The 42605-nt window shown below is 70.9% G+C and carries 33 protein-coding genes (1 of these 33 only partly in view); 20 read left to right on the forward strand and 13 right to left on the reverse strand.

Annotated elements, in window-relative coordinates; all coding sequences use genetic code 11:
- Together ACFQVC_RS37730 and ACFQVC_RS37735 are read left to right on the forward strand one after the other, a co-directional pair.
- A protein-coding gene (locus ACFQVC_RS37730; RefSeq protein ID WP_381839517.1) for a dipeptidase crosses the window boundary here: on the forward strand, nucleotides 1-287 show its end. The gene continues 913 nt to the left of window position 1, outside the view; only the last 287 of its 1200 coding nucleotides appear in the window; its start codon lies beyond the left edge, outside the window; the stop codon is at nucleotides 285-287.
- Nucleotides 288-407: 120 nt separating this feature from the next.
- Complete coding sequence (locus ACFQVC_RS37735; RefSeq protein ID WP_381839520.1) at nucleotides 408-1631, forward strand: dipeptidase; 1224 nt, start codon at nucleotides 408-410, stop codon at nucleotides 1629-1631.
- Between the two features lie 250 nt (nucleotides 1632-1881).
- On the opposite strand, the gene ACFQVC_RS37740 is transcribed toward ACFQVC_RS37735, so the two are convergent.
- Nucleotides 1882-2244: a VOC family protein gene (locus tag ACFQVC_RS37740; RefSeq protein WP_381839523.1), complete on the reverse strand. Its 363-nt coding sequence runs from the start codon at nucleotides 2242-2244 to the stop codon at nucleotides 1882-1884.
- A gap of 89 nt (nucleotides 2245-2333) precedes the next feature.
- On the opposite strand from ACFQVC_RS37740, the gene ACFQVC_RS37745 reads away from it, so the two are divergent.
- Nucleotides 2334-2840 carry a CGNR zinc finger domain-containing protein gene (locus ACFQVC_RS37745; RefSeq protein WP_381839525.1) on the forward strand — a complete coding sequence of 169 codons (507 nt, stop codon included), beginning with the start codon at nucleotides 2334-2336 and terminating at the stop codon, nucleotides 2838-2840.
- A 96-nt stretch (nucleotides 2841-2936) separates the two neighbouring features.
- Here ACFQVC_RS37745 and ACFQVC_RS37750 read toward each other — a convergent pair whose 3' ends face one another.
- The gene (locus ACFQVC_RS37750; RefSeq protein WP_381839528.1) at nucleotides 2937-4262 is read right to left on the reverse strand and encodes a UDP-glucose dehydrogenase family protein; all 1326 of its coding nucleotides are present in this window, start codon (nucleotides 4260-4262) and stop codon (nucleotides 2937-2939) included.
- A gap of 165 nt (nucleotides 4263-4427) precedes the next feature.
- On the opposite strand from ACFQVC_RS37750, the gene ACFQVC_RS37755 reads away from it, so the two are divergent.
- Nucleotides 4428-5585 carry an acyl-CoA dehydrogenase gene (locus ACFQVC_RS37755; RefSeq protein WP_381839530.1) on the forward strand — a complete coding sequence of 386 codons (1158 nt, stop codon included), beginning with the start codon at nucleotides 4428-4430 and terminating at the stop codon, nucleotides 5583-5585.
- A 112-nt stretch (nucleotides 5586-5697) separates the two neighbouring features.
- On the opposite strand, the gene ACFQVC_RS37760 is transcribed toward ACFQVC_RS37755, so the two are convergent.
- On the reverse strand, nucleotides 5698-6963 hold the full coding sequence (locus ACFQVC_RS37760; protein WP_381839533.1) for an LCP family protein: 1266 nt from the start codon (nucleotides 6961-6963) through the stop codon (nucleotides 5698-5700).
- A 120-nt stretch (nucleotides 6964-7083) separates the two neighbouring features.
- On the opposite strand from ACFQVC_RS37760, the gene ACFQVC_RS37765 reads away from it, so the two are divergent.
- Complete coding sequence (locus ACFQVC_RS37765; RefSeq protein WP_381839536.1) at nucleotides 7084-7632, forward strand: acyl-CoA thioesterase; 549 nt, start codon at nucleotides 7084-7086, stop codon at nucleotides 7630-7632.
- Nucleotides 7633-7883: 251 nt separating this feature from the next.
- Here ACFQVC_RS37765 and ACFQVC_RS37770 read toward each other — a convergent pair whose 3' ends face one another.
- Nucleotides 7884-9365: an LCP family protein gene (locus tag ACFQVC_RS37770; protein ID WP_465270604.1), complete on the reverse strand. Its 1482-nt coding sequence runs from the start codon at nucleotides 9363-9365 to the stop codon at nucleotides 7884-7886.
- A gap of 126 nt (nucleotides 9366-9491) precedes the next feature.
- Between ACFQVC_RS37770 and ACFQVC_RS37775 the strand changes: the two genes are divergently transcribed.
- Nucleotides 9492-10529 carry a glycosyltransferase family 2 protein gene (locus ACFQVC_RS37775; RefSeq protein WP_381839542.1) on the forward strand — a complete coding sequence of 346 codons (1038 nt, stop codon included), beginning with the start codon at nucleotides 9492-9494 and terminating at the stop codon, nucleotides 10527-10529.
- A gap of 40 nt (nucleotides 10530-10569) precedes the next feature.
- On the opposite strand, the gene ACFQVC_RS37780 is transcribed toward ACFQVC_RS37775, so the two are convergent.
- The 4 genes from ACFQVC_RS37780 to ACFQVC_RS37795 all read right to left on the reverse strand — a co-directional run bounded on the left by ACFQVC_RS37780 (nucleotide 10570) and on the right by ACFQVC_RS37795 (nucleotide 17002).
- The gene (locus ACFQVC_RS37780; protein ID WP_381839545.1) at nucleotides 10570-12228 is read right to left on the reverse strand and encodes an LCP family protein; all 1659 of its coding nucleotides are present in this window, start codon (nucleotides 12226-12228) and stop codon (nucleotides 10570-10572) included.
- A gap of 75 nt (nucleotides 12229-12303) precedes the next feature.
- Nucleotides 12304-14145 carry an LCP family protein gene (locus ACFQVC_RS37785; RefSeq protein ID WP_381839548.1) on the reverse strand — a complete coding sequence of 614 codons (1842 nt, stop codon included), beginning with the start codon at nucleotides 14143-14145 and terminating at the stop codon, nucleotides 12304-12306.
- 235 nt (nucleotides 14146-14380) lie between these two features.
- On the reverse strand, nucleotides 14381-15886 hold the full coding sequence (locus ACFQVC_RS37790; RefSeq protein WP_381839551.1) for an LCP family protein: 1506 nt from the start codon (nucleotides 15884-15886) through the stop codon (nucleotides 14381-14383).
- A gap of 357 nt (nucleotides 15887-16243) precedes the next feature.
- Nucleotides 16244-17002: a TIGR03089 family protein gene (locus tag ACFQVC_RS37795; protein WP_381839554.1), complete on the reverse strand. Its 759-nt coding sequence runs from the start codon at nucleotides 17000-17002 to the stop codon at nucleotides 16244-16246.
- Nucleotides 17003-17139: 137 nt separating this feature from the next.
- Between ACFQVC_RS37795 and ACFQVC_RS37800 the strand changes: the two genes are divergently transcribed.
- The 3 genes from ACFQVC_RS37800 (at nucleotide 17140) to ACFQVC_RS37810 (ending at nucleotide 21029) form a co-directional block, all read left to right on the forward strand.
- Complete coding sequence (locus ACFQVC_RS37800; protein WP_381839557.1) at nucleotides 17140-18543, forward strand: peptidoglycan recognition protein family protein; 1404 nt, start codon at nucleotides 17140-17142, stop codon at nucleotides 18541-18543.
- Nucleotides 18544-18742: 199 nt separating this feature from the next.
- Nucleotides 18743-19825 (forward strand): mannose-1-phosphate guanylyltransferase, encoded by a 1083-nt coding sequence (manB, locus tag ACFQVC_RS37805; RefSeq protein WP_381839560.1) that lies wholly within the window; start codon nucleotides 18743-18745, stop codon nucleotides 19823-19825.
- A gap of 136 nt (nucleotides 19826-19961) precedes the next feature.
- Entirely contained in the window at nucleotides 19962-21029 is a 1068-nt protein-coding gene (locus ACFQVC_RS37810; protein ID WP_381839563.1) for a DNA-3-methyladenine glycosylase family protein, read from the forward strand.
- Nucleotides 21030-21202: 173 nt separating this feature from the next.
- Here the strand turns inward: ACFQVC_RS37810 and ACFQVC_RS37815 are convergent, their stop codons facing one another.
- The 3 genes from ACFQVC_RS37815 to ACFQVC_RS37825 are packed head-to-tail and all read right to left on the reverse strand — an operon-like array spanning nucleotide 21203 to nucleotide 24009.
- Nucleotides 21203-22507: a coenzyme F420-0:L-glutamate ligase gene (locus ACFQVC_RS37815; protein WP_381839566.1), complete on the reverse strand. Its 1305-nt coding sequence runs from the start codon at nucleotides 22505-22507 to the stop codon at nucleotides 21203-21205.
- Entirely contained in the window at nucleotides 22504-23478 is a 975-nt protein-coding gene (gene cofD / locus ACFQVC_RS37820; RefSeq protein ID WP_381839568.1) for a 2-phospho-L-lactate transferase, read from the reverse strand. Before cofD ends, ACFQVC_RS37815 begins: the two co-directional genes overlap by 4 nt.
- A 12-nt stretch (nucleotides 23479-23490) precedes the next feature.
- Nucleotides 23491-24009 (reverse strand): cysteine dioxygenase, encoded by a 519-nt coding sequence (locus ACFQVC_RS37825; RefSeq protein ID WP_381839571.1) that lies wholly within the window; start codon nucleotides 24007-24009, stop codon nucleotides 23491-23493.
- A 708-nt stretch (nucleotides 24010-24717) separates the two neighbouring features.
- Between ACFQVC_RS37825 and ACFQVC_RS37830 the strand changes: the two genes are divergently transcribed.
- From ACFQVC_RS37830 to ACFQVC_RS37840, 3 genes are all read left to right on the forward strand, one after another.
- The gene (locus ACFQVC_RS37830) at nucleotides 24718-24981 is read left to right on the forward strand and encodes a WhiB family transcriptional regulator (protein WP_381839574.1); all 264 of its coding nucleotides are present in this window, start codon (nucleotides 24718-24720) and stop codon (nucleotides 24979-24981) included.
- Nucleotides 24982-25261: 280 nt separating this feature from the next.
- Complete coding sequence (locus tag ACFQVC_RS37835; RefSeq protein ID WP_381839577.1) at nucleotides 25262-29236, forward strand: glycosyltransferase; 3975 nt, start codon at nucleotides 25262-25264, stop codon at nucleotides 29234-29236.
- Nucleotides 29233-30753: a DUF5719 family protein gene (locus tag ACFQVC_RS37840; protein ID WP_381839579.1), complete on the forward strand. Its 1521-nt coding sequence runs from the start codon at nucleotides 29233-29235 to the stop codon at nucleotides 30751-30753. The genes ACFQVC_RS37835 and ACFQVC_RS37840 overlap by 4 nt, the downstream gene beginning before the upstream one ends.
- A 109-nt stretch (nucleotides 30754-30862) precedes the next feature.
- Here ACFQVC_RS37840 and ACFQVC_RS37845 read toward each other — a convergent pair whose 3' ends face one another.
- A complete protein-coding gene (locus ACFQVC_RS37845) occupies nucleotides 30863-31321 on the reverse strand; it encodes a metallopeptidase family protein (protein ID WP_381839625.1) in 459 nt (152 codons plus the stop codon).
- Nucleotides 31322-31617: 296 nt separating this feature from the next.
- Here ACFQVC_RS37845 and ACFQVC_RS37850 point away from each other — a divergent pair, with 296 nt between their 5' ends.
- The 7 genes from ACFQVC_RS37850 (at nucleotide 31618) to ACFQVC_RS37880 (ending at nucleotide 39268) form a co-directional block, all read left to right on the forward strand.
- A complete protein-coding gene (locus ACFQVC_RS37850; protein WP_381839582.1) occupies nucleotides 31618-32037 on the forward strand; it encodes a DUF3499 domain-containing protein in 420 nt (139 codons plus the stop codon).
- Nucleotides 32038-32231: 194 nt separating this feature from the next.
- Complete coding sequence (locus ACFQVC_RS37855) at nucleotides 32232-33848, forward strand: L-lactate permease (protein WP_381839585.1); 1617 nt, start codon at nucleotides 32232-32234, stop codon at nucleotides 33846-33848.
- Nucleotides 33849-33975: 127 nt separating this feature from the next.
- The gene (locus ACFQVC_RS37860) at nucleotides 33976-35343 is read left to right on the forward strand and encodes a phosphomannomutase/phosphoglucomutase (protein ID WP_381839588.1); all 1368 of its coding nucleotides are present in this window, start codon (nucleotides 33976-33978) and stop codon (nucleotides 35341-35343) included.
- A 155-nt stretch (nucleotides 35344-35498) separates the two neighbouring features.
- On the forward strand, nucleotides 35499-35669 hold the full coding sequence (locus tag ACFQVC_RS37865; protein ID WP_381839591.1) for a Trm112 family protein: 171 nt from the start codon (nucleotides 35499-35501) through the stop codon (nucleotides 35667-35669).
- A 137-nt stretch (nucleotides 35670-35806) separates the two neighbouring features.
- Entirely contained in the window at nucleotides 35807-36937 is a 1131-nt protein-coding gene (locus ACFQVC_RS37870; RefSeq protein WP_381839594.1) for an SIS domain-containing protein, read from the forward strand.
- A 92-nt stretch (nucleotides 36938-37029) separates the two neighbouring features.
- A complete protein-coding gene (gene manA / locus ACFQVC_RS37875; RefSeq protein ID WP_381839597.1) occupies nucleotides 37030-38181 on the forward strand; it encodes a mannose-6-phosphate isomerase, class I in 1152 nt (383 codons plus the stop codon).
- Between the two features lie 109 nt (nucleotides 38182-38290).
- A complete protein-coding gene (locus ACFQVC_RS37880) occupies nucleotides 38291-39268 on the forward strand; it encodes a cation diffusion facilitator family transporter (RefSeq protein WP_381839600.1) in 978 nt (325 codons plus the stop codon).
- A gap of 192 nt (nucleotides 39269-39460) precedes the next feature.
- Here ACFQVC_RS37880 and ACFQVC_RS37885 read toward each other — a convergent pair whose 3' ends face one another.
- Nucleotides 39461-41533 carry a fructose-specific PTS transporter subunit EIIC gene (locus tag ACFQVC_RS37885; protein ID WP_381839603.1) on the reverse strand — a complete coding sequence of 691 codons (2073 nt, stop codon included), beginning with the start codon at nucleotides 41531-41533 and terminating at the stop codon, nucleotides 39461-39463.
- A 353-nt stretch (nucleotides 41534-41886) separates the two neighbouring features.
- Here ACFQVC_RS37885 and ACFQVC_RS37890 point away from each other — a divergent pair.
- Nucleotides 41887-42605, forward strand: a 719-nt coding sequence (locus ACFQVC_RS37890) for an adenosylhomocysteinase (RefSeq protein ID WP_381839606.1), incomplete at its 3' end; no start/stop codon positions are given.

The raw sequence follows: 42605 nt of genomic DNA on the forward strand, positions 1-42605 counted from the left end.
CGGTCGCCGACCACCTGGACCACATGCGCGAGGTGGCGGGCGTCGACCACATCGGCATCGGCGGCGACTACGACGGCACGGCGTTCACGCCGGACGGCCTCGACGATGTCTCCGGCTATCCCAACCTGATCGCCGAACTCCTCGGCCGCGGCTGGTCACGGCCCGATCTCGCCAAGCTGACCTGGCAGAACGCGGTCCGTGTCCTGGGCGCCGCGGAGGATGTCTCGCGGGAGCTGCGCGCCACTCGCGGCCCGTCCGTCGCGACCATCGACCAGCTCGACGGTTAGCACCGCGTACGGGGGTGCGCCGTCGCCGTACCCCCGTACGCACCATCCGCCGCGAAGCTGAGCCAGTGCCGTGTCACGGTGGCCGTACTGCCTACCGCAGCCGACCCCCGGAGCTCCGTCATGGCCGATCTGCAGGACGAACAGCACGCGACCGGCGAGGTCGGCGAGGAGGACCGCCGCGAGCAGGCACCCGCCGCCGAAGGCACCGAACCGGCTTCGGCCGCCGGGTCCGCCGAGCCGTCCGGGTCCGCCGAGCCGTCCGGGTCCGCCGAGCCGTCCGGGTCCGCAGCGTCGTCCGGGGCCGTCGCGGGGCGGCCGCAGCCGGTCGAGCCCGCGCCGGGCCCCGAGGCCAGGGCCAGGGCCCTTCTCGCCCGCCATCCGGTCGCGGACGGGTACAGCGGACTGGCCGGCGCCCTTCGCCAACTCTCCTGGTACGACCTGGAGTTGGGCGAGAGCGCGCTGCAGACCGACCTGCCACGGCTGCGCGAAGGCGCGGTGGGCGCGATGTTCTGGTCCCTGCGGGTGCCGGACACGTACGCCGGTGACCGGGCCGTCAGCGCCACCCTCGAACTGATCGACCTCGCCGAGTCGGTCGTCCGCGAGCACCCGGAGGGCCTGCGCATGGCCCGTTCCGCCTCGCACACCGTCGACGCCCGCTCGCACGGCCGGATCGCCTGTCTCCTCGGCCCGGCGGGCGCCGCCGCCATGGGCGACTCCCTCGGCGCCCTGCGCGCCCTGCACACCCTCGGTGTACGCAGCCTCGCCCTGCACGGCACGCGCTGGGCGCACGAGAGCGGTCTGTCGCGGTTCGGCGAGGAAGTGGTCAGGGAGATGAACCGCCTGGGCGTCCTGGCCGATCTGAGCGGCAGCTCGGCCGGGACGATCCAGCGCACCCTCGCCGTCTCCAAGGCCCCGGTGGTCTTCTCGCGCTCGGCGGCCCGCGCGCTCGTCGACCACCCGGACAACATCCCCGACGACGTGCTCGGCGCCCTGGGCGACAACAAGGGCCTGTGCCTGGTCCCGTGCGCCGCCGCACAGACGGGCCCGACGCTCCGTGACGTCGCGGACCACCTCGACCACGTACGCCGGGTCGCGGGGCCCGAGTGCGTCGGCATCTCGGGTACGTACGACACCGAGGACCCCCTGGCCGACGGCCTGCAGGACACCTCCCGCTATCCGCAACTGATCGCGGAGCTCCTTGAGCGGGACTGGCCGGAGTCCGATGTGGCCCTGCTGACCTGGGGCAATGTCCAACGAGTCCTGCGCGACGCCGACTTCACGGCCCGCGCGGCCCAACTACGCCGCCCACCGTCGACGGCCACGATCGACCGCTTGGACGCGTAGCACAAGGAGCCCCGGCGCAGGGGTGACCAACAAAGCCCGTCCGGCGCAGGGGTGAAACGAAGCCTGTCCGGCACGGGCGTGACAAACAAAGCCCGTCCGGCGCAGGGGTGAAACGAAGCCTGTCCGGCACGGGCGTGACAAACAGAGCCCGTCCGGCGATTGAGGACGAGCCCGCAGGGCGATGTGACGGCACGAGGCCTGACGGACACCCATCAAATTCCGTAAGACACCCCCCACGGCCCCCCGAGGCTCAGCAGGCGCAGAGGCAGAACGGGTGTCCCGCCGGGTCCGCGTACACCCGCCAGGAGCGGGAGCGGTCCGCGGCGTCGAGGACCTTGGCGCCGAGCGCGAGCACCTGCTGCTCGGCCGAGTCCAGGTCCTCCACGGTCAGGTCCAGATGGAACTGCTGCGACGCGTCGGGCGAGGGCCACTTCGGCGGTACGTACCCGGGGGCCTCCTGGAAGGCGAGCGGGGCGCCCCCGAACCCGTCGAGGTCGACCCAGCCCTCGTCGCCGTCCTTCACGGTGCCGCCGAGTATCGCCGCGTAGAACCCGGCGAGGGCGGTGGGGTCGGGACAGTCGAGGACCACGGGGCCGAGCTTGGCGACAGCCATGGCTTTCATCCCTCCATTGGGTTACCGCTATATGCCATCAACCGGTAATGGTTACCTCATGCTCCCGCATCGGAGGTAACGTCGCAACCATGAATGAGAGGGCAGCGGCACCCGGAGAACTGGCCCTCGTGGAGGCGCTGGTGAACACCCTCGACGTGGAGAGGGGCGCCGACTTCCTGGACACCGAGGAGGGCCGGGCCGCCTTCGGCATCGGGGAGCGCGACGTGGCCGCGGCCAAGGAGCTCAGGGAGGCCCTGCGCGCCGCCTGCCTCGCGCACGCGGGCCACCCGCCGCACCGCGCGACCCGTCCGCTGACGGAACTGCTCGCCGGTGCGCCGCTCCTGGTGACCGTCGACGACGCGGGCGCCGCCACCCTGCGCGCGGCGGACCCGTCAGGCCTGCGGGGCCGGGTCGCGGCGGCCCTGGCGGCGGCATCGGCGGACGGCACCTGGCTCCGCCTCAAGGCCTGCGAGGCGCCCGACTGCCTGTGGGCGTACTTCGACCGCAGCCCGGCGGGCCGCAGCCGCTGGTGCTCGATGCAGGTGTGCGGGGCACGGGCGAAGATGCGGGCGTACCGGGCCCGCAAGGGCGACTGAGCACCCAGGTAAGGCCAGTACGACCAGGCGCACGGCCAGGCACGGTCAGGTACGGACGAGGTCCGTGAGCCGTGATCCGTGCCGCCGCCCGCGGGCTTACGCGGCCGGGCGCCCCATGGCCCGGTACGTCCAGCCCGCCTCGCGCCACCGCACCGGGTCGAGCGCGTTGCGGCCGTCGAGGATCACCCGGCTGCCGGCCACCGCGCCCAGCTCCGCGGGGTCGAGCTCCCGGAACTCGCGCCACTCCGTCAGATGCAGCACCACGTCCGCGCCGCGCACGGCGTCGAGGGCCGTGTCCGCGTAACCGAGCGTCGGGAACAGCCGACGGGCGTTGTCCATGCCCTTGGGGTCGTAGACGGTGACCTGGCCACCCTGGAGGTGGATCTGTCCGGCCACGTTCAGGGCGGGGGAGTCGCGGACGTCGTCGGAGTCCGGCTTGAACGTCGCACCGAGCACCGCGACCCGCTTGCCCAGGAACGAACCGCCCCCGAGGGCCTCGCGGGCCAGCTCCACCATGTGTCCGCGGCGCCGCATGTTGATCGAGTCGACCTCGCGCAGGAACGTCAGCGCCTGGTCCGCGCCCAGCTCACCGGCGCGGGCCATGAACGCCCGGATGTCCTTGGGCAGACAGCCGCCGCCGAAGCCGATCCCGGCCCGCAGGAACTTCTTGCCGATCCGCTCGTCGTAGCCGATCGCCTCGGCCAGCTTCACCACGTCGCCGTCCGCGGCCTCGCACACCTCGGCCATGGCGTTGATGAACGAGATCTTCGTGGCCAGGAAGGAGTTCGCGGAGGTCTTCACCAGCTCGGCGGTCGGGAAGTCGGTCACCACGAACGGCGAGCCCTCCGCGATCGGCGTCGCGTACACCTCGCGCAGCAGCTTCTCCGCGCGCTCGCTCTCCACACCGACCACGATCCGGTCCGGGTGCAGGGTGTCGTTGACGGCGAAGCCCTCGCGCAGGAACTCCGGGTTCCAGGCCAGCTCCACGCCCTCGGGAAGCAGTGCCGCCAGGCGCGCGGCCGAGCCGACCGGCACGGTCGACTTGCCCACCGCGAGGGAGCCCTCGCGGGCCACGGCGGCGAGGGAGGCGAAGGCGGAGTCGACGTAGCTCATGTCGCAGGCGTACTCGCCGTGCTTCTGCGGGGTGTTCACGCAGACGAAGTGCACATCGCCGAACGCGCCGACCTCCTCCCAGGAGGAGGTGAAGCGCAGCCGCCCGCTGGAGCCCTCGAGGCCCGCCACGTGCCGGCTCAGGAGCTCCTCGAGCCCGGGCTCGTACATCGGCACCCGGCCCTGCGAGAGCATCTCCACCTTCTCGGGCACGACGTCCAGGCCGAGCACTTCGAAGCCCAGCTCAGCCATGGCCGCTGCGTGGGTGGCGCCGAGATAGCCGGTGCCGATCACGGTGATCTTGAGGGCCATGAGGTGAGCTCCAGTGGGATGCGGGGCGGCAGTGCGCGCCCGAGCATAGTCGGGGCCGCAGAGGGGGACGGATGCGCTGTCGGCAAGCTCACGTATGCCGACGGCGGCCAGGGCCCTAAAATCAAGGTTACTTAACGGTAGTTAGCCTCTGGGGAGTGAGAGATCTTGGCGGGTACACCCGACTTCGACCTGTACCGTCCGGCCGAGGAGCACGAGATGCTCCGTGACACGGTGCGCGCGCTCGCCGAGGCGAAGATCGCGCCGTTCGCCGCCGCGGTGGACGAGGAGGCCCGCTTCCCGCAGGAGGCGCTCGACGCCCTCACCGCGAATGACCTGCACGCCGTGCACGTACCCGAGGAGTACGGCGGCGCGGGCGCCGACGCGCTCGCCACGGTCCTCGTGATCGAGGAGGTGGCCCGGGTCTGTGCCTCCTCGTCGCTGATCCCGGCCGTCAACAAGCTCGGCTCGCTGCCCGTGATCCTCTCGGGCTCCGACGACCTGAAGAAGAAGTACATGACCCCGCTCGCCAAGGGCGACGGGATGTTCTCGTACTGCCTGAGCGAGCCGGAGGCCGGCTCGGACGCCGCGGGCATGAAGACGAAGGCCGTCCGCGACGGCGACTTCTGGGTGCTCAACGGCGTGAAGCGCTGGATCACCAACGCGGGCGTCTCCGAGTACTACACGGTGATGGCCGTCACCGACCCGGAGAAGCGCAGCAAGGGCATCTCGGCCTTCGTCGTCGAGAAGTCCGACGAGGGTGTCTCCTTCGGTGCCCCGGAGAAGAAGCTCGGCATCAAGGGCTCCCCGACCCGCGAGGTCTACCTCGACAACGTCCGGATCCCCGCCGACCGCATGATCGGCGAGGAGGGCACCGGCTTCGCCACCGCGATGAAGACCCTGGACCACACCCGCATCACCATCGCGGCCCAGGCCCTCGGCATCGCGCAGGGCGCCCTCGACTACGCCAAGGGCTATGTCCAGGAGCGCAAGCAGTTCGGCAAGCCGATCGGCGACTTCCAGGGCGTGCAGTTCATGCTCGCCGACATGGCCATGAAGATCGAGGCCGCCCGCCAGCTGACGTACGCCGCGGCGGCCAAGTCGGAGCGGCTCGACTCGGATCTGACCTTCCAGGGCGCGGCGGCGAAGTGCTTCGCCTCCGACGTCGCCATGGAGGTCACCACGGACGCCGTCCAGCTCCTCGGCGGCTACGGCTACACCCGTGACTACCCCGTCGAGCGCATGATGCGCGACGCCAAGATCACGCAGATCTACGAGGGCACGAACCAGGTCCAGCGGATCGTGATGGCCCGCAACCTGCCGTAGTACGTACACGTGGCCGTACGTACCTGCACGAACCTGCCGTAGTACGCACGAAGTTGGGCCCCGCCGATCAGCTGCAGCCGATCGGCGGGGCCCAACTCGTGTCCGGGGGCGGTCAGTTGCTCTCGACCGTGACCTTCTCGTCGTTCTTGAGCTGCTCCACGAGCTGCTTCAGCTTGGCCTTGTCCCAGACGAGGTTGCCGCCGTTGCTGCCGGAGATCGGCATGTTCATCGACTTGCCCTCGCCGCCGGAGACGCCCTTCATCGCCCAGAACATCTCCGCCAGGTCGAACAGGCTCATGTCCTTGTCGACGACCAGGGTGTCCAGGCCCGCGCCCATCGTCGGGTAGAGCTTGAAGGGGTTCAGGATCGTCGACGGGGTCGCCGTCTGGTTGGCGAGCGCCGAGAGGAACTTCTGCTGGTTCTTGGTGCGGTCCAGGTCGCCGCCGGCCAGGCCGTAGCGCTGACGGACGAAGGCCAGGGCCTGCTCGCCGTTCATCTCGTGGGTGCCGGGGTCGAAGTCCGAGCCGGACTTCTTGTCCTTCATCGGCTGCTCGACCTTGATGTCCACGCCGCCGACCGCGTCCACGATCTTCGCGAAGCCGCCGAAGCCGATCTCCGCGTAGTGGTCGATCCGCAGGCCTGTGTTGTGCTCGACGGTACGGACGAGCAGCTCCGGGCCGTCCTCCGCGTACGCGGCGTTCAGCTTGGTGTGGCGGCCGGTCGCCGGGTACTTCTTGCCCGAGTCGGAGCCCACGAACGACGGGATCTCGACGTCCGAGTCACGGGGCAGCGAGATCAGGGTGTCGCCGTTGCCGCCCACGTGCAGGATCATCATCGAGTCGGTGCGCTTGCCGTCGGCGGAGCCGGTGTGCAGGCGCTTCTTGTCGTCGGCGGTCATACCCTCGCGGCTGTCGGAGCCCACGATCAGGTAGTTCGTGCCCTCGCCCTCGCCCGGCCGCTCGATGACCTTGCTCAGGTCGACCTCGCGCTTGAGCTGTCCGTCGGCCCAGAAGTAGGTGCCGACGCCCCAGACGATCACCACGACGAGCAGGGCGATCAGACCGCGCTTGATGCGCCGGCCCCAGTTGGGCGCGGGACGGCGGTCGTCGTAGTAGCCGTCATCTCCACCACGGCCGCCGCCACCGCCGCCGTAGACCTGGCCCTCGCTGTAGCCGCTGTCGTAGCCGCCGCGGCCGTACCCGTCGTCGTGCCCGTACTGGGGCTGCGGGGGTACGCCGCCGCGGGGCGGTGCGGAGGGACGGGGTGCCGAGCCGCGCTGCACGTGACGCATGACGCGGGCGCCCTCGGGCTGAGAGCTTCCGCTGCCGCGTCCGTACCCCTGGTTACGGTCGGACCATCCATCGGGCCAGTCATTCATGCCGTCCAGTGTGCAGTGCAGGTCAAGGCGCCCCACAAGGCCTGGAGGTGAATCGGGCCATGGCTGTTGCAGAGCTGATGCAAAGAGCCCACCCCTATTGGCCCGCATATGGTGGAGGGCATGACAGACCAGGCCCGTCCCCCGGAGGCGGAGATTCCGGGCAAGCCGACCTCGGCTTCCCGCACCACGCTCAGCCACATCATGACCCACGCCGACACCAACCTCCTGGGTACGGTGCACGGCGGCGTGATCATGAAGCTCGTCGACGACGCGGCGGGCGCGGTGGCCGGCCGGCACTCCGGCGGCCCCGCGGTGACGGCCTCCATGGACGAGATGGCGTTCCTGGAGCCGGTCAGGGTCGGCGACCTGGTCCATGTGAAGGCCCAGGTGAACTGGACGGGCCGCACGTCCATGGAGGTCGGGGTCCGGGTCCTGGCCGAGCGCTGGAACGAGTCGACGCCCGCCCAGCAGGTCGGCTCCGCCTATCTGGTCTTCGCCGCCGTCGACGCGGACGGCAAGCCGCGCACGGTCCCGCCGGTCCTCACGGAGACGGAACGCGACAAGCGCCGCTACCAGGAAGCCCAGATCCGCCGCACCCACCGCCTGGCCCGTCGCCGAGCCATCAAGGACCTCAGGGACAGACGCGCGGCGGACGGCCTGGAGGACTGACTCCCCGGGACTCCTTTCAGCCCCTCCGGCGTTTGAGGAGCGGGGTCCGGGGCGGAGCCCCGAAGCCGTCCGCAGGACTTTCGGGAAGGGGCGGGGCGGGGAGAAGACCCCGTCCCGCCACCGCACCCCGTCCCGCCCCCCCCCCCCCCCCCCCCCCCCCCCCCCCCCCCCCCCCCCCCCCCCCCCCCCCCCTCCCCCCCCCCCCCCCCCCCCCCCCCCCCCCCCCCCGCCCCCCCCCCCCCCCACTCACCTCACCCGCACACCACCTGATCCCCGGTGACCACCCCGAACTCGCCCTGGTAAGGATCATCGGCCCGGACCCGTCGTACTCCGTCGAAGTCCGCCCCGGCGATCACCTTGAGCAGCGACCCCTGCCCCTTGACCTTCCGCATCTCGCATCCCGGAAGCGCCGTGGCGAGGGACTTCGCCGAGCGGTCCCAGCGCGGGTCGTACGCGACGACCGTCCGCTTCACACCGAGCCGGTCGGCGGTGTCCGGGGTGCGTGTGGTCCTGAAGCCCGTCGACCGCAGTGCCTTGTCGACCTTCTTGCCGAGCCCCGGCGTCTTCGTGCCGTTCTCCACCTGCACCCGGATCTGCTGCGGCGCCACATCCACCGGTACGGCCTTCGGCTTGCGCACCCGGTAGGGCGCGAGCGGCTTGTCCTCGCGCAGGGCCTTGAAGAGCTTCGCGGACTTCTCGTCGTCCCACTTGATGGTCGAGCCGATGCCCGGCACCACGTGGCCCATCTTGCCGATCGGCACCGAGGTGAACTCCGACGAGGCGGGCGTGAAGCTGCGCATCGCGCGGCCGAGGTCGAGCATCTCGTCCGTGCCGAAGCTCTTGTCCGCCCGCATCGAACCGAGCACGGTCCTGGTCACATTGCGGAACTTGATCGGGTTCAGGAGCACACCCGACGACGTCGCCTTCGCGATCACCGCCGCGAGGAACCGCTGCTGGCGCTGCATCCGGCCGAGGTCGGCGGCCCCGTCGATATGCCGGGAGCGCACGTACTGCAGCGCCTCCCCGCCGTTGAGGCGGTGCCTGCCCGCGGCCAGATCGAGTCCGGTGTACGAGTCCTTCATCGGCCGCACCGTGCAGATCTCCACGCCGCCGAGCACGTCCACGGTCCTCATGAAGCTGGTGAAGTCGACCTCCAGATAGTGGTCGATCTTGACCTTGGTCATGTTCTCCACGGTGCGCACCGTGAGATTCGGCCCGCCCTCCGCGTAAGCAGAGTTGATCTTGATCGGGTGGGTGTCGTGCTTGTCGCCGGAGTTCTGGTCGGTGTGCGCGGGCGCCTCCGCGTAGGAGTCCCGCGGCAGGCTGACGACACTGGCACGGTCCCGGTCCTCCGAGATGTGCACGATCATGATCGTGTCCGTGCAGTGGCACGGGGCGCCGCCGAGCCGGTACTTGCGGCGCTCCTCCTCGGTGATCTTGTCGCGGCCGTCGGTCCCCACGAGGAGCACGTTCATACCGCCGTCGCCGGCGGCGGGACGGTTCTTCATGTCCTTGAAGGGGTCGACCCGGGTGATCCCGGTGTCCAGGCTGGTGACCACCGCGTGCCCGATGCCCGCAGAGGCGAGCACCACCACCGAGAGCGCGGTGGCCACCCGCATGGCCCAGCGGGGCTTCGTCCGTTGCCGGTGCCGCCGCCTCTCGGGCGGTTGCCGGCCGCCTGGCCGGGACGTCGGCCGGGGCGGGCGGGCTGGGTTGCGGGGCGGTTGGGGCACGCGGGACACCTCCGCGGAACGGGCGGCGGGAACGCGTGCAACCGTAAGTCCATACGAAATGCGGCCCGGGGTAGCGACCCGGCTGCCGCGCGCCGCTGTCCCCCATTCGCGGTAACGTGACGCCTGATGAGCGAGAAAATCCAGGAGCCCGCCGTGCAGCACCCGGCCGTATCCGTGATCATGCCCGTCCTCAACGAGGAGCGGCATCTGCGCGGGGCCGTAGAAGCGATCCTGCAGCAGGAGTACGACGGTGAGATGGAGGTCGTCGTCGCGCTCGGTCCGTCCACGGACCGCACCGACGAGATCGCCGCCGAGCTGGTCGCCGAGGACCCCAGGGTGCACACGGTGCCCAACCCGACGGGCCGTACCCCCGCAGCGCTGAACGCCGCGATCAAGGCGTCCCGGCACCCGATCGTGGTACGTGTCGACGGGCACGGCATGCTCTCCCCGAACTACATCGCCACCGCCGTGCGTCTCCTGGAGGAGACCGGCGCGCAGAACGTCGGCGGCATCATGCACGCCGAGGGCGAGAACGACTGGGAGCACGCCGTCGCCGCCGCGATGACCTCGAAGATCGGCGTCGGGAACGCCGCCTTCCACACCGGGGGAGAGGCAGGCCCGGCCGAGACCGTCTACCTCGGTGTCTTCCGGCGCGAGGCCCTGGAGCAGCAGGGCGGGTACAACGAGGAGTTCATCCGCGCCCAGGACTGGGAGCTGAACTTCCGGATCCGTGAGGCGGGCGGCCAGATCTGGTTCTCGCCCGAGCTGCGCGTCTCCTACCGTCCGCGCCCCAGCATCAAGGCCCTCGCCACGCAGTACAAGAACTACGGCCGCTGGCGCCATGTCGTCGCCCGCTACCACGAGGGCTCGATCAACCTGCGCTATCTGGCGCCGCCGACCGCCGTGTGCGCGATCGCCGCCGGCACGGCCGTGGGTGTGCTGCTCACCCCGTGGGGCCTGGTCGTCCCCGGCGGTTATCTCGCGGCCATCGCCGCGGGGTCGCTGCCCGCGGGCAAGGGGCTGCCGCTCAAGGCCAGGCTCCAGATCCCGGTGGCGCTCGCGACCATGCACATGTCGTGGGGCTGGGGCTTCCTCACCAGCCCACGCTCGCTCGCCAAGAAGGTCATCGCCTCGCGCCGTCCGGCGGTGCTCGAGCAGGCCTGAGCACCGCCGCCGCCGTTCCCACTGGGCCCGGACTTCCCTGCTACCAGGTGAAGTTCGGGTCCACGTGCATACAGGCCTTGTCGTTCGCGCCGTTGAGGGCGTCGGCCGACTCGGGCGTCCTGCCGTCGTCCTTCTCCGGCTTCGGCGGGGTGTCACCGGTGCGCCAGTCGGCGCCGACGATCAGCGTGACACCGGTGACCTCCTTCGACTCCTCGACCGAACTCAGCGGCAGGCCGAGGGACTTGGCGACCGCTTGGGCGTCGCCCTCGAGTTCCGCGCTGGGGAAGCGGATCACCGTGCGCTCCTGCACCGGAGCCGACTGCTGGTCGGCGGCCGCCCGGGGATAGCCCTTGCCCTGCAGCAGCGTGGTCACCGCGGACGCGCGGCCCGGCACCGCCTGTGTCGTCTCGGTACGGGTGCCGTTCTGCACCTGCACCCCGATCTCGGCGGGCTCCGCGGCCGGGTCGTCCGAGGCCTTCCCGGCGTCCCCGTCCGATCCCTCCGGGTCCTTCTTCTTGGCCTTGCCGTCGAGCGCCACGTCATCGCGGACCAGGCGGAACAGCTTCTCCGCGTCACCGGGCTTGGGCTGCACCCGGGGGCCCACGTACTCGTACGGCATCGTCGTCATCGTGATGCGCTTCGGGGGCACCCGCTTCAGCTCGTTGGACAAGTCGTAGAGCTTCTTGACGGTGTCGAGGCCCTCGTCGACCTCAAGGGCCGATGTCGCTTCCTCGGCGAGTCTGCGCAGCTGGCCAGGGTTGCTCAGGGTGGCGTTCTCGCGCAGCTCGCGCACCATGGAATTCATGTACATGTGCTGGGCCTTGGCGCGGCCGATGTCGCTGCCGTCCTCGAAGCCGTAGCGGGTGCGCAGCCACTGCAGGGCCTGCTCGCCCTGGATGTAGGTCTCGCCCTTCTCCAGCTTGAGGCCCGAGCCGCGGCCCTTGGCGTCGCGCGAGTGGATATTGGCGTCCACACAGACCGGTACGCCGCCGATGGCGTCCGCCATCGACACCACTCCGGCGAAGTCGACCATCATGAAGTGGTCGATGCGGATGCCGGTGAGCTTCTCCCAGGCGAGCACGGTGCAGCCGGGACCGCCGCGGCCGAGGCTCTCGTTGGTCATCCGGCGGCCGGTGGTCGCCGGGTAGACCTTGCCGCTCTCGGGGTCGGTGCACTCGGGCAGCTGCAGCAGGGTGTCGCGCGGCATGCTGATCACGGACATGTTGGAGCGGTCCGCCGACAGGTGCAGCAGCATCTGCACATCGGCGAGCGGCGTGCCGTTGAAGGTCTCCTTGGCCCCGCCGAGCTTCTGGTTCTCCTTGCTGTCACGGGCGTCGGACCCGATCAGGAGGATGTTGAGCGGGGTCTGCCCGGCGGCGTTGGGAGTGGCCTCGGGCGCCCGGTTCCCGTCCGGCATCGGCGAGGTGTCGATATTGCCGTTCAGGTGCTGGTAGTAGAGATATCCGGCGCCGGCCGTGCCGAGTATCAGTACGGCGAGAACGACGGCGATCCAGAACAATATGCGGCGCCCTCTGCGGCGCCGGGGTCTGGCCCCGCTGCGCCGGCGGCGTCCTGACTGCGCCTTTTCGTCGTCGCCCCCGTCGCCGTCCTCGTAAAGACTGTCGTCCCAGCCGAGTTCACCGGCATGCCGGACGCGTCGTTGACCGGGGATCTCCCCGCGCACACTGCCTTGCCTCACGCCCTGGCCCCTCCCCGATCCCGGTCCGCCCCCCTGCCCGGCTTGTGGCCGGGCAGAGGGGCGGGACTACGGGTGTCACTTGGCGCAGACGGCCTTGTCTGCTTCGACCTGCTGAATCCCCTCCGGCGCCTTCGACGGAGCGGAAATGGGCGTTCCGGCCTCTTGGAAGTCGTCCCCCAGGATGAGCTTCATGGCCGGCAGACCCTGATCGTTCTTCTCGCTCTTGCCCGGCTTCAGCGCGGCGGCGGGCAGGCCCATGATGTCGGCGAGCCTGCGGGCCTGGTCGGCCTGGCCGGGATCGTACTCGAGGGTCGTCTTGGCCTGCGTCTTGGGCGCGTTGCCCAACTGGCTTGCCTTGAGGACGCCTTCGTCGTTCTGCAGCCACATCAGCGTCGACTGTGCGGCGCCCGCCGTCTCGGAGCCGTTGTAGATGTTGACGCGTACCTCGGAGGCGTCGGACTTCTTCCCCTTGAGTCGGGCCTCCTGCTTCTCCTTCTGCTGCTTCTTCACCTCGGTGAGCGACCTGTCGGCGCGCATCATCGAGAACAGCGGCTTCGCCTTGGGCTTGTCGAGCAGCACCGTCGCCCCGTCGGTGTTGTCGACGACCGGCACGGTGGTGAAGGAGATGTTCTCCAGATCCGCCTTGCTCAGCTCCATGCCGAGGTCCTTGAGCTTGTTCAGGTCGGAGATCTTGGAGTCGACCGTCAGCGCCTTGGTCGCGGCCTCCGCCAGGTCCAGCATCTTGCTCGGGCTGGTCAGCGTGTCGTTCGACTTCATCTTGCGCATCAGCGAAGTGAGGAACTGCTGCTGCAACTTGATGCGGTCGAGGTCGCCGCCGAAGCCGACGGCGTGCCGGGTGCGCACGAACGCCAGCGCGTCGTCGCCCTCCACGTTGTGCTTGCCCGCGGGCAGATTCAGGTGCGACTTGGGGTCGTTGATGTCCTTCGCGAGACAGATCGGTACGCCGCCGACCGCTGAGGAAAGCGTCTTGACCGCGTTGAAGTCGGCCACCATGAAGTGGTCGATCTTTATGCCGGTGATGTCGGTGACGGTACGCATCGTGCAGCTCGGCGTGCGCTCGCTCTGGCCGAGGCTCTCGTTGAAGCGGGTCTTCTTCGTGCCCGGGATGATCTTCTTGGAGCCGTCCGCCTGCGTGGTCGGGCAGTCCGGGATGTCGGTGATCATGTCCCGCGGAATGCTCAACGCCGTGGTGTTCGTACGGTCCTTGGAGACATGCAGCAGGATCGTGGTGTCGGCGTGCCCGGCGCTGCCGGAGTCGCCGTAGCCCTCGTTGCCCTTGCCGGTCCGCTTGTCGGTGCCGATCAACAGCACATTGATCGCACGGTCCTTGCTGAAGCCGCCGGTGCCCGCACCGTCGTCATCTATGGCGGTGAGGTTGCCGTTCAGATGCTCCCAGTACAGATACGCGGCGGTGCCGGTGCCGACCAGGATGAAGGCCAGGACACCACCGGTCCACATCAGCGCCTTCTTGCCCTTGGACCGCTTCGGCTTGAGCTTGCGCCTGCCGGTCCCGGGCGGCGGTCCGGAGTCCTCCGGGTTGCCACGGCGCCGGCGCGGTCCCGGCACGTCACGTCCCGGGGGCACGTCGCGTCCCGGGGGCACGTTGCGTCCCGGGGGCACGTCGCGTCCCGGGGGCACGTCGCGTCCCGGGGGTACGTCACGCCCGGGAGGCCCGGCGCCGGGGCGCCGCCGGGGCGGGGCGTCCACCGGGGGGCCGGGCGGCCCGACCGGGCCGGGCGAACCGTTGCCCCAGGGAGATCTGCGAGGGGCCGGAATTCCCGAGTGTTGCCCTGCGGAGGGGTTCAGTCGCAGTTCGTAGTCGCCGGTCTGCGGGTTGAGTACCCACTGGTCTGCGGGATCGATGTTCTCCGCCCGCCCACGGCCTTGCGCGTCCACGGTTGCTTGAGTCCTCCGTCGGGGCCACGCGGCGCCTCCCCCTCCAAAGGCGCCCGGTCTGTCGGTCCTGCAGTGCGCGACCACTTTGGGCGGCCGGGTGCACCGAGTCGCTCACGCTATCCGACCAGTTCAGCGCCCGGCGACGGCGGTGACAAATTCCACTCCCCTACAACTGGGCAATACGGCCTTTTCCTGGCTGCGGCCCTCTTGCGCACGGCCCTGTTCGGCGAAGGGTTTACTCACAAGTTGTGCCCGCGGCCGTGTTGCCGCGGAAAGTCGGGGCCGGACTCGGTGTGTGCGCAGGGTCGTCGGGCTTGCCGTCCCCGGCCTCGCGGCCACCGGGCTTGCCGTCGCCGGGCTTTTCATCGACCCAGTAGCCCTCGTCGCTCCAGTAGCCGCCGTCGTAGGACTCCTCCTCGCCCTCCTCGTAGCCGCCGGATTCCGCCGAGTCCGAGCCCTCTTCCGTGGCGGAACCGGAATCCTCGCCGGACTCCTCGCCCTGCCCGGAGGAATCCGGTTTCTGCGGTGTCACCTGGACCGGGGAGTCATTGCGGAGCCGGTCGAACAGCCGTCCCGCGTCCGGCTGCACAAGCTCGTCGCGATTGGCGTCGTAGGTGTACGACTGCCGGGGAACGGTGAGGAATTGCACCTGTTCCGTGGGGATGTTGCGCATGCTGCGCACCAACTCGTACAAATCCGTCAGACCGGCGATTGCGGGGTCCGTGGTGAGCGAGGAAGTGGCCGCGTCGAGCACCGGATAGAGCCGGGTCGGATTGAGCAGTACGCCATTGCTCTGCACCTTGTTCACCAGCGCGGCGAGGAACTGCTGCTGACGGTCCATACGGTCGGTGTCGCTGCCGTTGCCGAGGGTCTTGCGGGCGCGGACATAGCCGAGGGCCTGTTCCCCGTCGAGTTTCTGCCGCCCGGCCGGGAGCTTCAGCTTGGCGTCGATGTCGTCGACCGGCTCCTTGAGGCAGACATCCACCCCGTCCACGGCGTCGACCATCTTCTTGAAGCCGTTGAAGTCCACGATCATGTGGTGGTCCACGCGGATCTGCGTGAGTTTTTCGACGGTACGGATGGTGCAGGCCGGGCCGCCGAACTCGAACGCCCAGTTGAACTGGGCGAATTGCTCCTGGGTCCGCGAGCCGTCCGCCTTGCGGCAGCTGGGGATGTCCACCATCAGGTCACGCGGCAGAGAGACGGCGGTGGCGCTCTGCCGGTCGGCCGAGAGATGCAGCAGGATCGTGGTGTCCGAGCGCTGGGTGCCCACGTCCTGGCCGTAGGGGCGGTTGCCGTCGCCGGCCCGGGTGTCGGAGCCGATCAGCAGGATGTTCTGGGCGTCGTGCACGGCCGGCATCGGCCGTTCCTTCTCGTACCGCTCCAGCTCGGCGGCGGTGCCGGTGTCCTCGGTGATGTTCCCTTCGAGCTTCTTGTAGAGGCTCCAGCCGATCCCCGCCGCGGCGAGGACGACAACGGCGGCACCGAGGGCGACCCAGCGCAGCCAGTGGGGCTTGCGGGGGGCGGGGGTGGCTCGGGCGGGTCCGGCTTCGGCGGGGGTGCCGTCACCGTCGCTGTCACGGTCACCGTCGCTGCCGTGGGAACCGTCGCTGTCACGGTCACCGGGGGTGCCGCCTTGGGGGGTGCCGCCGCCGCCCCCGTCCGACGCGGGCGGAACCGGCTCGGGCGCCTCGTCGTCCGGCTGATCCGGGCCGGCGGGCGTGCCTGCGGTGTCCGTCACGTCTGAGTCCACCCCTCGTGGCGTAGGCAGTGCGGGCGGCGCTCCTGGCGAAGCGCTCCTACGACCATGGCCCGTAGCGGGGCCCCGGCGCCTGCGGGCCGGGGGCTCACCTGCGCCGTATGGGTGGAGTTCCGTGAGGGACGAGGGGACGTGAATCAGCTCGTCCCGTGGTGAGGGGCGAGCCCGGAAGGGGATCAGGGACGTACGGGCTGACTGTGCCGACCGCGCCGACCGGGCTGACCGTGCCGATCGGACCGACCGTGCCGACCGTGCCGACTGTGCCGACTGGGCCGACCGGGTTGACTGTGCCGACCGGGCCGACCGGGCCGACTGTGCCGACCGGGCCGACCGTGCGGGTCAGGCCTCCGTGACCCGCGCCGTGACCCGCTCGCTCTCGATCCGCTTCTCCAGACCGCCGTCGGGCAGCTGGTCGAGGTGGCGGCAGAGCACCACCGATCCACCGGCGGCGAGCGGTGCGTACAGACCGGCGGACAGCCCGTCCCAGCTCTCGTACGGCCGCGACGACAGCAGCCGCGCACCGGGCTCGAGCCCCAGCGCGGCGGCATCGGCGCGGGCCCGCTCCACGAGGGCGGCGCCGGTGAACTCCTCGCCGCCGACGGCGAGCGCGGGCGCCGCGGGATCCACCGGGGCGTACGGCGCGAAGCGGTCGCCCTGGCTCGGCACCTCGACGGCGTAGTCCACGAAACCGGCGGGCGGCTGCGGGAAACGGCCGCCGAGCGGACGCAGCGCGAGCGCCACCCGCTCCCCGGTGCAGGCCCGCGCCGCGTCCAGCGAGTCGGGCCCGCTGACGACGAGGTCGGCGGCCGCCGGGTCGCCGCCCACATCGGCCACGACGCCCACCGACGCACAGGCGAGCAGCCACACCGCCGTCTGCCAGTGCGCGGGCAGCAGCAGCGCGAGCCGGTCGCCGGGCTCGGCGGCCAGGTCGTCCTGGAGCAGATTGGCGGTCTTGGCCACCCAATTGGCGAAGGTGGCCACGGACAATTCGACGCGCTCGCCCGTGGCGTCGTCGTAGAAGGTCACCAGTGGTCGCGCGGGGTCCGCGGCCAGCGCGGATCGCAGCAGGTCGGCGGGGGTGCGGTCGGTCGCGTTCACGCGCGCAAGGGTACGCGGGCACGGCGGCGCGCGTCCGCCGGGCCGGGGGAGCGGAGTACCGCACCGGCCGACGGACCGTCAGTTCCCCTCTGCCCCACGACATGCGGACCCGTCCCGGCTGCCGCACGATCGACGCCATGCGCGGAATTCTTGCTTCCTCGATCGGTGTCGCCTGCGCGGCCGCCCTCGCTCTCCCGCTCGCCGTACCGCAGGGGGCGCGGGCTGCGGCCCCCGCTTCCGTCACAGACGTGGCCGGGCCCGTGCCCGGCTCCACCCAGTCCCTGCCGCTGAGCCCGCTCGCCTCGGACCGCGCGGCGGACGGCGCCGGGACGCAGGGCATCGCCCGGCGTGACGTACTGCCGTTCTCGCTGGTCGGCGTCGTGTGGGACGACCCGGAAGCCGAGCTGCACGGCCGGGTCCAGGTCCGTACCCGGGCGACCGGCACCACCGCCTGGTCGGACTGGCAGGACGTGGAGACCCACAACCACGAGCACTCCGCCGACCACGGCACCCCCGAGCGCACCGCCGGCAGACTGCGCGGCTCGACGGCACCGCTGTGGGTCGGCGACTCGGACGGCGTGGAGATCAGGGTGGAGGGCGAGCCGGCGGCCCCGCGGCTCGCCGAGGGCTCCACGGACGGCTCCACGGACCGCTCCACGGACGGCTCCACGGACCGTCCTGCGGGCAGCGCCGCGCCCCTGCCCACCGGCCTGCGCCTGGAGCTGGTCGACCCCGGCGATGACCCGCCGCCGCAGGGCCCCGAGGCCGACGGACCGCGGGCCACCGCGCTCACCCCGGAGTCCGCCGCCAGCTCGGCCGTGAACGCGGAGCTCGCCCCGATCGGCGCCCCGGTCATCTCGGAGCTCACCAAGCAGCAGACGGAGGCCGATCTGGTCGAGTCGCGCGGCATCGTCCAGGCGTCCACGGCCAGGCCGTACATCGGCCCGCGCCCGCGGATCATCACCCGCAAGGGCTGGGGCGCGAACGAGAAGCTCCGCGAGAAGAACTTCGTCTACACGAAGTCGGTGCGGGCCGCCTTCGTCCACCACAGCGCGTCCGGCAACAACTACCGCTGTGCGCAGTCTCCCTCAGTCCTGCGCAGTATCTACCGCTACCACGTCAAGAGCAGTGGCTGGCGGGACTTCGGCTACAACTTCGCCGTCGACAAGTGCGGCAACATCTACGAAGGCCGTGCCGGGGGTGTGGCCAAGCCCGTCTACGGCGCCCACACTCTCGGTTTCAACAGCAACAGCATGGGCATCGCGGTCCTCGGGACGTACAGCAGCTCCAACCCGCCCAGGGCCGCGGTGAACGCCGTCGCCCGTCTGACCGCCTGGAAGCTCGGTATGTACGGCATCAACCCGCGCGGCAAGGTCATCATGAAGTCGGGCGGCAGCAACCTGTACAAGAAGGGCAAGAAGGTCCGGCTCAATGTGATCTCCGGGCACCGCGACGGCTTCGCCACCGAGTGCCCGGGCGGACGGCTCTACAACAAGCTCGGCAAGGCCCGGCAGTCATCGGCCCGCTACCAGGGCCGCTGAGAAGTCGGGGGCAGCACGCAACCGAAGAGTCCCCGGGGCGGTCTGCATACACTGACCGGCCGGACCGACAGGCCCGGCACGTACGACGACGCATGGCGACGTACGACGACGCATGGCGACGTACGACGACGCATGGCGACGTACGACGACGGACAGCCAGACAGACAGCCCCAGCCCCGGCAGGAAGCAGAGGCGACAGGTGACAGAAGCGATCCTCCTGGTCGGCGGCAAGGGCACCAGGCTCCGCCCGCTCACGGTGAACACACCGAAACCGATGGTCCCGGCGGCGGGCGTGCCCTTTCTCACCCACCAGCTGGCCCGGGCGCGCGCCGCGGGCGTGGAGCACATCGTCCTGGCCACCTCGTATCTGGCGGAGGTCTTCGAGCCGTACTTCGGCGACGGCTCCGCGCTCGGCCTGCACCTGGAGTACGTCACCGAGGAGGAGCCCCTCGGCACCGGCGGCGCCATCCGCAACGTGGCCTCACGGCTGCGCTCGGCGCCCGACGAGCCGGTGCTGATCTTCAACGGCGACATCCTCACGGGCCTGGACATCCGCGCCCTGGTCGCCACCCACGAGTCGTCGGGCGCGGATGTCTCGCTGCACCTCACACGGGTCGAGGACCCGCGCGCGTACGGCCTCGTCCCCACGGACGCCACCGGCCGCGTGCAGGCCTTCCTGGAGAAGCCGCAGACGCCCGAAGAGATCGTCACGGACCAGATCAACGCCGGGGCGTATGTCTTCCGCCGCTCGGTCATCGACAGCATTCCGCAGGGCCGTCCGGTCTCGGTCGAGCGCGAGACCTTCCCTGAGCTGCTCGCCTCCGGCGCCCATCTGCAGGGCATGGTCGACTCCACGTACTGGTTGGACCTGGGCACGCCCCAGGCGTTCGTACGCGGCTCAGCCGACCTCGTCCTCGGCCGCGCCCCGTCCCCGGCGGTCCCGGGCCGCTGCGGCGACTCCCTGGTACTCCCGTCGGCCGGGGTCGCCCCCGACGCCAAGCTGACCGGCGGCACGGTCGTGGGCGCGGACGCGGTGGTCGGCGCGGGCGCCCGGATCTCGGGCAGCACCGTCCTCGACGGCGCCGTGATCGAACCGGGCGCGATCGTCACGGACTCCCTGATCGGCGCCGGTGCCCACATCGGCGCCCGCTCGGTCCTCACCGGCGCGGTGATCGGCGACGGCGCCCGGGTCGGCGCGGACAACGAACTCCGCGACGGCATCCGCATCTGGTGCGAGGCACGACTGCCGGACGGAGCGGTCCGCTTCTCCTCGGACCAGTAGCCGCAGGTATCAACCCTCTGTGACATCAGCGGCTCCGCCGCGGGCCCAGTTCCGGGAAGGGGCGGGATCGGGGAACAGAGCCCCCTACCCTCGGACGAGCCCCGCCCTCCCCCGACGAACCACCGAGGACAATCCTGTGGCAGGCCGCTTCGCCCAGAAGCCAGAACGGCCAGAACGGCCAGAACGGCCAGAACGGCCAGTACAGCCCGTACGCGCGCGCACGACCCGCACCACCGTGCGCGGCGGCGAAACCCGCGTGCCCCAAGGCGGATCCCCGGGCGTCCCGAGCCAGGCGGACGGCAAGCCGCGCCACTGGACCCCGCCGGGCCCGCTCGACCTCGGCCTGGTCCTCGGCCCCCTGCGCCGCGGCCCCGGCGACCCCACGTTCCGCGCGACCGCCGACGGCTCCGTCTGGAGGGCGAGCCGTACGCCGGAGGGCCCCGGCACCCTCCGGGTCGCCCTGCGCGCCGGCACGGCCACGGCGGAGGCCTGGGGTCCCGGCGCCGACTGGCTGCTCGACCGGCTTCCGCAGCTCCTCGGCGACGCGGACGCCCCGGCGGACTTCGAGCCCCGTCACCGTCTGGTCGCCGCGACCCACCGCCGCCGCCCCGGACTGCGCCTCACCACCACCGGGCTGGTTCTGGAGTCCCTGATTCCGTCGATCCTGGAGCAGAAGGTCACGACGGACGAGGCCTACCGCGCCTGGCGCCTCCTGGTCCGCAAGTACGGCGAGCCGGCACCGGGGCCCGCGCCGGACCGTATGCATGTGATGCCGGACCCGCACACGTGGCGGATGATCCCGTCCTGGGAGTGGCACCGCGCGGGCGTCGACAACAAGCGGGCCTCGACGATCCTGCGCGCGGTCCGGGTCGCCCCGCGCCTGGAGGAGGCGGCCGCGATGGAGCCCGAACAGGCGCAGGAACGCCTGGAGTTGGTGCCCGGCATCGGCCCCTGGACCTCGGCCGAGACGGTGCAGCGCAGCAACGGCGCCCCGGACGCGGTGACGGTCGGCGATCTGCATCTGCCGGGCATCGTGGGTTACGCCCTCGCCGGCGAGCGGGACGCGGACGACGAGCGGATGCTGGAACTCCTTGAGCCCTATCGCGGCCAGCGCCACCGCGCGGCCCGCTTCATCCTCCTGTCGGGCCGCACTCCGCCGCGCCGCACACCGAAGATGCCCCGCACCGACATCGCGAAGCTGTAGCCACCCGCGCGCGGGAGCAAGAGGTGAGCATGTGGCGGACGAGACGCTCGAGGCGGTGTAGCCACCCGCGCGCGGGAGCAAGAGCGCAGGGGGCAGGGCGGGGCAGGCGGCGGGGGCGACAGGGGTACACGGACGCGGTGCAGGCGGGCAGCCGTGCAGCGGCGTGTGGACGCTCAGCGCACCTCGATGAAGTCCTCCACCGCACGCGCGGGCCGCTCCCGCGGTGGGTGCGCGGCCTGTCCCACCGCTACGGCCCCCATCGGGTCCCAGCTCTCCGGCAGCCCGAGCACGTCCCGTACGACATCACGGCAGAACATCGTCGACGAGATCCACGCCGAGCCGAGGCGCTCCCCGGCGAGCGCCACCAGGAAGTTCTGGATGCCGGCGCCGGTCGCGACGACGAACATCTCGCGCTCGGCGGCGTCCCGGCGCGCGTCCCCGTAGGTGTGCGAGCCGTCCATCACGAGGCAGGGCACCACCAGACAGGGCGCCTCGCGCAGGACGTCACCGCGGCGCACCCGCTTGGCGATGGACTCCTCGGACTTGCCGTCGGCCCGCAGATCCGCGATCCACTTGTCCCGCATGGCGTCGAGCAGCCGGGTCCGCGACTCGGCGCTTTCGAGCAGGACGAACCGCCAGGGTGTCGTGTGGTGCGGGGCGGGCGCGGTCAGTGCGGCGGCCACCGCGCGGCGGACCGCCCCGGGGTCCACGGGATCGTCGGTGAAGGCGCGCACGGTGCGCCGCAGCGTGAGCGCTTCGCGGACCGCCTCCGAGGTGCCGAGCCGGAACATGTCGTCCGCCGCGCCGCGCACCATGGCCCGCGCGCCGCTCCCGGAGCCCTCGCCGCCCACGACCCCCGGCAGGCCGCGCACGACGGCCACGGGAAGACCGGCGGCCTTGCCCTTCACCAGGTCGCCCGCGGCGGCGAGTTCATCGGCGGTGGCCACGACGGTGGCGCTCAGCGGATTGCCGTACGCGTCGACTCCGCCGCGCAGGTCGTCGAGCACCCGGACCCCGGCCGCGCCGATCGCGACGTCCGTCAGGCCGGTGCGCCAGGGCCGTCCGAAGGTGTCGGTGACGAGCACACCGACGTCCACACCGAGCGTCTCGCGCAGCCCGTCACGGATGGCCCGCGCGGCGGCATCCGGGTCTTCGGGCAGCAACAGCACGGTCCCGGCGGGGGTGTTGGAGGCGTCGACTCCGGCGGCGGCCATGACGAGCCCCTGCCGGTTCTCGACGATACGGAGGGTGCCGCGCCGCGCGACGACGCGTACCGTCTCCGCGTCGATCGCCTCCTCACGGCTGTCGGCGGCGACGATCCGGCCCTCCGCCTTGGAGACGATCTTCGAGGTGACGAGCACGATGTCGCCGTCCTCAAGTGCCGGTTCCGCGGCGGCGATCAGCTTGGCGAGGTCGTCTCCGGCCTTCACCTCGGGGAGCCCGGGCACCGCCCAGACGCGGTACGAGGGCGCGCTCACCCGCGGACCTCGCGTACCTCTTCGGCGAGAGCGAGGGCCTCGCGTGCCATGGCCGCGGCGGCGGTGCCCTCTTCGGGGTCCGTCATCAGCAGCGGCACGGCACGGCAGCGGATACCGGCGCTCTCGATCCGCTCGACGGCGGCGGCGTCCACGGTGTCGACGAGCCAGCCGTCGAGCAGTCCCGAGCCGTAGTGCTCGGCGACGGCGGCGGCGCTCGCTTCGACGCCGACCGCGGCGAGCACCTTATCGGCCATCCCGCGCACCGGGGCGTCGCCGACGATCGGCGAGAGCCCGACGACCGGCACACCGGCCTCGGCGATGGCCTCCCTGATCCCGGGCACGGCGAGGATGGTGCCGATGCTCACGACGGGGTTGGACGGCGGGAAGATCACGACGTCGGCTTCGGCGATGGCTTCGAGCACACCGGGCGCGGGCTTGGCCTGCTCGGCACCGACGGGCACGACGGCGAGGGCGTCCACGGAGGCCCTGAGCTTCACCCAGTACTCCTGGAAGTGGACGGCCTTGCGCTCGCCGTCGGTCTCGACGGCGACATGCGTCTCGATCCGGTCGTCCGACATGGGGATGAGCCGCACGCCGGGCTGCCAGCGGTCGCAGAGCGCCTCGGTGACGGCGCTGAGCGGGTATCCGGCGCCCAGCATCTGGGTGCGCACGATGTGGGTGGCGAAGTCCCGGTCGCCGAGCCCGAACCACTCGGGTCCGACGCCGTACGCCGCGAGTTCGCTCTTGACCTGGAAGGTCTCGTCCGTACGCCCCCAGCCCTGCTCTTCGTTGATGCCGCCGCCGAGGGTGTACATCACCGTGTCCAGGTCGGGGCAGACCTTCAGGCCGAACAGATGGATGTCGTCACCGGTGTTGCCGATGACGGTGATGTCGGCGTCGGGCGCGGCGGCCTTGAGACCGCGCAGGAAGCGGGCACCACCGATGCCCCCGGCCAGAACCACAATGCGCATGCGCCAAGTGTGTCAGGCGCCTGTGACAGCGGTCCTGGCGGTCTCGTCCTGGGCGGCGGGGGAGCACTGCGCGCTGTGCATCGGCATGGAGGTCAGGCCGGGGTAGTAGACGTGCAGGCTGACGGCGGGTTCGAGGGCGTCGTTGACGACCTCGTGGACGTATCCGGGAGCGAAGACGCGCTGCGCTCCGGCGTCGAGCGCCCGCGTGCCGCGCCCGGTGTGTTCCGTCAACTCGCCCTGCAGGACGGTGAGCAGGCCGGATGAGCGGCCGTGGTCGTGTCGTCCGCTGCCCTGCCCGGGCACCCAGCTGAGCAGCCAGACCTCGTATCCGGGTCCGGTGCGCAGACGGTGGTACCAGCGGCTGGTGGCGTCGTACTCGACGAGGTGCTCCCACTGGGAGCGGTCGGCGGCGATGGCACGGGCGAGCCCGGCGAACTCGGCCACGGTTGCCGGGTGCTCACGGGCGGGCTGCAGGAGGTGGGGTACCTCGAGGATGTCGCCGGCGATCTGGAGGTCGCTGTCGCTGTTCATCGGTGCGGTGGTTTCCTCGGCGGGAGAAGTGCTGGGGTGTCACTGTCAGGGACATTCGCTGACAGTCGCTCGGGTCGCGAGCGCAGGGTGGCCCGGGTGCGGGCGTCGGGGATGCGGACCTTCATACGGGTTCGCGGGTGCAGCTGGAGCGCGATGGGCTCAACAGCTGGGACAGCAACAGCAACAGCTCGCCTGGGCAGCACTGCGGAACCCAGCGGCGTGGGTCCGAGTAAGCGCCAAGTTCGCGAGCATGCCCACCAGGAGACCGGTTCACACGTCTGGTGTCAACCTGATGTCCGGATTGCGGGATATGGTTCACCGTATCCGGTTGTTCTTGCTGCCGAAAGGTTTGTGCAGTCATCGCATCGGACATGTGGCGCTGCATCCGGGTACGCAAACGCCGTTGTCGTCTCGTGATCCGACTGTGATCCGCTTCGCTTCGACGCTCGCGTGGCAACGAGATCAAACTCCGGAGCGTCCTTACGAGTGTCGGCAGGACGTACGGAGGGGCCTCGGGAGAGTGTCCAGTTTTATGGCGATTTGAACACTTTCCGCAGAGCCTTGGTTCCGCAGAGTGAATAAGGGGCCCAATAGCAGATCTCGGCTTGACTGGCGCGGATCGGCACACTTGTAATTTCACTCGTGTCGTTCAGCCGAAATCGGTAACGGCAGCATCACGGGGACTGCACAGACAGACGAGGGGCGCACATGACCGAGCTGTTCCAGCAACTCATGGTCGAGGACGCGGAAGAAGAACTCGGCTGGCAGGAGCGCGCACTGTGCGCCCAGACCGACCCCGAGTCCTTCTTCCCCGAGAAGGGTGGCTCCACCCGCGAGGCCAAGAAGGTCTGTCTCGCCTGTGAGGTCCGGTCCGAGTGTCTTGAGTACGCGCTCGCCAACGACGAAAGATTCGGTATCTGGGGCGGCCTGTCGGAGCGTGAACGCCGCCGCCTCAAGAAGGCCGCGGTCTGATACGCCGCAACCGCGGTCCGTTACGCCACAGAAGGCCGCCGTCTGAATTCCCGCTGAGCGTTCGGCGACGCTCGGCGACCATTCCCCGACCAATCCCCGATCAGTGCCGACCAATCGGCACACACCCCTACGTAACGAACGGTCCGTCGCCCGTGGGTTGTCCACAGGCGGCGGACCGCTCTGTTGCCCAGCCGTTAGTGTGGCCCCCGTCCGAGATGCCCCCGTGCCCCGCCTGGCACAGGCGTCCACCGCAGTCCACCGAACCGGGGCCCGTACCTCGATGTCCGTGCACAGCCATTCGGCAGGCCAGTACGACGCCGCAGCAGCGTTCAACCCGGCCCAAGCACCCGAGTTTCCTAGGCATGTCGTCACGGCGGTCCTCGTCTCCCACGACGGCGCCCGCTGGCTGCCCGACGCCCTGGCCGGCCTGCTCGGCCAGGAACGCCCCGTGCAGAACGCCATCGCCGCAGACACCGGCAGCGCCGACGAGTCCGCCACGATCGTCACGGACGCCCTCGGCGCCGAGCGGGTGCTGCACCTGGCCCGGCGCTCCGGCTTCGGCACGGCCGTCGACGAAGCGGCCCGCACGGCAGGCGTCCTCACCCCCGAGGACCTGCCGTATCTGAAGCGCCCCAGCGGCTGGGACCCGGTGAGCCGCACCTGGCGCGACGATGCCTACGACATGCCGGAACTCCCGTACGGAGAACCGGTGCAGTGGCTCTGGCTCCTGCACGACGACTGCGCCCCCGAGCCGGACGCCCTGGCCGAACTCCTGCGCGTGGTCGAGCGCGAGCACGAGATCAACCGCGATGTCGCCATCGTCGGCCCCAAGCTGCGCGGCTGGTACGACCGCAGGCAGCTCCTGGAAGTCGGCGTCTCCATCGCCAACAGCGGCCGCCGCTGGACCGGGCTCGACCGCCGCGAGCAGGACCAGGGCCAGCACGACCATGTGCGCCCTGTCCTGTCCGTCTCCACCGCCGGCATGCTGATCCGGCGCGATGTCTTCGAGCAGCTCGGCGGCTTCGACCGCCGCCTGCCGCTGATGCGGGACGACGTCGACCTGTGCTGGCGCGCCCAGGCCGCCGGCCACCGTGTGCTCGTCGCACCCGACGCCGTGCTGCGGCATGCCGAGGCCTCCGCGCGCGAGCGCCGCACCGTCGACTGCGTGGGCCGTACGTCCGCGAGCCCGCACCGCGTCGACAAGGCGGGCGCCGTCTACACCCTTCTCGTCAACGCCCGCGGGGCCGTGCTCCCCTGGGTCCTGCTCCGTCTCGTCCTCGGCACCCTGCTGCGCACCCTCGCCTATCTCGTGGGCAAGGTGCCGGGCCAGGCCCTGGACGAGGTCGCCGGTCTCTTCGGCACCCTGCTGCGCCCGGGGCGGATCATCGGCGCCCGCAGACGCCGGGGCAAGGGACAGGTCGAGGCCGCCGAGCTGCGCCCGCTCTTCCCGCCGCCCGGTGCCACCGTGCGCGCGACCGCCGAGCAGGTCGCCTCCAACCTCGTCGGCCGCTCCGACCCCGAGGCCTCCTCCGGCGGGCGGCACGGCGCCGTCGAGTCGGGCCCCGGCGGTGACGACGCCGACTTCCTGGAGATCGAGCAGTTCGCCCGCCTGAAGCGGGTCGCCCGCAAGCCGGGGCCCGTGCTCTTCGCCGTCCTGCTTCTGGTCTCGCTGATCGCCTGCCGCTCCCTGTTCGGCAGCGGCGCGCTCGCGGGCGGCGCCATGCTGCCCGCCCCGGCCGACGCCTCCGAGCTGTGGTCGCGCTACCTCGACGCCTGGCACGCGGTCGGCACCGGCGGCACCCAGTCCGCACCGCCGTATCTGGCGCTGGTCGCCGCCCTCGCCACGCTGCTGTTCGGCTCCACCGGATTCGCGGTCACCGTGCTGCTCGTGTGCTCGGTGCCGCTCGCCGGTGTCGCGGCGTACTTCGCCTCGCGGCCGCTGGTCGAGTCCCGGCTGCTGCGCGCCTGGGGCTCCGTCGCCTACGCCTTCCTGCCCGCCGCCACCGGAGCGCTCGCGGGCGGACACCTGGGCACAGCCGTCCTCGCCATGCTGCTTCCGCTGGTCGCGCGTGCGGGCCTGGCGGCCAGCGGCCTGCTGCTCAAGGCGCCGGGTGCGCGCGGCAGCTGGCGCGCCACCTGGGCCTACGCCCTGCTTCTGACGGTCACCACCGCCTTCACACCGATCGTGTGGCCCATCGCCCTCGTCCTCGGCATCGCCCTGCTGGTGCTGCGACGTGGCGACATCACCGCCTACGGCCTGCGGTTCCTCGCGGCTCTGGGGGTGCCGCTCCTGGTGCTCGCCCCCTGGTCGCTCTCGCTCCTCCCGTTCGGCTTCTTCCGCGAGGCGGGGCTCGACTACGGCGCGGGTGCGGCCTCCGGCCTCGACCTGCTCGGCCTCAGTCCGGGCGGGCCCGGAGCCACCGGCGGACTGCTCCTGATCGGCATCGTGCTCGCGGGCCTCGCCGCCCTTCTGCGCGGGGAGCGGCAGCTCGCCGTCCACACCTCCTGGGCCGTCGCCCTGGCCGGCTTCCTCTTCGCGGCGCTGTCCAACGGCTCCACCTGGGCGGGACCCGCCACTCTCGTCTACGGCATCGCGCTCCTGACCGCCGCCGTCATCGGCGCCGACGGCGCACGCGCGCGTGTCGCCGAGCAGAGCTTCGGCTGGCGCCAGCCGGTGGCCGCCCTGATCGCCGTCGCCGCGCTCATCGGACCGCTGCTCGCCGCCGCCGGCTGGATGATCCGGGGTGCCGACGGGCCCCTTGAGCGGCGCGACCCCGCCCAGGTCCCGGCGTTCGTCGCCGAGGAGTCCAGCACGCAGGACCAGCCCCGCACCCTGGTGCTCGGCAGCGACTCGGCGGCCAAGGTCGCGTACACGCTGGTACGCGGCTCGGGCGCCCGCCTCGGCGACGCCGAACTGGCCGGCGCGGGCGGCGGCAACGCCCGCCTGGACAAGGCCGTCGCCCACCTGGTCGCGGGCTCCGGCGCCGACCAGGCCGACCAGCTCGGCGACTTCGCGGTGCGCTATGTGCTCGTCCACGACGGGGCGCCCCGCGGGATGAGCCGCGTCCTGGACGCCACCCCCGGCCTGACCCGGCTCAGCCAGCAGGACGGCAGCGCACTGTGGCGGGTCGACCGCCAGGTCGCCCGGGCCGCCATCGTGACCGGATCGGGCACGCCGCAGCCGGTCGCCGCCGGCCCCGTGGAGATCCACACCAAGATCCCTTCCGGCGCCGAAGGCCGCACCCTGCGCATCGCCGACTCGGCATCCGAAGGCTGGACGGCGACCCTGGACGGCGCCCCGCTGCGGAAGACAACCGTCGACGGCTGGGCGCAGGGCTTCGAACTGCCCGCGTCCGGCGGCCGGTTGGACGTCACCTACGAGGGGTCCGGCGCCCACACCGGATGGCTGTGGGCCCAGGGCGCGCTCGCCGTCGTGCTTGTCGTCCTCGCCCTGCCCGGCCGTCGCCGCACGGTCGACGACGACCTCCCGGACCAGCCCGCCGCCGTACCGGCCCAGCCGGTGGCCGGCGAGGGCCGGCGCGCACGCAGGCTGCGTGCGGCCCAGGAGGCCGAGGCCGCCGCGGCAGCCGGCAGCCAGGACGCAGCCTCCGGGGAGCCGCAGCCGGACCCCCTGTCCGCGGTCCCGCAGCAGCAGTCCTACGACCAGTGGGACGACAACGCCTACGCGGGCGCCGACCCCAACGCATACCCCCAGGAGCAGTACCAGGGCGCGCAGTACCCCGCGAACGGCTACGAGCAGCCCTACCAGGCCGACCCGTACCAAAGCAGTGGCCAGTCCACCTCCTACCAAGGCGCCAACTCCTTCCAGGACGTGGGCCAGTACGACCCGTACGGCTACGACGCGCAGGCACAGGCACAGGGCACCCGTGGCGCCCAGAGCCAGGGATACGACGGCGCCCAGGGCCAGGGGTACGACGCGCAGGCGCAGGGCGTTCAGGGCCAGGGGTACGACGCGCAGGCGCAGGGCGTTCAGGGCCAGGGGTACGGCGGTCCCCAGGAGCAGGGCTACGACGGCCAAGCCCCGGGCTCCGGCTACGACGGCCAGAACGCGAGCCCCGGCTACGACGATCAGCAGATGTCAGGCCCCGGCTACGACGGCCAGGCCGGCGGGCACGGCTATCTCCCCCCGCCGCCGCCTCAGCCGCCCGCCCCTCCGGCGCCGCCGTATGAACCGCCTTACGGCAGCCCCGACTTCAGGCCCGACAGCGAGCGCCCCGACGGGAGCCAGCAGTGAATCGCACCACCTTGTCCCTGATCGCCGCGGGCAGCGCGCTCGCGGTCGTCACCGGAGTCGCCGCGCTCACCGCGCCGGACGGCGGCACGGACGGCGGAGCCAAGGCGGCGGCTCAGCGGCCGGTCGAGCGCTCCAGCCTGCTGTGCCCCGCACCGAGCACATCGGATCTCGCGGAAACGGCATACACCTCCTTCACTCCCAAGTCCTCGGAAGGATCCGACGGCAAGGGTTCGGCTGAACTGATCGGCGCCGCCCGCGAGTCGAATGACGACGGCAAGGCAGACAAGGACGACAAGGGCAAGGGCAAGGGTGAGAAGGGCGGCGAGGACAGGCCTGTCCTGACCCCGAAGGAGCCGGGCAAGCCGGTGACCGGCGAGGCCTCCGGCGCAGAAGCCCCCGCCCTCATCGGCTCGGCCGGCGGCGCGCTCGCCCCCGGCTGGACGGTCCAGCAGACGACCAAGGTCACCGCGGGCGGTGGGCGCGGTCTCCTCGGTGTCACTTGTAATACACCGGACACCGACTTCTGGTTCCCAGCCGCGAGCACCGCGAAGGAACGCAGCGACTACGTCCATCTGACCAACCCCGACGACACCGCCGCGGTCGTCGACATCGAGCTGTACGGACCGCAGGGCGCCCTCAAGTCGGAGGTGGGGGAGGACATCCAGGTCCCGCCGCACTCCAGCGTCCCGGTCCTGCTGTCCACACTGACGGAACAGCCGCAAGCGAACGTGACGGCCCATGTCACCGCCCGCACGGGCCGCATCGGCGCCTCGGTGCAGGCCATGGACGACAAGATCGGCGGCGACTGGCTGCCCGCGTCCGCCGATCCGTCGGGCAGCGTCGTCCTGCCCGGCATCCCCAAGGACGCCACGTCCGTCCGCCTGGTGGCCTTCGCGCCGGGCGAGGACGACGCCGACCTGAAGGTGTCCCTCGCGGGCCCGAGCGGATCGATCACCCCCGCGGGCAACGAGACCCTGCACGTCAAGAGCGGAATGACGGCCGCGGTCGACCTCGGCGACGTCACGAAGGGCGAGCCCGGTTCTCTCGTGCTCACGCCGACCGAGGAGTCCACGCCCGTCGTGGCGGCCCTGCGGGTCACTCGCGGCAAGGGCGCCAAGCAGGAGACCGCGTTCATTCCCGCCACCGGCGCGCTGGCGAAGCGCGCGACGGCCGCCGACAACCGGGCCAAGGGCTCGACGCTGTCGCTGGTGGCGCCCGGCAAGACGGCCAAGGTACGGGTCACCGCCTCGGCCGGCGCCGACGGCGGCACGTCCACGAGCAAGACGTACACGGTCAAGGGCGGTACGACCATGGCGGTCGAACCTCCGGTGCCGAACGGCGTGAAGGGTTCGTACGCGCTGACGGTGGAGCGGGTGTCCGGCACGGTGTACGCCGCCCGCACCCTCGAACTCCCGCAGGACGGCGTGCCGATGTTCACGTTGCAGACGCTGCCGGACGACCGGGGCACGGTCGCCGTCCCGGACGCGGAGCAGGACCTTTCGGTGCTGCAGAAGTAGCAGGACTATTCGGTGCTGCAGCAGTAGCGGACGCGGCGGGCGTCCGCCCGTGCGGGAGGGCGGCCAGGCGGCCGCCTTCGCCCCGCCGCGGCCTCAACCCGCTTGCGCCTCAGTCCTCGCCGTAGCGCGGATCGACCGACTCCGGGGCCAGGCCGAGGAGTTCGGCCACCTGCTCCACCACAACCTCGTGGACCAGAGCCGCGCGCTCGTCGCGGCTCTTGGTGCGGATCTCGACCGGTCGCCGGTAGACCACGATCCGCGCGGGCCGGTCCTCTTGCGCGGACAGCGTGCCACCCAGCGGGACGGTCTCGTCGCCGAAGGCTTCGTCCGAACCGTCCGGACTGTCCATGCGGGGCACGTCCAGAACCAGGAACTCGATGTCGGCGAGCTGAGGCCAGCGCCGCTCGAGCCGTTCCACGGACTCCTGGACGAGATCCATGAACACCTCTCCTCTGCTTGCGGAGAGGGGCACCTGGGGCGGGGCCACGGGCCCGCGCATGCCCCGTCCATGGCGGTCGCGGCGGCGGGTCCTCGGCTCGGTGGCGCGGGGCGGTACGGGCTTGTCCATCACCGGTGAAGCGTAGTCCTCCGTACCGACAGCCGGCCTCTCACGCGCGCGTGCAGCTCAACGGGTGTCAGCAGCGCATACGCCATGTCGCTTCATGACCATTCCGGCCAACCTTGGGCTCGATTACGTATCTCCCAGAGACCACCGGACTCAAGGCAAATGACGGCATTTGTGCCGAGTGGCGACCGGATTCAACAGCCGTGCCTGCTGTGTCTCTTGAGGTCGTCGCAGGTCAGGGCGTGAGCTCCGGCAGGTGCTGTGGGAGGGATCACACCACGACACGGGGGAGTGACCTCGTGGAGAGTCGTCGCGGCCCGCTCAAGAGTGCGGTACCGTCCAACGTCGTGAGCCCTGTACGTCGCTGTTCGCGCACCGCTTGCGGCCGTCCCGCCGTCGCGACGCTGACGTACGTCTACGCCGACTCGACCGCGGTCCTCGGCCCGCTCGCCACCTACGCCGAACCCCACTGCTACGACCTCTGTGCCGAGCACTCCGAGCGCCTCACCGCCCCGCGCGGCTGGGAGGTCGTCCGGCTCGCCGACAGCGGCCCTCCCGGGCGCCCCAGCGGTGACGATCTCGAGGCTCTCGCCAACGCCGTCCGTGAGGCCGCCAGGCCACAGGAGCGTGCGGCGGAGGCCGGTGGCGGCAGAGGTGCGGACCCCATGGAGGTCGCACGCCGCGGCCATCTCCGGGTGCTGCGTTCCCCCGAGTCCTGAAAGCGACCGTTCCGGGGTTCATGGCGCACAAGGGTGCTCACGCTCGACGTTTCCTTTTCAACAATCGTTGCTGTCCGGAGCATTGACTTCCCCTTGGCGCGGACACGACGATTTCCGCCACCCGTGAGTGATCGCTTTCCGCATGCCGGAATGACGGAAGGCGGCGGAGCCCTCATGGCGTCCGGGAGGCCCGTGTGTTCGTGCAGGAACTGGAACCCGTAGCCGGCTCGCTCGGCCTGTCAGCGCTGATCGCGACGCTGCCCCTCGTCACCGTTCTCGTCCTGCTCGGCGCCGTCCGCATGAAGGCGCACAGAGCGGGCCTCATCGGCCTCGCAGTCGCCGTCCTCGTCGCCTGGCTCGCGTACGGCATGCCCCTCGGCCAGACGCTGTCCAGCGGCGCACAGGGCGTGCTCTTCGGTCTCTTCCCCATCATGTGGATCGTCGTCAACGCGCTCTGGGTGTACCGCATGACGGTGCGCACCCAGCACTTCGACATCCTGCGCCGCTCCTTCGGGCGGCTCTCCGACGACCCGCGTATCCAGGCACTCGTCATCGCCTTCTGCTTCGGCGCGCTCCTGGAGGCGCTCGCGGGCTTCGGCGCGCCCGTCGCGATCTGTGCGGTGATGCTGGTCGCCCTCGGCTTCGACCCGGTGCGCGCGGCCGTCGTCGCCCTGGTCGCCAACACCGCACCCGTCGCCTTCGGCGCCATGGGCACCCCGGTCGTGACGCTCGCTCAAGTGACGGGTCTGCCGCTGGACTCCGTCGCCTCGGTGGTCGGACGGCAGACGCCGCTGCTCGCCCTGGTCGTGCCGCTCGTCCTGGTCGGCCTCGTCGACGGCAGGCGTGGCCTGCGGGAGACCTGGCTGCCGGCCGTGGTGTGCGGATTCGCCTTCGCCGCCGCGCAGTTCGTGGCCTCCAACTACGTCTCGGCGCAGCTGGCCGACATCGGGGCCGCCCTCGTCGGCGCCGCCGCCCTGGTGGCGCTGCCGAGCGCACGCAAGCCCGCAGAGGAACGGGTACGCGCCGCGGTGCTCACCGGCGTACGCAGCGAGGACCTGGACACCGAGGACCCGCGCCCCCAAGTGCTGCGCGCCTACGCCCCGTACGCCCTCATCGTGGCCGTCTTCTCGCTTGCGCAGATCCCGGCCGTCAAGGACTTCCTCGCCAAGGCCACCCAGGTCTTCGACTGGCCCTTCCTGAACGTCGCCGACTCCGACGGCAACCCCGTCGGCGCCAATGTCTTCACGATGCCGCTCGTGTCGACGGGCGGCACGCTCGTCCTCCTGGCCGGCGTGTTCACGGCGGGCATCATCGGCTTGCACGCGCGCGTGGCGGTGCGGGAGTGGGTGGCCACGGTTCACGAACTGCGCTTCGCGATCCTCACCGTGACATCGGTCCTCGCCCTGGCGTACGTCATGAACCTCTCCGGACAGGCCGCCGTCATCGGGCACTTCGTGGCCGCGGCGGGCGCGGGACTCGCCTTCCTCTCGCCCGTGCTCGGCTGGTTCGGAGTGGCCGTCTCCGGCTCCGACACCTCCGCCAACGCACTCTTCGGGGCCCTGCAGGTGACGGCGGCCAGGGAGTCGGGACTCTCACCGGAGCTGCTCGCCGCCGCCAACAGCTCAGGCGGTGTCCTCGGCAAGATGATCTCTCCGCAGAACCTGACGATCGCCTGCGCGGCGGTCGGCCTCGCGGGCAAAGAGGGCGATCTGCTGCGCAAGGTGCTGCCCTGGAGCATCGGCCTGCTCCTGGTGATGTGCCTCATCGTGGTCGCGCAGAGCACGTTCCTGCTCGGCTGGATGCTGCCCTGAACCACCACCGCGCGGAGGCCGGGGGAGTCCATGGTCCCGCCGGGGCAGGGACCTTGGGCCCGGTTCGTACCGGACTGTCGGCGCCTGCGGGTACGTTTGGGTGACCGCACCGGATTCCAAGAGAGGGTTGGCCGTGGCTGATCTGTCGCAGATCGTGAAGGCGTACGACGTCCGCGGGGTGGTCCCGGACCAGTGGGACGAGTCCCTCGCGGAGCTGTTCGGGGCGGCCTTTGCGCAGGTCACGGACGCAGAGGCGATCGTGGTCGGACACGACATGCGGCCCTCTTCGCCCGGCCTGACGAGGGCCTTCGGGCGAGGTGCGGCGGCCCGTGGCGTGGCGGTCACGGAGATCGGCCTGTGCTCGACGGACCAGCTCTACTACGCGTCGGGCGCGCTCGGCCTGCCCGGGGCGATGTTCACCGCCTCCCACAACCCGGCGCAGTACAACGGCATCAAGATGTGCCGCGCGGGAGCGGCCCCCGTCGGACAGGACACCGGCCTGGCCGAGATCCGGCAGCTCGTCGAGCAGTGGTCGGAGACCGTCGCCCCGGCCCCGGCGGCCACCCCGGGCGAGATCACTCAGCAGGACACCCTCAGTGATTACGCCACGTATCTGCGCCGCCTGGTCGACCTGAGCGCGATCCGCCCGCTGAAGGTCGTCGTGGACGCGGGCAACGGCATGGGCGGCCACACCGTCCCCACCGTCTTCGACGGTCTGCCGCTCGAGCTGGTGCCGATGTACTTCGAGCTCGACGGCACCTTCCCCAACCACGAGGCCAACCCGCTGGACCCGGCCAACATCGTCGACCTCCAGAAGCGCGTGCGCGAAGAGGGCGCGGACCTCGGCCTGGCCTTCGACGGCGACGCCGACCGGTGTTTCGTGGTGGACGAGCGCGGCGAGCCGGTCTCCCCGTCGGCGATCACCGCCCTGGTGGCCGCCCGCGAGCTGGCCAAGCACGGCGGCAAGGGCACGGTCATCCACAACCTGATCACCTCGTGGTCGGTGCCGGAGGTCGTCAGGGAGAGCGGCGGCACGCCCGTGCGCACGCGCGTGGGCCACTCCTTCATCAAGGAGGAGATGGCCAAGTCCGGTGCGATCTTCGGCGGCGAGCACTCGGCGCACTACTACTTCCGCGACTTCTGGAACGCGGACACGGGCATGCTCGCCGCCCTGCACGTCCTGGCCGCGCTCGGCGGTCAGGACGGCCCGCTGTCCGAGCTGGTGGCGCAGTACGACCGGTACGCCGGCTCGGGCGAGATCAACTCCACAGTCGCCGACCAGGCGGGCCGCGCTGCCGCGGTCAAGGCGGCGTACGACGGCCGTGAGGGCCTGACCCTCGACGAGCTGGACGGCCTCACGGTCGCCGCCGACACCTGGTGGTTCAACCTGCGCCCGTCCAACACCGAGCCGCTCCTGCGCCTGAACGTCGAGGCGCGTGACGCCGAGACCATGGCCCGCGTCCGTGACGAGGTCCTCGCCATCGTCAGGGCCTGACCCGAACCGCTCCCGCGCGGGGCCCGGACCCCCGGTCGTCCGAGCCCCGCGACCCGGCGGCGCACCCCTGGCGGCGGTAGGCTGACCAGGCCGCATTCCATAGTCCTGGCTGCCAGTTCTCACTGCCGGTCCGGCTGTCCGAAGGGAACCGTTTCATGCCGCTCGAAGCCGGCCTCCTGGAGATCCTGGCCTGCCCGGCCTGTCACGCCCCCCTCAAGGAGGCGGACACCGAGCTGCTGTGCACCGGCAAGGACTGCGGCCTCGCCTACCCGGTGAAGGACGGCATCCCCGTTCTCCTCGTGGACGAGGCCCGCCGCCCCGCGTAAGCGCCGCAGCAGCTCCCCTACGCAGTGATGCAGTAGATGTAGTGCCGTACGCGTACACAGCGGACTCAGAGGTCACAGAAGACGCCAGACCGTACGTGAAGGCTGTTCCCGGCACCGGCGATCGGAGGCCTACCCCCGTGCTCGACGAATCGCTGCTCGACGACCCGGACGCACTCAACCGCGTCGACCGACGCGGGCTGCTGCGCGGCGCAGCCGAAGCGGGTGCCCGGGTGCGCACCGCCCTGCGGCACGCCGCCGAGGCGGGCATCACCGAACTCAAGCCGGAAGGACGCCCCCGCGCGGTGCTCGTCGCCGGCCCCGGCACCGCCTCCACCTGCGTCGCCGACCTGATCGGCGCGCTGGCGGGCGCCAGCTGCCCGGTCACCCGCCTGAGCCCCACCGGCGTCGCCCCTGCGGCGGGTGCCCTGCGCTGGTCGCTGCCCGGCTGGGCGGGCCCGGTCGACCTGCTCCTGCTCGCCACTCCGGACGGCACGGAGCCCGGCCTGGAACTCCTCGCCGAGCAGGCCTACCGACGCGGTCTGACCGTCGTCTCGGTGGCACCGGCCCGCGGCCCCCTGACCGAGGCCGTCGGCAGCAAGCACGGCCTCGCCGTTCCCATGGCGACCCCGCCCCACGAGGCGTACGACGAGACGGCACCTGCAGGCCCAGACGCCCTGTGGGCGCTGCTCACGCCGCTCCTCGCCCTCCTCGACCGCACCGGCCTGATCGGCGCTCCTCCGGACGTCCTGCAGAAGGTCGCCGACCGCCTCGACGCCACCGCCGAACGCTGCGGGCCGGTCGTCGCGACCTACAGCAACCCGGCCAAGACCCTCGCCGCCGAGCTGGACGAGTCCCTTCCGCTGATCTGGACCGAAGGCCCCACAGCGGGTCCCGTGGGGCGCCGCTTCGCCGCCGTACTCGGCGAGATCGCCGGCCGCCCAGCGCTCGCCGTCGAGCTGCCCGAGGCCCTGCCGGCCCACGGCGCCCTGCTCACCGGGGACTTGGCCGCGGGCGCCGACCCGGACGACTTCTTCCGCGACCGGGTGGACGAAGCACAGGCGCTGCGCGCGCGTGCCGTCCTCTTGCGCGACCGTCCCACCGGCGGTCTCAGCGCGGCTCCCGCTGCCCGTGAACTCGCCCTCGGACATGGCACCGCCATCAGCGAGTTGGAGCCGGAGGAGGGCGATGAGCTGGAGACGCTCGCAGAGTTGATCGCCGTCACGGATTTCGCCGCCGTTTACCTGGCGCTCGCTTCGGGGGGCCGATGATGACCACCGCCGACCGACCCGACCACGTACCCGTTGCGGATACCGCAGGTATCTAAAACGGTCTCGTGACCACGTACGAAAGAAGTCCCCGCATGGACCGCCTCTCCAACACGATCCGCCCGTACGCCTGGGGTTCGACCACGGCGATCCCTGAGCTGCTAGGCGTCGAGCCGACCGGGGAGCCGCAGGCCGAGATGTGGATGGGCGCCCACCCGGGCGCCCCCTCGCGCATCGAGCGCGGACCGCTGAACGAAGTGATCGACGCCGACCCCGAGGCCGAACTGGGCGCTCGGGCCGTCGCGAAGTTCGGCCCCCGGCTGCCCTTCCTCCTCAAGGTCCTCGCGGCCGGCGCCCCGCTCTCCCTGCAGGTGCACCCCAACCTCGCCCAGGCGAAGGAGGGTTACGAGGACGAGGAGCGCCGCGGCGTCCCGATCGACGCCCCGCACCGCAACTACAAGGATGCCAACCACAAGCCCGAACTGATCTGTGCGCTCACGCCTTTCGACGGCCTGTGCGGCTTCCGCGCCCCGGACGAGGCGGCGCGTCTCCTCGAAGGGCTTGATGTCGACTCCCTGAAGCCGTACGTCGACCTGCTGCACGCCCACCCCGAAGAGGCCGCGCTGCGAGAGGTCCTCACCGCCGTACTCAGCGCGGACCGCGACGAAATGGCCGCCACGGTCACCGAGGCCGCGACCGCCGCCGAGCGCATCGGCGGGCAGTACACCCCCTACGCCCTGATCGCCCGCGACTACCCGGGTGACCCCGGCGTCATCGCCGCCATGCTGCTCAATTACGTCCAACTCCAGCCCGGAGAGGCCCTGTTCCTCGGCGCCGGCGTCCCGCACGCCTACCTGAACGGGCTCGGCGTGGAGATCATGGCCAACTCCGACAACGTGCTGCGCTGCGGCCTGACCCCCAAGCACGTCGACGTCCCCGAACTCCTGCGCATCGTCCGCTTCGAGGCCACCGACCCGGGTGTCCTGCGCCCGGAGGCGGACGCGAACGGCGAGGAGGTCTACGAGACCCCGATCGACGAGTTCCGCCTCTCCCGCTTCGTGCTGACGACGGACTCCACGCCGCGCGACCTCACCGCCTCTACGCCCCAGATCCTGCTCTGCACGGCCGGCTCGGTGCGTGCCGGAGAGCTGGAACTCGCCCCTGGAGAGTCGGTTTTCGTTCCCGCGGGCGAAAAAGCGGAGATCTCAGGAAACGGCACCCTGTTCCGCGCCACCGTAGTGGCCTGATGCACCGTCGCCTCGCCGTGCTGCAACAATGACCCACCGCACGGCATGGGCACGGCGAGTTTTGGGACGTACGAGACGTACGTGACGTACGAAGGGACATCGGGCACACATGAGCGCGTCTGGCGGGACCAAGGCGATCGTGGCGGCACTCGCCGCCAACCTCGCGATCGCGGTAGCGAAGTTCGTGGCCTTCCTCTTCAGCGGCTCGTCGTCGATGCTCGCGGAGAGCGTGCACTCGCTCGCCGACTCGGGCAATCAGGGGCTGCTCCTCCTCGGCGGCAAGAAGGCCAAGCGCGAAGCCACTCCGCAGCACCCCTTCGGGTACGGACGTGAGCGCTACATCTACGCCTTCCTGGTCTCGATCGTCCTCTTCTCGGTCGGCGGCATGTTCGCGATCTACGAGGGCTACGAGAAGATCAAGAGCCCGCACGAGATCGAGCACTGGTACTGGCCGGTGGGCGTCCTGGTGTTCGCGATCATCGCCGAGGCCTTCTCCTTCCGTACCGCCATCAAGGAGTCCAACGCCATCCGCGGCAAGCTGTCGTGGAAGGAGTTCGTCCGGCGCGCCAAGGCGCCCGAGCTCCCGGTGGTGCTCCTCGAGGACCTCGGCGCGCTCGTCGGCCTGATCCTGGCCCTCGGCGGCGTCGGCCTCGCCCTGGCCACCGGGGACGGCATCTGGGACGGCATCGGCACCCTCTGCATCGGCGTCCTGCTCATCCTGATCGCCATCGTCCTGGCCGCGGAGACCAAGTCGCTGCTCCTCGGCGAGGCCGCGGGCACCGAGGAGGTCGAGAAGATCGAGGCCGCGCTCGTCGACGGCGACACCGTCACCGGCGTCATCCACATGCGAACGCTCCACCTCGGCCCCGAGGAACTGCTGGTCGCCGCCAAGATCGCGGTGCAGCACGACGACACGGCCACCGAGGTGGCGAGCGCGATCAACGCCGCCGAGGAGCGCATCCGCGCCGCCGTCCCGATCGCCCGCGTCATCTACCTGGAGCCGGACATCTACAGCGAGTCGGCGGCCGCCGCGGGTGTGAACCCGGCGAAGTCGCCGGGCGGCACCGGCCCCGACGAGGGACACTGACCGCGCCCTCCCGCTCGTAGGCCCGCACCTCACCGGGCTCGTACGCCGGACCGATACGCCGATGGGCTCCGCACCACAGTGGTGCGGAGCCCATCGGCGTATCGGTGCATCGGTGCATCAGGGCGCGTATCTGGATCACGCGCTATAGGGCCGGTTTCCGCGAGCTGGGAAAACCGGCCCTATAGGAGGGCGTTACTGAATCTCGCGCAGCACGTCGATGACCGCGTCCTTGTCCGGGGCGGCCATCAGCCGCTCCCGGAAGCCGGGGTCCATCAGCTTGCGCGAGAGCAGAGCCAGGATCCGCAGGTGCTCATCACCCGCGGCCGCCTCGGGCACCGAGATGATGAAGATCAGCTTGGCCTTGGTGCCGTCGAGCGCGCCCCACTCGATGCCCTCCTGGGAGCGGGCGAAGCCGACGACCGGAGAGGTCACCGCGTCGGTCTTGGCGTGCGGGATGGCGATCTCCTCACCGAGACCGGTGGTGCCCTGCGCCTCGCGCCGCAGCGCGGTCTGCACGAGCTCCTCGGTGTCGGCGACATTGCCGGTCGTCGCCAGGAGCGACGCCAGCTCCCGGATCGCGGACTCCTTGTCCTGCGAGTCCAGCTGCAGCTTCACGGTCTGCTCGCTCAGGTAGCCGGAGAGGACCTCGTCCTCGCCCGGTTCTGCGGCAGCCGGGGCCGGAGCAGGTGCTGCGGACGCCTTCTGTACGGAAGTGCCGCCGGCGTCGCCACCGAGCGCGGCACCCGCGCCGACCGTGGCCAGCGCAGGCTCCGGGCCGCCCACCGCGGAGGCACCGGCCTCGCCGCGCCGCTTGCGCTCGCTGATGTCGATCAGCGTGACCGTCGCGAGAGCGGTCACGACGGAGCCGATCACCACGGCCACGAAGAACATCGCGACGCCGCCGACCGCGCCGAGCACGGCGACGATCGGGCCACCGTGCGGCACGGCGTCCTTGACCCCGGCGAGACCTGCGATGGCACCGGCCACCGCGCCACCGAGCATGTTGGCGGGGATGACCTGCGCGGGCCGGGCGGCGGCAAACGGAATTGCACCTTCGGAGATACCGAAGAAGCCCATGAACAAGGAGGCCAGACCCGTTTCGCGCTCCTGCTCCGAGTAGAGCTTCTTACGGATCAGCGTGGCCAGGCCCTGGCCGAGCGGCATGACCGGGATGGCGGCGGCGCACATACCCATGACGGTCTGGTTGCCGGTGGCGATCAGACCCGCGCCGAAGAGGAACGCCGTCTTGTTGACCGGGCCGCCCATGTCGAAGGCGATCATGAGACCGAGGATCGCGCCGAGGAGGATGGCGCTGGTGCCGGTCATCCCGCTCAGCCAGCTGGTGAGATGCTCGAAGATCCACGAGATCGGCTTGCCGATGACGTAGATGAAGAAGAGGCCGAGTGCCGTCGTCGCCACGATCGGGATCACGATGATCGGCATGATCGGCTGGACGAACTTCGGGACCTTGATCTTCTTGATCCACAGCACCAGGTAACCGGCCAGGAAGCCGGTCACGATGGCGCCGATGAAGCCCGCGCCCGCCTTGGAGTCGTACAGCTCACCGGTATTGGCGATCCAGCCACCGATCATGCCTGGCACGAGTGCCGGCCGGTCGCCGATCGCATACGCGATATAGCCGGACAGAATCGGCACCATCAGCGTGAAGCCGATGACACCGATCTGGTTGACGTGCATCCAGAAGGAGCCGTCGGGGATGACGAGGCCGCCCTTGGGATCCGTGTGACCACCGAGCGACAGCGAGATCGCGATCAGCAGACCGCCGACCACGACGAACGGGATCATGTACGAGACGCCGTTCATCAGCGCCTTGTACGCGAGGCTGCGCTCCTTGCCACCGCCGCCTGCGGCGCCTATCGCCCCGCCGGCCGGGGCGGAGCCGCCTCCGCCGTGCACGGGCGCGGACTGCACCTGCTCGATCAGCTGCTCGGGGCGGCGGATGCCCTCGGCGACACCGACGCTCAGGATCTTCTTGCCGGCGAAGCGGTCGAGGTCGACCTCCTTGTCGGCGGCGATGATGACGCCGTCCGCCTCTCTGACATCGTTGTCGGAGAGCACATTTTCAGCCCCGATGGAGCCCTGGGTCTCCACCTTCATCTCGATGCCGAGACTCTCGGCGGCCTGCTGCAGCTTTTCCGCTGCCATATAGGTGTGGGCAATGCCGGTGGGGCAGGCCGTCACCGCGACCAACTTCCTCTGCCCCGCCTGGCCCGCACCCGCTGGAGGGTCGCTCGGACTGGTCACGTGGATCTCCTAACGCCTTCGTCACCCAAGATCGCGCGTATGTTCCCGATCTCAAGGCATCCTGCAACAGATAAGCGCACAATCAAAAGTCCAAAAGTCCCTAATTGGGGCGGTCTGGATGCCTATCGCGTAGTGCTGGCGCGGGCAGAGGGGGACTGGGGCTCACTGGGCCGATCGGTGTAGATTCGTAACCCAGCCAGACGTCGCTGCTGATGGCGGTCGGGCGGTCCGCGAAGGACCGTCCGAGGGAGAGAGGGCCTCGGACGACTGCGCTGCGAGTACCGGGCATTAGTGTGCCCGTTGCCGCAGACCAGCCATGCCCGACCTCGACCTATTACGAGGAGCAGCTCGACATGACGACTGTCGCCAACCGGCAGGACTTCAAGGTCGCCGACCTCTCCCTCGCGGAGTTCGGCCGCAAGGAGATCACCCTCGCCGAGCACGAGATGCCCGGCCTGATGGCCATCCGCAAGGAGTACGCCGCAGCGCAGCCCCTCGCCGGTGCGCGGATCACCGGCTCCCTGCACATGACCGTGCAGACCGCGGTGCTCATCGAGACCCTGGCCGCCCTCGGCGCCGAGGTCCGCTGGGCCTCCTGCAACATCTTCTCCACCCAGGACCACGCCGCGGCCGCGATCGCCGTGGGCCCGAACGGCACCCCGGACGCCCCCTCCGGTATCCCGGTCTTCGCCTGGAAGGGCGAGACCCTGGAGGAGTACTGGTGGTGCACGGAGCAGGCGCTGACCTGGGCGGACGCTCCCACCGGCGGCCCGAACATGATCCTGGACGACGGTGGCGACGCCACGCTCCTCGTCCACAAGGGCGTCGAGTACGAGAAGGACGGAAAGGTCCCCGCCGTGGAGACGGCGGAAAGCGACGAGCACCGCGTCATCCTCCAGCTCCTGCACCGCACCCTGGGTGAGAACCCGCAGAAGTGGACCAAGCTCGCTTCGGAGATCCGTGGTGTGACGGAGGAGACCACGACGGGTGTGCACCGGTTGTACGAGATGCACCGGGACGGGACGTTGTTGTTCCCGGCGATCAATGTCAATGACGCGGTGACGAAGTCGAA

The organism is Streptomyces monticola (genome assembly GCF_042665355.1).
GTDB classification, from domain to species: Bacteria; Actinomycetota; Actinomycetes; order Streptomycetales; family Streptomycetaceae; genus Streptomyces; species Streptomyces monticola.

Bases quoted from the DNA above. Each gene is read 5' to 3' on its own strand.
- ACFQVC_RS37735 (WP_381839520.1), top strand. From the start codon at position 408: ATGGCCGATCTGCAGGACGAACAGCACGCGACCGGCGAGGTCGGCGAG.
- ACFQVC_RS37740 (WP_381839523.1), bottom strand. From the start codon at position 2,244: ATGGCTGTCGCCAAGCTCGGCCCCGTGGTCCTCGACTGTCCCGACCCC.
- ACFQVC_RS37745 (WP_381839525.1), top strand. From the start codon at position 2,334: ATGAATGAGAGGGCAGCGGCACCCGGAGAACTGGCCCTCGTGGAGGCG.
- ACFQVC_RS37750 (WP_381839528.1), bottom strand. From the start codon at position 4,262: ATGGCCCTCAAGATCACCGTGATCGGCACCGGCTATCTCGGCGCCACC.
- ACFQVC_RS37760 (WP_381839533.1), bottom strand. From the start codon at position 6,963: ATGAATGACTGGCCCGATGGATGGTCCGACCGTAACCAGGGGTACGGA.
- ACFQVC_RS37765 (WP_381839536.1), top strand. From the start codon at position 7,084: ATGACAGACCAGGCCCGTCCCCCGGAGGCGGAGATTCCGGGCAAGCCG.
- ACFQVC_RS37775 (WP_381839542.1), top strand. From the start codon at position 9,492: ATGAGCGAGAAAATCCAGGAGCCCGCCGTGCAGCACCCGGCCGTATCC.
- ACFQVC_RS37800 (WP_381839557.1), top strand. From the start codon at position 17,140: ATGCGCGGAATTCTTGCTTCCTCGATCGGTGTCGCCTGCGCGGCCGCC.
- cofD (WP_381839568.1), bottom strand. From the start codon at position 23,478: ATGCGCATTGTGGTTCTGGCCGGGGGCATCGGTGGTGCCCGCTTCCTG.
- ACFQVC_RS37825 (WP_381839571.1), bottom strand. From the start codon at position 24,009: ATGAACAGCGACAGCGACCTCCAGATCGCCGGCGACATCCTCGAGGTA.
- ACFQVC_RS37830 (WP_381839574.1), top strand. From the start codon at position 24,718: ATGACCGAGCTGTTCCAGCAACTCATGGTCGAGGACGCGGAAGAAGAA.
- ACFQVC_RS37835 (WP_381839577.1), top strand. From the start codon at position 25,262: ATGTCCGTGCACAGCCATTCGGCAGGCCAGTACGACGCCGCAGCAGCG.
- ACFQVC_RS37845 (WP_381839625.1), bottom strand. From the start codon at position 31,321: ATGGACAAGCCCGTACCGCCCCGCGCCACCGAGCCGAGGACCCGCCGC.
- ACFQVC_RS37865 (WP_381839591.1), top strand. From the start codon at position 35,499: ATGCCGCTCGAAGCCGGCCTCCTGGAGATCCTGGCCTGCCCGGCCTGT.
- manA (WP_381839597.1), top strand. From the start codon at position 37,030: ATGGACCGCCTCTCCAACACGATCCGCCCGTACGCCTGGGGTTCGACC.
- ACFQVC_RS37880 (WP_381839600.1), top strand. From the start codon at position 38,291: ATGAGCGCGTCTGGCGGGACCAAGGCGATCGTGGCGGCACTCGCCGCC.